Annotated in this window: 39 protein-coding genes (1 of these 39 cut by a window edge); 28 read left to right on the top strand and 11 right to left on the bottom strand. The window is 71.6% G+C overall.

All coding sequences use genetic code 11. The features are described from left to right. Positions 1-101 precede the first annotated feature (101 nt). On the bottom strand, positions 102-1,436 hold the full coding sequence (gene gabT, locus ACFYRX_RS42760) for a 4-aminobutyrate--2-oxoglutarate transaminase (RefSeq protein ID WP_389112318.1): 1,335 nt from the start codon (positions 1,434-1,436) through the stop codon (positions 102-104). Between the two features lie 253 nt (positions 1,437-1,689). Between gabT and ACFYRX_RS42755 the strand changes: the two genes are divergently transcribed. The 3 genes from ACFYRX_RS42755 (at position 1,690) to ACFYRX_RS42745 (ending at position 7,139) form a co-directional block, all read left to right on the top strand. After that, a complete protein-coding gene (locus tag ACFYRX_RS42755; RefSeq protein WP_389112316.1) occupies positions 1,690-3,816 on the top strand; it encodes an ATP-binding protein in 2,127 nt (708 codons plus the stop codon). Between the two features lie 102 nt (positions 3,817-3,918). Beyond that, positions 3,919-5,580, top strand: a complete 1,662-nt coding sequence (locus ACFYRX_RS42750) for a PucR family transcriptional regulator (RefSeq protein WP_389112315.1) — start codon at positions 3,919-3,921, stop codon at positions 5,578-5,580. A gap of 98 nt (positions 5,581-5,678) precedes the next feature. Beyond that, positions 5,679-7,139: an aldehyde dehydrogenase family protein gene (locus tag ACFYRX_RS42745; protein ID WP_389112313.1), complete on the top strand. Its 1,461-nt coding sequence runs from the start codon at positions 5,679-5,681 to the stop codon at positions 7,137-7,139. 143 nt (positions 7,140-7,282) lie between these two features. Here ACFYRX_RS42745 and ACFYRX_RS42740 read toward each other — a convergent pair whose 3' ends face one another. Further along, positions 7,283-10,138 (bottom strand): glycoside hydrolase family 3 C-terminal domain-containing protein, encoded by a 2,856-nt coding sequence (locus ACFYRX_RS42740; protein WP_389112311.1) that lies wholly within the window; start codon positions 10,136-10,138, stop codon positions 7,283-7,285. 327 nt (positions 10,139-10,465) lie between these two features. On the opposite strand from ACFYRX_RS42740, the gene ACFYRX_RS42735 reads away from it, so the two are divergent. The 8 genes from ACFYRX_RS42735 to ACFYRX_RS42700 all read left to right on the top strand — a co-directional run bounded on the left by ACFYRX_RS42735 (position 10,466) and on the right by ACFYRX_RS42700 (position 22,066). Beyond that, positions 10,466-12,154, top strand: coding sequence for an extracellular solute-binding protein (locus ACFYRX_RS42735; RefSeq protein ID WP_389112309.1), 1,689 nt, complete (start codon positions 10,466-10,468; stop codon positions 12,152-12,154). Continuing rightward, on the top strand, positions 12,154-13,206 hold the full coding sequence (locus ACFYRX_RS42730) for an ABC transporter permease (protein WP_389112307.1): 1,053 nt from the start codon (positions 12,154-12,156) through the stop codon (positions 13,204-13,206). Before ACFYRX_RS42735 ends, ACFYRX_RS42730 begins: the two co-directional genes overlap by 1 nt. Continuing rightward, positions 13,203-14,129, top strand: a complete 927-nt coding sequence (locus tag ACFYRX_RS42725) for a carbohydrate ABC transporter permease (protein ID WP_389112306.1) — start codon at positions 13,203-13,205, stop codon at positions 14,127-14,129. The genes ACFYRX_RS42730 and ACFYRX_RS42725 overlap by 4 nt, the downstream gene beginning before the upstream one ends. Before the next feature lie 148 nt (positions 14,130-14,277). Continuing rightward, a complete protein-coding gene (locus tag ACFYRX_RS42720) occupies positions 14,278-16,488 on the top strand; it encodes a WD40/YVTN/BNR-like repeat-containing protein (protein WP_389112304.1) in 2,211 nt (736 codons plus the stop codon). Further along, positions 16,485-18,464 carry a beta-galactosidase gene (locus tag ACFYRX_RS42715; protein ID WP_389112302.1) on the top strand — a complete coding sequence of 660 codons (1,980 nt, stop codon included), beginning with the start codon at positions 16,485-16,487 and terminating at the stop codon, positions 18,462-18,464. Before ACFYRX_RS42720 ends, ACFYRX_RS42715 begins: the two co-directional genes overlap by 4 nt. Beyond that, positions 18,461-20,662, top strand: coding sequence for a glycoside hydrolase N-terminal domain-containing protein (locus tag ACFYRX_RS42710; RefSeq protein WP_389112300.1), 2,202 nt, complete (start codon positions 18,461-18,463; stop codon positions 20,660-20,662). The genes ACFYRX_RS42715 and ACFYRX_RS42710 overlap by 4 nt, the downstream gene beginning before the upstream one ends. Positions 20,663-20,702: 40 nt before the next feature. After that, entirely contained in the window at positions 20,703-21,413 is a 711-nt protein-coding gene (locus ACFYRX_RS42705) for a hypothetical protein (protein WP_389112298.1), read from the top strand. A gap of 35 nt (positions 21,414-21,448) precedes the next feature. After that, positions 21,449-22,066, top strand: a complete 618-nt coding sequence (locus tag ACFYRX_RS42700) for a chorismate mutase (RefSeq protein ID WP_389112296.1) — start codon at positions 21,449-21,451, stop codon at positions 22,064-22,066. A 55-nt stretch (positions 22,067-22,121) separates the two neighbouring features. On the opposite strand, the gene ACFYRX_RS42695 is transcribed toward ACFYRX_RS42700, so the two are convergent. Continuing rightward, on the bottom strand, positions 22,122-24,161 hold the full coding sequence (locus tag ACFYRX_RS42695; RefSeq protein ID WP_389112294.1) for a TIM-barrel domain-containing protein: 2,040 nt from the start codon (positions 24,159-24,161) through the stop codon (positions 22,122-22,124). A gap of 106 nt (positions 24,162-24,267) precedes the next feature. Continuing rightward, on the bottom strand, positions 24,268-25,281 hold the full coding sequence (locus tag ACFYRX_RS42690; protein WP_389112293.1) for a LacI family DNA-binding transcriptional regulator: 1,014 nt from the start codon (positions 25,279-25,281) through the stop codon (positions 24,268-24,270). 1,326 nt (positions 25,282-26,607) lie between these two features. Between ACFYRX_RS42690 and ACFYRX_RS42685 the strand changes: the two genes are divergently transcribed. The 7 genes from ACFYRX_RS42685 (at position 26,608) to ACFYRX_RS42655 (ending at position 36,217) form a co-directional block, all read left to right on the top strand. Next, the gene (locus tag ACFYRX_RS42685; RefSeq protein ID WP_389112292.1) at positions 26,608-28,539 is read left to right on the top strand and encodes an acyl-CoA dehydrogenase family protein; all 1,932 of its coding nucleotides are present in this window, start codon (positions 26,608-26,610) and stop codon (positions 28,537-28,539) included. 74 nt (positions 28,540-28,613) lie between these two features. Continuing rightward, positions 28,614-30,005, top strand: a complete 1,392-nt coding sequence (gene dxr, locus ACFYRX_RS42680; protein WP_389112291.1) for a 1-deoxy-D-xylulose-5-phosphate reductoisomerase — start codon at positions 28,614-28,616, stop codon at positions 30,003-30,005. Positions 30,006-30,013: 8 nt separating this feature from the next. Beyond that, the gene (locus tag ACFYRX_RS42675) at positions 30,014-31,306 is read left to right on the top strand and encodes a M50 family metallopeptidase (RefSeq protein WP_389112338.1); all 1,293 of its coding nucleotides are present in this window, start codon (positions 30,014-30,016) and stop codon (positions 31,304-31,306) included. A 170-nt stretch (positions 31,307-31,476) separates the two neighbouring features. Beyond that, the gene (gene ispG / locus ACFYRX_RS42670; RefSeq protein WP_389112289.1) at positions 31,477-32,634 is read left to right on the top strand and encodes a flavodoxin-dependent (E)-4-hydroxy-3-methylbut-2-enyl-diphosphate synthase; all 1,158 of its coding nucleotides are present in this window, start codon (positions 31,477-31,479) and stop codon (positions 32,632-32,634) included. Positions 32,635-32,957: 323 nt separating this feature from the next. Next, entirely contained in the window at positions 32,958-33,806 is an 849-nt protein-coding gene (locus ACFYRX_RS42665) for a GNAT family N-acetyltransferase (protein WP_389112287.1), read from the top strand. Positions 33,807-33,895: 89 nt separating this feature from the next. After that, positions 33,896-34,426 (top strand): GNAT family N-acetyltransferase, encoded by a 531-nt coding sequence (locus ACFYRX_RS42660; protein WP_389112285.1) that lies wholly within the window; start codon positions 33,896-33,898, stop codon positions 34,424-34,426. An 87-nt stretch (positions 34,427-34,513) separates the two neighbouring features. Continuing rightward, the gene (locus ACFYRX_RS42655) at positions 34,514-36,217 is read left to right on the top strand and encodes a proline--tRNA ligase (protein WP_389112283.1); all 1,704 of its coding nucleotides are present in this window, start codon (positions 34,514-34,516) and stop codon (positions 36,215-36,217) included. Positions 36,218-36,693: 476 nt separating this feature from the next. Here the strand turns inward: ACFYRX_RS42655 and ACFYRX_RS42650 are convergent, their stop codons facing one another. From ACFYRX_RS42650 to ACFYRX_RS42640, 3 genes are read right to left on the bottom strand one after another with little or no spacing between them, the layout of a single operon-like run. Next, on the bottom strand, positions 36,694-37,584 hold the full coding sequence (locus tag ACFYRX_RS42650; RefSeq protein WP_389112281.1) for an aminoglycoside phosphotransferase family protein: 891 nt from the start codon (positions 37,582-37,584) through the stop codon (positions 36,694-36,696). 28 nt (positions 37,585-37,612) lie between these two features. Continuing rightward, the gene (locus tag ACFYRX_RS42645; protein ID WP_389112279.1) at positions 37,613-38,101 is read right to left on the bottom strand and encodes a ferritin-like domain-containing protein; all 489 of its coding nucleotides are present in this window, start codon (positions 38,099-38,101) and stop codon (positions 37,613-37,615) included. Beyond that, entirely contained in the window at positions 38,098-38,631 is a 534-nt protein-coding gene (locus ACFYRX_RS42640) for a hypothetical protein (RefSeq protein WP_389112277.1), read from the bottom strand. Before ACFYRX_RS42640 ends, ACFYRX_RS42645 begins: the two co-directional genes overlap by 4 nt. Before the next feature lie 196 nt (positions 38,632-38,827). On the opposite strand from ACFYRX_RS42640, the gene rimP reads away from it, so the two are divergent. The 9 genes from rimP to ACFYRX_RS42595 all read left to right on the top strand — a co-directional run bounded on the left by rimP (position 38,828) and on the right by ACFYRX_RS42595 (position 51,155). Next, on the top strand, positions 38,828-39,370 hold the full coding sequence (gene rimP / locus ACFYRX_RS42635) for a ribosome maturation factor RimP (protein WP_389112275.1): 543 nt from the start codon (positions 38,828-38,830) through the stop codon (positions 39,368-39,370). Between the two features lie 2 nt (positions 39,371-39,372). Beyond that, positions 39,373-40,359, top strand: coding sequence for a transcription termination factor NusA (gene nusA, locus ACFYRX_RS42630; RefSeq protein ID WP_389112273.1), 987 nt, complete (start codon positions 39,373-39,375; stop codon positions 40,357-40,359). 102 nt (positions 40,360-40,461) lie between these two features. Beyond that, entirely contained in the window at positions 40,462-40,743 is a 282-nt protein-coding gene (locus tag ACFYRX_RS42625) for a YlxR family protein (RefSeq protein WP_389112271.1), read from the top strand. Between the two features lie 174 nt (positions 40,744-40,917). After that, positions 40,918-44,085, top strand: a complete 3,168-nt coding sequence (gene infB / locus ACFYRX_RS42620) for a translation initiation factor IF-2 (protein ID WP_389112269.1) — start codon at positions 40,918-40,920, stop codon at positions 44,083-44,085. Positions 44,086-44,220: 135 nt separating this feature from the next. After that, a complete protein-coding gene (locus ACFYRX_RS42615) occupies positions 44,221-44,514 on the top strand; it encodes a DUF503 domain-containing protein (RefSeq protein ID WP_389112267.1) in 294 nt (97 codons plus the stop codon). A gap of 36 nt (positions 44,515-44,550) precedes the next feature. Further along, complete coding sequence (rbfA, locus tag ACFYRX_RS42610; RefSeq protein WP_389112265.1) at positions 44,551-45,003, top strand: 30S ribosome-binding factor RbfA; 453 nt, start codon at positions 44,551-44,553, stop codon at positions 45,001-45,003. Next, positions 45,000-45,905, top strand: coding sequence for a tRNA pseudouridine(55) synthase TruB (gene truB / locus ACFYRX_RS42605; protein ID WP_389112264.1), 906 nt, complete (start codon positions 45,000-45,002; stop codon positions 45,903-45,905). The genes rbfA and truB overlap by 4 nt, the downstream gene beginning before the upstream one ends. 817 nt (positions 45,906-46,722) lie before the next feature. Next, complete coding sequence (locus ACFYRX_RS42600; protein WP_389112336.1) at positions 46,723-50,076, top strand: trypsin-like peptidase domain-containing protein; 3,354 nt, start codon at positions 46,723-46,725, stop codon at positions 50,074-50,076. 125 nt (positions 50,077-50,201) lie between these two features. After that, positions 50,202-51,155 (top strand): bifunctional riboflavin kinase/FAD synthetase, encoded by a 954-nt coding sequence (locus tag ACFYRX_RS42595; protein ID WP_389112262.1) that lies wholly within the window; start codon positions 50,202-50,204, stop codon positions 51,153-51,155. A gap of 72 nt (positions 51,156-51,227) precedes the next feature. Here the strand turns inward: ACFYRX_RS42595 and ACFYRX_RS42590 are convergent, their stop codons facing one another. The 4 genes from ACFYRX_RS42590 to eccE form a co-directional block, all read right to left on the bottom strand. Then, positions 51,228-54,086, bottom strand: a complete 2,859-nt coding sequence (locus ACFYRX_RS42590) for an SCO5717 family growth-regulating ATPase (RefSeq protein WP_389112260.1) — start codon at positions 54,084-54,086, stop codon at positions 51,228-51,230. A 311-nt stretch (positions 54,087-54,397) separates the two neighbouring features. Then, positions 54,398-54,715 (bottom strand): DUF397 domain-containing protein, encoded by a 318-nt coding sequence (locus tag ACFYRX_RS42585; RefSeq protein ID WP_389112258.1) that lies wholly within the window; start codon positions 54,713-54,715, stop codon positions 54,398-54,400. A 137-nt stretch (positions 54,716-54,852) separates the two neighbouring features. Then, entirely contained in the window at positions 54,853-55,680 is an 828-nt protein-coding gene (locus ACFYRX_RS42580) for a hypothetical protein (protein WP_389112256.1), read from the bottom strand. After that, a complete protein-coding gene (eccE, locus tag ACFYRX_RS42575; RefSeq protein WP_389112254.1) occupies positions 55,680-57,020 on the bottom strand; it encodes a type VII secretion protein EccE in 1,341 nt (446 codons plus the stop codon). The genes ACFYRX_RS42580 and eccE overlap by 1 nt, the downstream gene beginning before the upstream one ends. Positions 57,021-57,215: 195 nt before the next feature. Here eccE and eccB point away from each other — a divergent pair, with 195 nt between their 5' ends. Beyond that, positions 57,216-57,671 carry the 5' portion of a type VII secretion protein EccB gene (eccB, locus tag ACFYRX_RS42570; RefSeq protein WP_389112252.1) on the top strand. The gene runs 1,122 nt beyond the window's last position, so the window shows 456 of its 1,578 coding nt (coding positions 1-456); the start codon lies at positions 57,216-57,218; its stop codon lies beyond the right edge, outside the window.

Here is a 57,671-nt window from a genome sequence, read left to right as displayed (position 1 = left end):
GGCGGAATCCCACCCTCACGGGCACCTCGCACACCTTCTTCACACCCTCTGACGCTCACCGCCGCAGCACCGGAATCCCAAGGGGTGTCAGGCCTGTGACATCAGATGCGGGTGAAGGCCTGCTCGATGATGTCGAGCCCCTCGTTCAGGAGGTCCTCGCCGATCACGAGCGGAGGGAGGAAGCGCAGGACGTTGCCGTAGGTGCCACAGGTCAGGACCAGCAGGCCCTCCTGGTGGCAGGCCTTGGCGAGCGCGGCCGTCGCCTCCGGGTTCGGCTCCTTGGTCGTACGGTCCTTGACCAGCTCGATGGCGATCATCGCGCCGCGGCCGCGGACATCGCCGACGATGTCGAACTTCTCGGCCATCGCGGTGAGGCGGGCCTTCATCGTGGCCTCGATCGCCTTCGCCCTCGCGTTGAGGTCGAGCTCCTTCATCGTCTCGATGGAGCCGAGCGCACCGGCGCACGCGACCGGGTTGCCGCCGTAGGTGCCGCCCAGGCCGCCCGCGTGGGCGGCGTCCATGATCTCGGCCCGCCCGGTGACGGCGGCGAGCGGGAGGCCGCCGGCGATGCCCTTCGCGGTGGTGATCAGGTCGGGGACGATGCCCTCGTCCTCGCAGGCGAACCACTGGCCGGTGCGGCAGAAGCCGGACTGGATCTCGTCGGCGACGAAGACGATGCCGTTGTCCTCGGCGAACCGGCTGATCGCGGGCAGGAAACCCTTGGCGGGCTCGATGAAGCCGCCCTCGCCGAGGACCGGCTCGATGATGATCGCGGCGACGTTCTCCGCGCCGACCTGCTTGGAGATCTGGTCGATCGCCTGGGCGGCGGCCTCGGGACCGGCGTTCTCCGGGCCGGTCGGCCAGCGGTAGCCGTACGCCACCGGGACGCGGTAGACCTCGGGGGCGAAGGGCCCGAAGCCGTGCTTGTACGGCATGTTCTTCGCCGTCAGCGCCATGGTGAGGTTGGTGCGGCCGTGGTACCCGTGGTCGAACACGACCACGGCCTGCCGCTTGGTGTACGCCCGCGCGATCTTCACGGCGTTCTCGACGGCCTCGGCGCCACTGTTGAAGAGGGCCGACTTCTTGGCGTGGTCGCCCGGGGTGAGCTCGGCGAGGGCCTCGGCGACCTCCACGTAGCCCTCGTAGGGGGTGACCATGAAACAGGTGTGGGTGAAGTCGGCCAGCTGGGCGCTCGCCCTGCGTACGACGGCCTCGGCGGAGGCGCCGACGCTGGTCACGGCGATGCCGGAACCGAAGTCGATGAGCCGGTTCCCGTCGACGTCCTCGATGATCCCGCCGCCCGCGCGCGCCGTGAAGACGGGCAGCACGGACCCCACGCCCTGCGCGACCGCGGCGACGCGGCGGGCCTGGAGCTCCTGGGACTTGGGTCCGGGGATGGCGGTGACGAGGCGGCGCTCCTGCGGAAGTGCGGTCATGAGGGGCTCCTGGGGTGGTGCGGGCGTTGATCTCGCGGACTCTGTCCAGTTCTTTTCTCGCAGGCTAGGACGGGGGAGGAGGGGTGGGCATGCTCCATGTGGGCGTTGTCGCGGGGGCGGGTTGTCCGTGGTGGACATAGCCGGTTTCCGGAGCGGTGTGACGCATCGGCCCCGCAAACCGTGAACTCCCTTTGCGGGCGCGTTAGATTGGCCGCTGACGGTGGACGGAACGGCTGGTCAGGGAGCAGGGGCGATGGACAGCGACGGGACGCAGGACGCGCGGGGTACGCATGCGAATCCTGTGCCACGGGCACGCTCCGCCATGCCGCCGAGGCCGACGGAGGCACCCGCCGTGCCGCCGCTGCCGGACAGCTCCGCGTTTCTGACCTGGCTGCGGACGCCGCGGCCGGAGGCGGCGCCGGGCATCTGGCGCTTCGGGCACGTGCCCCGGCCGGCCGAGGAGCCCGAGGAAACCCCGAACAGGCAGTTGCTGAGCGGCGCCCTGATCGCCTTCCTGGTCGGCTGGCTCGTGTGGTCGCTCCTGCAGAACGGCTATCTGGGTGCCTGGTGGGCGCTGCCCTTCAAGCTGCTGGTCCCTGACTCCTGGCGCTACACCAGCAGCGAGATCGGGAACCTCGTCCTGTACAAGGGCTACGAGCTGCTGATCGCCCTGGTGATCATGGTGGCGGTCGGCAAGCTGGGCCGCTGGGGCGAGGTCTGGCGGCGCTTCGTGGTGCCCCTGGTGAAGCGTCCCCAGCCCCGTCAGGCGCCCGTGCCGACGGCGGAGGAGGACCCCGCCCACTGGAACCAGCTCCGAGCCGCCGGAGCCTTGGACGCTGCCGAGCGGCTCGCTGCCGAGGCCAGGGCCGGGTTGATGCGCGACGTCGACCACGCCCGGATCGCCCGTGCCTGGCAGGGCGTGCGCGGTGGGCGGTTCAGTCTCGCCACGTTCACCGGTGCGGTGCTCCAGGACGGCTCCGCCGCCTGTCTGCATCCCTCCGGGGAGCGGGACCTGCCCGCCCGGCTGGCCCGGCACGATCTGGTGACCGGGCAGGTGCGGCTGGGGACGACCGCCGACGACGCCCGCAATCCGTACGCCTACCGCGGTACCGGCCTGGGGCTCGGGCCCGAACTGCTCGGTACCTCGCTGCTCGCCGTCGGTCCGGCCGGGTCGGGGAAGACCGGGACCGTCATCAGGCCGCTCGCCGAGTCGCTGTGCCTGCACGCCCTCGCCGGGCGGGCAGCCGTCGTGGTGGTCGGCGCGGCGGGTGCCGGTCTCGGTCCGGCCGATTCCTACGACGTCGTCGTACAGATCGGGAACCCCGAGTCGGTGTACGACCTCGACCTGTACGGCGGGACGACCGACCCGGACGAGGCCGCGGCCGTGCTCGCGGAAGCGCTCGTCGGGGATCTCGCCGAGCCTCACCAAGGGGGCGACACCCGGCGCTCGACCACTGTGCTCGCCCAGCTCCTCGGCCCGTTCCGGGCGGTCCACGGCCGTTTCCCCTCCGTGCCGGAGCTGCGGGGGCTGCTCGACGGCGCCCCCGGGCCGCTGGCCGCGTTGCGCAAGGGGCTCGAGGACTCGGGGCAGGAGTCGCTGCTGCGTGAACTCGACGCGCGGGAGCGGCAGATGGGGCATGCGGGGGACGTGGGGGGCGTCCTCGCGGACCGGATCGCGCTGCTCGACCGGCCCGCGTTCGCCGCGTTCTTCCAGAGCGCGGACTCCGACCCGTCCGGAGGGTCGCGGCCGTTCTCGCTGAAGGCCCTGGACCACCCCGTCCGGGTCCGTGTCGACCTGCCTCAGCGCGGGCACGCCGACGCCTCGCGGATCCTGGCCCGGCTGGTGCTCGCGCAGTTCACGGCGAGTGTCGCGGTGCGGGAGGATCGGTCACTGTTCGCCTGCCTGGTCATCGACGACGCCACGGGGGTCGTGACGCCGGAAGCCGTGCGGGGCATCCAGCGGCTGCGGTCCGGCAACGCCGGGGTCGTGCTCACGCTGCGCACGCTGGACGACGTACCCCGGCCGCTGCGCGGTCCCCTTCTCGGGGCCACCGGGTGCCGGATGGCGCTGGCCGGGCTCACCCCCTGGGACGGACAGGACTTCGCCGAGGTGTGGGGCAAGGAGTGGATCGAGGCGCGGGACGTCACCGACCGGCAGATCATCGCGGAGACCCCGGCCGGGAAGGTGCTGCACGCGGTCAGGAGGGTCATCACCGGCAAGGCGCCCACCGCGCGGGCGGTGACCGTGCGGCAGGTCGAGCGGGAGCGGTGGTCCGCGTCCGAGCTGGCGCACGGGGTGCCGCCGGGGCACGCGGTGCTCTCCCTGACGAGTGTGACGGGCGAGCACGCGCCGCCGCTGCTCGTGGATCTGCGGGGATGACGCGCAGCACGTGACCTGGTGACCGTACGGTGAGGCAGAATCGGCACAGGCCGTTCGTACACAGCGGCCAAATGATCACACCTCTCCGAAGGCACCGGCCCCATGCCCCCCACCCTCGCCTCGCTCGTCCAGCACTCCGCGCTCAAGCTGACCGTGCGCGCGGGCGAGGACCGGCTGGACGTGCCCGTCCGCTGGGCGCACGTCAGCGAGCTCGCCGACCCCGTCCCCTACATGGAGGGCGGGGAACTGCTGCTGATCACCGCGCTGAAGCTGGACGCGGAGGATCCGGAGGCCATGCGGCGGTATGTGAAGCGGCTGGCCGGGGCGGGAGTGGTCGGGCTCGGTTTCGCCGTCGGGGTCAACTACGAGGAGATCCCGACGGCCCTCGTCGACGCGGCCCGCGACGAAGGGCTGCCGCTGCTCGAAGTACCGCGCCGCACGCCCTTCCTCGCCATCAGCAAGGCCGTGTCCGCTGCGATCGCGGCCGACCAGTACAGGTCCGTCACCGCGGGCTTCGCCGCCCAGCGCGAGCTGACCAGGCAGGCCCTGACCGACGGCCCCGAGGGACTGCTCGCCGCCCTCGCCTCCCAGCTGGACGGCTGGGCGGCGCTCTACGACGCCTCGGGTGCCGTCGCCGCCGCCGCACCGGAGTGGGCGGTGCGCCGGGCCGCGCGGATCACCGCCGACGTGGAACGGCTGCGGGACCGGCCCGCGCCCGCCTCCTCCGTGGTCGGCGGGCCCGGTACTCCTGACGACGACGACCGGGTGGAGCTGCACTCCCTGGGCACCGGGCGCCGCCCGCGGGCCACGCTGGCGGTGGGGACGGCCTCGGCGCTCGGTACGGCGCAGCGGTACGCGGTGCAGTCGGCGATCGCGCTGCTGACCCTCACGAGCGAGCGGTCCCGCTCCCTGCACGCCGCCGAGCAGCGGATCGGGGCGTCGGTGCTGCGGATGCTGCTCGCGGGGGAGCCCGAGCACGCGCGAACGGTCGCGGGAGACCTTTACGGCGGGCTCCTGGACGCGCCGTTCCGGGTGCTCGTGGCGGAGACCGTCGCCGTGCCGTCGGTGCGGATCCCCGTCGCGGCTCCGGCCCGGGTGCCGTCCGCCGCCGCGCTCGCCGCCGCCGCCGGGACGAACGGTGACCCGCTCGGGGCGCTCACCGACATCGTGGAGTCCGCGGCGGCCCGTTCCGGCGAGGCCGTGCTCGTGGTCCCCGAGGGCGAGCGGCTGGTGGTGCTGGCCGCGGACGGCGGGGCCGCGGTCGCCGCGTGCGGGGAGTACGCGACGGCCCTGGAGGCGGCGCGGACGGGCGAGCGGACGAACGCCGGGCACGAGGACGAACCGGTCGTCGGGGTCTCGGCCCCGGTGGGACCGATCGCCGCGGCCGCCGCGTACAAGCAGGCCGAACAGGCACTGTCGGTCGCCCGGCGGCGGGGCCGGCTGTGCGTCGAGCACGAACAGCTGGCCTCCGGATCCGTCCTGCCGCTGCTCGCCGACGACGCGGTGAAGGCGTTCGCCGGCGGACTGCTGGGCCCGTTGTACGAGCACGACGCGACGGGCCGGGGTGACCTGGTGGCCTCCCTGCGGGCCTGGCTCTCCCGGCACGGGCAGTGGGACGCGGCGGCCGCGGATCTGGGGGTGCACCGGCACACGTTGCGGTATCGGATGCGCAGGGTCGAGGAGATCCTGGGGCGCTCGCTGGACGATCCGGACGCACGGATGGAGCTGTGGCTGGCGCTGAAGGCGACGTCGGCGGAGCACTGACCGCCGGAAGGCCGGCGCGCCAAATCGGTGCACAGGCTGTCCCCACTGCTACACCCCGGACACATTCCATCCCGCCCACCCGGCCCTACCGTGGGGGCATGACTTCCACCCACGCCTTCTGGCTCGCCGGCCGCCGGGTCGCCGGCGAGGACACCTTCGACGTCACTTCGCCCTGGGACGGACGGCTGGTCGGCAAGGTCGCCGTGCCGGACGACACGCAGATCGAGGAGGCCGTGGCCGCCGCGTACGCCGTACGGGACGAGTTCGCGGCGACCCCCGCCCACGTTCGCGCCGCCGCCCTCGACCACGTCAGCCGCGGGCTCGTCGAGCGCACCGAGGAGATCGCCCAGCTGATCTCCGCCGAGAACGGCAAGCCGGTCAAGTGGGCCCGGGGGGAGGTCGGACGCGCGGTGTCCGTGTTCCGGTTCGCGGCGGAAGAGGCCCGGCGGTTCAACGGCGGGGAGGCCCAGCGGCTCGACACCGACCTCGGCGGGCAGGGGCGCCTCGCGCTGACCCGGCGCTTCCCGAAGGGTGCCGTCCTCGGTATCGCGCCCTTCAACTTCCCGCTCAACCTCTGCGCCCACAAGATCGCCCCGGCGATCGCGGCCGGTGTCCCGATCATCCTCAAGCCCGCCCCCGCCACCCCGCTGTCCGGGCTGGTCATCGGCGAGCTCCTCGCCGCGGCCGCGGCCGAAGGCGCCGAACTGCCCGCCGGTTCCTGGAGCATCCTCCCCGTCCCGAACGACCGCATGGCCGACCTCGTCCAGGACGAGCGCCTGCCCGTGATCTCCTTCACCGGTTCCGAGAAGGTCGGCTACGCGATCATGGACTCGGTGCCGCGCAAGCACTGCACGCTGGAGCTGGGCGGCAACGGCGCCGCGGTCGTGCTCGGCGACTACGCCTCCGACGCCGACCTCGACTGGGCCGCGACCCGTATCGCGACCTTCTCCAACTACCAGGGCGGCCAGTCCTGCATCTCCGTGCAGCGGGTCGTCGCCGACGCGTCGGTGTACGACCGGCTGCTCCCGCGGATCGTCGCCGCCGTCGAGGCCCAGGGCACGGGCGACCCCGGCGACGACAAGACCGACGTCGGCCCGCTGGTCAGCGAGGACGCGGCCAAGCGCGTCGAGGCGTGGGTGAAGGAGGCCGTGGAGGCGGGTGCGAGTCTGCTGACGGGCGGTGACCGCGACGGCGCCTCCTATGCGCCGACCGTCCTCACCGACGTCCCGGCCGACACGACGATCTCCTGCGAGGAGGTCTTCGGACCGGTCCTCACCGTGCAGAAGGTCGACGGCGAGGACGAGGCCTTCGCCGCCGTCAACTCCTCCAAGTACGGCCTCCAGGCAGGCGTGTTCACCCACGACCTGCAGGCCGCCTTCCGTGCCCACCGCGCCCTCGAGGTCGGCGGCGTCGTCATCGGCGACGTCCCCTCCTACCGTGCCGACCAGATGCCGTACGGCGGTGCCAAGCAGTCCGGGGTGGGCCGTGAGGGCGTGAGGTTCGCGATGGACGACTACACCTACGAGCGGGTGCTGGTGCTGACGGGCCTCGCGCTCTGAGAACCCGCGGCCAAACCCTCTAGCTAATGGGAATCATTTCCATATAGAGTGGGCGCAGCGACGCTGACCCGCCGCCCCGAAGGGGCCCGGCACCGATGCCTTCCGGTGCCGGGCCCCTTCTTGTCGTCGGCCGTTCCGGACCCTCAGCCGGAGAAGCCGACGTGCGCGAGCCGCAGCGGGCCGCGCAGCCTGAGGTGGACGTCGTGCACGCCCTCGGCGACGATCCCGGCGTCGAGGGTGGTGTAGTCGTACGGCCCGGAGTCGGATTCCTCCACCTCCAGTACGGCGAGCACCGCGCCCCCGTCCAGCGACAGCTCGACCGCGCCCTCGCCGCAGACCAGAGCCGTCACCTCGGTGACGCCGTCGCCGAAGTCGCAGTCCTTGTAGACGAGTTCACCGGTACGGCCCTCACCCGCGGTCACCGCGTCCCCCGTCTCCTTCGTCCGGTCGACGATCTCGACACCGCTCTGCTCGTCGAAGTCCGCGCCCGCGAGGCCCCGTTGGAGCACGGGACGAGGTGCGCCGGGCTCGCCGTCGAGCGGCACCGTCGTACGCAGCCGGATGTCCTCGCTGGAGGCGCCGGCCAGGAGCTCGTAGGGGCCCGGGTCCAGGCGCCACCGGCCCTGTGTCACGTCCCAGAACTCGAAGGCGCTCAGGGGGACTTCGAAGGACAGCTCCTCGCGGGCGCCGGGCGCGAGTGTCACGCGCCGGTGGGCCACCAGTTCGCAGCGCGGGCGGGGGAGTGCGGGGTCGACCGCGCGGGTGTAGAGCTGGGCGACCTCGTCGGCGGTGACGTCACCGGTGTTCGTGATCGTGAACGAGACGTGCGCCGTCCCGTCGTCGATCCGCACGCCGAGATCGCCGTACGAGAAGGACGCGTACGACAGGCCGTGCCCGAACGGGAACAGGGGTGTGCCCTCGAAGTAGAGGTAGGTCTGACGGCTGCCGATGACGTCGTAGTCGAGGAGGCCGGGCAGGTCGGCGTCGCTCTCGTACCAGGTCTGCGGGAGGCGGCCGGCGGGGGAGACGTCACCGGCCAGGACGCGGGCCAGGGCGGTGCCGGCCGCCTGGCCGCCGTGCGCTGTCCAGAGCGTTGCGGACAGGCCCGCGGTGTCGACCGCGTACGGGTAGGCCGAGACCAGCGCCAGGACCGTGCGGGGGTTCGCGGCGCGGGCCGCCCGCAGCAGGCGCTCCTGATGGGCGGGGAGGCGCAGGGAGGTGCGGTCCTCGGTCTCGCGGCCGTTGATGTGTGGATCGTTTCCCGCGACGACCAGGACGACATCCGCCTCGGATGTGACGCGGGTCACTGCGTCTTCGCCGCGTTCGACGATGATCAGCTCAAAGGTTTCCGCGTTCTGGTCGTTCTCGCCGTTTTCGTCGGCAACCTTTACTCCGTCCGCGCCGACAGTGACGTGGCGGCCCGTGCCGATGTGCCTGAGGAGGTGACCGCTGCCGTGCTGTTCCAGGCGGAACGTCTCCTGGACGACCCAGCCTCCGGGCTGGTCGGCGGAGGCGCGCAGATAACCGTCCTCGGCGACGGAGACATAGCGGCCGTCGGGGGCGCGGAGCGTGAGGACGCCCTCGTCCCAGTCGATCAGCGCGAACTCGGTGCCGGTGGCGTCCGTCGTCAGCGGGGGCAGGTCGGTGCGGCCCGCGAGCAGCGCCGGGTCCAGGGCGCCCTCGGCGCCGCGCACCTCGTCCTCGCTGCCCTCGGAGGCAGGGACGTGCAGAAACGTCCCGGCAGAGGTCTTCAGGCGGACCCGGTCCACGCCCTCCGCGAACTCCACACGCTCGGCGCCGAACCGCTCGTACAGCCCCTCCAGCGGGGTGGAGCGGTGGATGAGCGTGCCGCTGTACCAGTCGACCTTGCACTCGTCGGCGAGCAGACCGACCACGGCGATCCGGGTGTCGGGGGCGAGCGGCAGCACACCGTCGTTCCTGAGCAGGACGATCGCCTGCTCGGCGGCCTCCTGGGCGAGCGCGCGGTGCTCCGGCGTGTCGAAGTCCTTGTCGTCGGCGTGCGGGTCGAGTTGCGGGTCGAACTCGCCGAGCCGGAAGCGGACCGAGAGCTGCCGGCGCACCGCGGTGTCGATGTCGGCCTCGGTCAACAGGCCCTGGTCCAGAGCCCCTTGGATGCGCACGGTGATCTGCGAGCTGTCCGTGCCATGGTCGGTGAAGCTGTCGACGCCGGCCCTGAGCGAGGCGGCGGTCGCCTCCTCGTGGGTGTCGAAGTAGTGCTCGTGGTCGACCAGGTTGGAGGGCGCGCCCGCGTCCGAGCAGACCAGCAGGTCCTCCTCGGTCCAGGCGCGCAAGTGCTCGCGCAGGTAGGGCGAGACGTGGTTGGGGCGGCCGTTGACCAGGTTGTACGCCGGCATCACCCCGGCCACCGTGCCCGCCTCGACCGTCTCGCGGAAGGCGCGCAGGTCGTACTCGTGCAGCACGCGCGGGCGCACCGAGCTCGACGCGGTGGCCCGGTCCGTCTCGTTGTTGTGGGCCAGCCAGTGCTTGAGGACCGGGGCGGTGCGCCAGTACGTCGGGTGGTCGCCGCGCAGCCCCCGGGTGTAGGCGGTGGCGATCGCCGAGGTGAGCTTCGGGTCCTCCGAGTAACCCTCCTCGTTACGGCCCCACAGCGGGTGCCGGAGCAGGTTGACCGTCGGCGCCCAGACGTTGAGGCCGACGCGGTCGTCGTGGGCGCGCATCGCCCGGACCTCCTTGGACACCGCCTCGCCGACGCGTCGTACGAGCTCGGTGTTCCAGGTCGCGCCGAGGCCGACCGCCTGCGGGAAGACCGTCGCCGGGCCCATCCACGCGACGCCGTGCAGCGCCTCCTGGCCGGTGCGGAACCCCGCGATGCCGAGCCGCTCGACGGCCGGGGCGAACTGGTGCAGGAAGCCGATTTTCTCGTCGGGGGTCAGCCGCGACAGCAGATCGTCGATGCGCTTCGCGAACGGCATGTGCGGATCGCGAAATGGCGGTGTGTGCGGCGGGTGTGCGGTCACGTGGGGATCCCCTTGCGATGGATCGGTTCGATGCTTTCGAAGCGCTTCGATGCTCATTCGACTTCGGGGTGGGTGTCAAGAGATCAACACCGTCACTTCAAGCGGTGCATAAGAAAAGGTCTCCCCTTGCACCTCCGAGGAATCTTGCATCCGACTCTTGTGCACCCCTGGGTGTTCACTTAACCTCACAGCAACATCGAAGCGCTTCGACTACGGATCGCCGTTACATGGGTCGAGGCCAGCTTCAGCTCAGCCAGTTCCACTCAAGACACCGCAGCCGACGGCTCCACCGCCGGGTGTCCTGGTGCGCCATGAAGGGTTGACGCAATGACGCCGAACGCCGCTTCCCCCTCCTCTGGTCCTTCCGGGCCCAGCCGGAGAAGCTTCCTCGCCTCCACCGCGGTCGCCACCGCAGCGGTGGCGGGCGGGATGCCGCTGCTTGCCGCCTGTGGCGGCTCGGACAGCGGGGAGCGTGAAGGGACCACGTCGGGCAAGGCCGCGGACAAGATGCTCCCGGCCTTCGTCGCCAGCACGGTCGCGAACCCCGACCTCCCGTCGAAGAACGGCTCGGCCGCCGGCTACACCGGCAAGGTCGACCTCGCGGCCCTGAAGACCTCGGTCCCGGAGAAGCTCGGCACCGGCGCCCCCATCAAGATCATGTCCCCCTTCTGGGGCTCCCCGCCTAAGGCCGGCTGCGCCTACTACAAGGCGCTCGACGCCGCCGCGGGCACCAAGGTCACCTGGCAGAACCAGGACGGCAACACCTACGGCGAGAAGCTCGGCGCCGTTCTCGCCTCCAGCTCCATACCCGACATGGTGGTCGTACCCGGCTGGGAACTGGTCGGCAAGATCTCCAACGCCGTCACCGCGAAGTTCATGGACCTCAGCCCCTACCTCGCGGGCGACAAGGTCAAGAAGTACCCGAACCTGGCCGCGATCCCCTCCGACGCCTGGCGCATGGGCATCTTCGGCGGTGCGCTGCGCGGCATCCCGATGCCGGCCGCCACCGCGAACTGGATCACGCCCTTCTACCGCAAGGACGTCTTCGACAAGAAGGGCTGGTCGGTCCCCAAGTCGCCGGACGAGTTCCTCAGCTGGGCCAAGGAGGCCACCAGCGCCAAGGCCAAGGTATGGGCCTGCGCCGACATGAACTGGTCCGCCTGGAGCTTCTTCGGTGTCCGCCCCTCCGGGACGCTCGGCTGGAACATCGGGGACGACGGCAAGCTGACCTACCGCCATGAGGTGCCCGAGTACCTCGAGGCCCTGGAGTGGGTCCGCAAGCTGTTCGACGCGGGCGTGGTCCACCCTGACGACAAGGCGCGCACCGGAGACCAGGGCCAGCGGTTCACCGCCGGGCAGGTTCTCGTCTACAACGACAACATCTCCAGCTGGTACGGCAAGACCGCAGAACAGGCCGCGTCCAACCCGGACTTCAAGATCGAGGGCATGGACCTCTTCGGAGCCGACGGCGGCAACCCGACGCTGTGGGCCTCCCAGCCCGCCACCATCTGGTCGTTGATCCGCAAGGGCGCCTCCAAGACGACGATCGAGAACGCGCTGGCCGCCGCCGACTTCTCCGCCGCGCCCTACGGCACCAAGGAGCGGATGCTCGTCGACTACGGCGTCGAGGGCACCCACTACACCGTCAAGGACGGCGTCCCGGTCAAGAACGACCTCGGCAACTCCGAGGTCCTCAACGCCTGGGTGATGCTGGCCGCGCCGGCCGCCTACTTCGCCCACCCCGACTTCCCCGAGACCGCCCGCAAGCAGGTCGAGTGGCAGCAGCGGATGGGCGCCTTCATGAAGAAGACGTCGACCTTCGGCATGAACATCGTCGAGCCGACCCGCTGGGCCAACCTCGGCAGCCAGTTCGAGCAGCTGGAGATCGACTACGTGCGCGGCAACCGCAAGCTCTCCGACGTCCAGGCGGCCATCTCCACCTGGAAGTCCTCCGGCGGCGACAAGCTGCGCGACTGGTACAAGCAGCTCCTCGACAAGAACGGCAGCGGCAACTGATGTCCATCACGGCCGGGAGCAGGCCCGACGGGACTCGTCCTCCCGCGGCCGTCGAGGAACCGACGGCCGCGGTCGCCGCCGCAGTGGTGAAGAACCGGGTTCCGGGCAAGGCGAGCAAGGCCGGCAAGGTTCCCTTCAAGATCCGGCTGCGCCGCGACCGCACGCTCATCCTGATGACGCTGCCGGTCATGTTCCTGCTCCTGCTCTTCAACTACGTCCCGCTGCTCGGCAACGTCGTCGCCTTCCAGGAGTACGACCCGTACGTCTCCAGCAACGGCGTCACCGCGATTTTCCACAGCCCCTGGGTCGGGGTGGAGCAGTTCTCGCGGATGATCGACGACCCGCTGTTCTGGAGCGCCGCGAAGAACACCATCGTGCTGTTCGTACTCCAGCTGGTGCTGTTCTTCCCGATCCCCATCGCCCTCGCGCTGCTCATCAACAGCGTGATCCGGCCCCGGGTCCGGGCCGTGGCACAGGCGATCATGTATCTGCCGCACTTCTTCTCGTGGGTCCTCGTCGTCACCGTGTTCCAGCAGATCTTCGGCGGTGCGGGCATCATCGCCCAGACCCTGGAGAACCACGGCTGGACCGGCTTCGACCTGATGACCAACGCGGGCCTGTTCAAGTACCTGGTCACCGCGCAGGCCGTCTGGAAGGACTCCGGCTGGGGGATCATCGTCTTCCTCGCCGCGCTGGCCGCCGTCAGCACCGACCTGTACGAGGCCGCCGCCATGGACGGCGCCGGGCGCTGGCGCCGCATGTGGCACGTGACGCTGCCCGCGCTGCGCCCGGTGATCGCGCTGCTCCTGGTCCTCAGGGTCGGCGACGCGCTCAGCGTCGGCTTCGAGCAGTTCCTGCTCCAGCGGTACGCGGTCGGGGTCGGGGCCAGCGAGGTCCTCGACACGTACGTCTGGAACATGGGTATCCAGAACGGCGACTTCAGCTATGCGGCCGCGGTCGGCCTCGTCAAGGGAGCCATCGGAGTGTGTCTCGTCCTGGGCGCGAACAAGTTCGCGCACCTGCTCGGCGAGCAGGGGGTGTACCAGAAGTGAGCCTCAACACCCAGCTCATCCGCAGCCTCAAGGCCCCCGCCCGGCCCGCGTGGGAGGAGGAGCCCAACAAGGCCGGCATCACCGCGAAGAGCGGCCTCTTGCTCCTGTGCTGCCTCGGGGTGCTCGGTCCGCTGTGGATCGTCATCGTCACCAGCCTCTCCCCGAAGCCGGTGATCGACCGGGTCGGCGGCCTCGTCGTGATCCCCCAGGGCATCACCTTCGTCAACTACACGGAACTGCTCAGCGGCGGACAGGTCAGCCGGGCGATCATGGTCTCGCTCGGGGTCACGATCTTCGGCACCCTGTTCTCGATGGCGGTGTCGGTGCTGGCGGCGTACGGGCTGTCGCGGCCCGGGAGTCTGGGCCACCGGTTCTTCCTGGTGACCATGATGGCGACCATGTTCTTCGGCGCCGGCCTCATCCCGACGTACCTGCTGGTGCAGTCGCTGGGGCTCACGGACACCTATCTGTCGCTGATCCTGCCGAGTGCTGTCAGCGTCTTCAACATCCTTGTGCTGCGGGCCTTCTTCATGGGGATCTCGCCCGAACTCACCGAGTCCGCGCGCATCGACGGGGCCGGTGACATGCGGATCCTGCTGACCATCATCATGCCGCTGTCCCGGGCTGTGCTGGCCGTGATCTCGCTCTTCTACGCGGTCGGGTACTGGAGTGCCTGGTTCAACGCGTCGATCTATCTCAGTGACCAGTCGATGATGCCGCTGCAGAACGTGCTCATCCAGCTGGTGCAGAAGAACACGGCGAACCCCACGGGGTTGCAGCAGGCGGTTCGTACGGGGCAGTTGTCGGCGTTGGGGTTGCAGATGGCCGTCATGGTGCTGGCGTTGATTCCTGTCGCGGTGGCTTCTCCGTTCGTCCAGCGGCATTTCAAGAAGGGCATGCTCACCGGTGCGGTGAAGGGATGACCTGCGCCTAATCGACTGGGGGCTTCGATCGGTCGGCGGCTGCGGGTTCGTTGTGGATTGTCGCGCCCACGCGGCGGAGCCGCACATCGATACAGTCCCGCGCCCCTGAGGGGCGTTCACTTCCCCTTAGTTCAGAGCGAGGTTTGTCATGCTTGGGTCCAGGCTTAGCCGTCGTGCCGTTCTTGCCGGGACCGCGGCCGCCGCCGCGATCACCGCCGTTCCGTCCTTCACGGGGGCTGCCGCGGCCGTCGGCTCCGCCACCCCCTCCTACCGCTGGCGCCAAGTCGCCATCGGCGGTACCGGTTTCGTCACCGGTGTCCTCTTCCACCCCTCCGTCCGGGGTCTCGCCTACGCCCGTACCGACATCGGCGGCGCCTACCGCTGGGACGACAGATCGGCCCGTTGGATCCCCCTCAACGACGATCTCGGCTGGGACGACTGGAACCTTCTCGGTGTCGAGGCCATGGCCGTCGACCCCGTCCACCCCGACCGGGTCTACCTCGCGCTCGGCACCTACGCCCAGTCCTGGGCCGGCAACGGGGCTGTGCTGCGCTCCGAGGACCGGGGAGCCACCTGGGCCCGCACCGACCTGGCCGTGAAGCTCGGCGGGAACGAGGACGGCCGGGGAACGGGGGAGCGGCTGCTCGTCGACCCCCGGGACAGCGACACGCTGTGGCTCGGAACCCGACACGACGGGCTGCTCAAGTCCACCGACCGGGGCGCGACTTGGGCCACCGCGAGTACCTTCCCAGGAGCTCCGAGCAGCGGCGGTCAGGGTGTCACCCTGCTCGTCGCCGCCGGACGGACCCTCTACGCCGGCTGGGGCGACTCCGACGGCACCGCCCCCAACCTGTACCGCACCTCCGACGGCACCACCTGGGAGGCCGTCCCCGCGCAGCCCTCCGGTACCTCCGCCAAGGTGCCGATCAGGGCCGCCTATGACTGCCACACCCGGGAGTTGTACGTCAGCTACGCCAACGCGCCCGGCCCCAACGGGCAGTCCGACGGCAGTGTGCACAAGCTGGCCACGGCGAGCGGCAAATGGACCGACGTCACGCCCGTGAAGCCCGGCGGGACCACGAGCGACGGCTCATCCGACACCTTCGCCTACGGCGGCGTCGCCGTGGACGCCCGCCGCCCCGGCACGGTCGTCGTCTCCACCAACAACCGCTGGGCGGCCGTCGACACCCTGTACCGGACCACGAACGGCGGCCGCACCTGGACGTCGCTGAAGGACTCCGCGGTCCTCGACGTGTCCGAGACCCCGTTCCTCACCTTCGGCGCCGACGCGCCCAAGTTCGGCTGGTGGATCCAGGCCGTCGCCCTCGACCCGTACGACTCGAAACACGTCGTCTACGGCACCGGCGCGACCCTCTACGGCACCCGGGACCTGAAGCACTGGGCCCCTCAGATCCGCGGCCTGGAGGAGACCTCCGTACGGCAGTTGATCTCGCCCCCGACCGGGGAGGCACACCTGCTCAGCGGTCTCGGGGACGTCGGTGTCATGTACCACGAGCGGCTCACCGCCTCACCCTCGCGCGGCATGGCTTCGAACCCCGTGTTCGGATCGGCGACCGGACTCGCCCAGGCCGCCGCCAAGCCGTCGTACGTCGTCCGCACCGGCTTCGGCGACCACGGCAACGGGGCCTTCTCCAAGGACGGCGGCAAGTCCTGGGCGCCCTTCGCGGCCCAGCCCGCCCTCGCCAAGGACTCGCCGGGACCGATCGCCACCAACAGCGACGGCAGCGTGCTGCTGTGGACCTTCCTGCACTGGGACGGCACCAAGTACTCCGCCCAGCGCTCCACCGACAACGGGGCGAGCTGGTCCGAGATCCCCACCTGCCCCAAGGGCGCCACCCCGCTCGCCGACCCGGCCGACCCGACGCGCTTCTACGCGTACGACACCGACACCGGCACCCTGTTCGCCAGCACCGACAGCGGTCTCACCTTCACCGGGCGCGCGACCGGACTGCCCTCGGGGGACAGCCAGTTCCAGCTGACCGCGGCCCCGGGACGCTCCGGCGACCTGTGGCTGAGCACCAAGACGAACGGCCTGTACCGGTCCACCGACGGCGGAGCGACCTTCACCAAGCTCACCAGCTGCTGGGCCTCCCACACGCTCGCCTTCGGGAAGGCCGCGGACGGCGCGGACTATCCGGCGATCTACCAGGTCGGCTCCACGGAGTCGATCACCGCCGTGTACCGCTCCGACGACGGCGCGAAGACCTGGGTACGCGTCAACGACGACCAGCACCAGTGGGGCTGGATCGGCGCGACCATCGCCGCCGACCCGCGGGTGTACGGCCGCGTCTACATCGCCACCAACGGCCGGGGCATCCAGTACGGGGAGCCGGCATGACACCGGGACTCCAGGACGCCACCCGCGGCCGCATCCTCTACGGCGGCGACTACAACCCCGAGCAGTGGCCCGAGGAGACCTGGCTGGAGGACGTGCGCCTCATGAGGGCCGCCGGCGTCAACTCCGTCACCCTCGGCGTGTTCTCCTGGGCGAAGCTCGAACCCCGGCCGGGAGAGCGGGACTTCGGTTGGCTGGACCGGCTGATGGACCTCATGCACGAGAACGGCATCGGCGTCGTCCTCGCCACCCCGACGTCCTCGCCCCCGCCGTGGATGGGGCACCTGCACCCCGACACCCTGCCCGTCACCGAGGACGGACGCACCGAGTACTGGGGCGGGCGCCAGCACTTCTCGCACTCCAGCGCCACCTACCGCCGATACGCCGCCGCCATCACCGAGGACCTCGCCGCCCGCTACGGCGGCCACCCGGCCCTCACCATGTGGCACATCAACAACGAGTACTGCACCTACGACTGGAGCGACGAGGCCGCCGCCCGCTTCCGCACCTGGATCCGGAACAAGTACGGCACCCTCGAGGAACTCAACGAGGCCTGGGGCACGGCCTTCTGGAGCCAGGGTTACGGCGACTGGGCCGAGATCCACACACCCCGCAACGCCCACTACATGAAGAACCCCACCCAGGTTCTGGACTTCAAGCGGTTCACCTCCGACATGCTCCTGGAGTGCTACCTCGCCGAGCGGGACATCGTCCGCCTGGCCACCCCGCACACCCCGGTGACCAGCAACTTCATGCCGCTGTGGGTCGGCCAGGACGCCTGGCGCTGGGCCGAGGAGGAGGACGTCGTCTCCGTCGACCTCTACCCCGACCCGCGGGACCCGCTGGGAGCCCAACAGGGCGCCCTCGTACAGGACATGACCCGCTCGCAGGCCCGCGGTCCCTGGATGCTCATGGAGCAGGCCGCGGGGCCGGTCAACTGGCGGGGCGTGAACCACCCGAAGCCGCGGGGCATTAACCGTCTCTGGTCCCTCCAGGCGGTGGCCCGGGGTGCCGACGCCGTCTGCTACTTCCAGTGGCGGCAGTCCCGGCAGGGCGCGGAGAAGTTCCACTCCGGGATGGTCAGTCACGCGGGCGAGGAAGGCCGTACCTACCTGGAGGTCAAGCAGCTCGGCGCCGAACTCTCCCGGATCTCAGGCGAGGTGACGGGCCGTCACACCGCCTACGACATCGCCGTCCTGCACGACTGGCATGCCTGGTGGGCCGGCTCCCAGGAGGGCCGCCTCTCCCACCGGGTCGACCACCCCGACCTCCTGAAGGCATGGCACCGTGCCCTCTGGGAGGCCCACCTCACCACCGACTTCGCCCATCCCGAACACGACCTCACCGCCTACAAGCTGGTCGTCGTCCCTCAGCTCTACGCCCTCACCGACGCGGCGATCGACAACCTCCTCGCCTACGTCCGCCAGGGCGGCACCCTCGTCTCCGGCTTCCTCACCGGCGTCGCCGACCAGGACGACCGGGTACGCCCCGGCGGCATGGACGCCCGCCTGCGCGAGCTGTTCGGCATCCGCACCCTGCACGAGTGGTGGCCGCTCGACGCCGACGAACACGCCGAGTGCGACAGCGAACCGGGCGGTTTTCGCGGCACCTTGTGGTCGGAGGAGATCGACAAGGACGACAGCGCCACAACAGAGGCCGCCTACAAGGGGGGTGAGCTCGACGGGCTGCCCGCGGTGCTCCGCAGGGACCGCGCCTGGTACTTCTCGACGCTCCCCGAGCCGGATGCCCTGCGCGGACTCCTCGCCCGTATCGCCCACGACGCGGGCGCCCGCCCCGCCCTCGACGCACTGCCCGACCGGGTCGAGGCGGTCCGCCGCGGTGACCTGCTCTTCCTCCTCAACCACGGTCGCGACTCGGTGACGGTGGACGTCCCCGGCACCCACCGGGACCTGCTGACGGGGGAGTCCGTCACGGACCGGGTGACGCTGGGCCGCTACGGAGTGGTGGTACTCGCGTGACGAGCGACGGCCCCGTCCACGGCACCTGGGAGCCCGGACCGGCCACCCGCTGGGAGGACGGCTTCCTGAGCGGCAACGGCCGTCACGGCGCCCTCCTGTTCGGCGACCCGGGTGACGAGCGGGTCGTCGTCACCCACCACACCCTGGTCCGCCCCAACGGCTCCGAACACGCCCGCCCGCCCCGGCTCGCCGCCGAACTCCCCGCACTCCAGGACCGGTTGCTCGCCGGCGACCTGCACGCCGCCGAGAGCTTCACCGACCGGCGCGAACTCCAGTGGGTACAGCCCTTCCACCCCGCCTTCGCGATACGGCTGCGACGGCCCACCTCCGCCGGGACACCTGAGCACCGCCGCGCCGTCGACTTCACCACCGGTGTGGCGCGGACCGAGTACGAGGGCCACCTCAGCCGCGTCTTCGTCTCCCGCGCCGACGACGTCATCGTCCACCAGGTCACCGCCCCCGACCTGGACATCTCTCTCGACCACCGGCTCCCGGGCGCACCCCACGACCTCGCCGTCGGCCACGGCGCCGTCCTCACCCCCGAGGGCGCCCTGCTCACCCTGCGCGCCCGCTACCCCGGCAGCGACCGTGCCTGCACCGGCATCACCCTCGTCACCGTCACGGGCGGCCGTACGACCCTCACACCTCCCGGCCTCCGCATCACCGGCGCGGACTCCGTCCTCCTCCTCACCCGCGTCCTGCGCCACACCGACGAACCGGACGCACTCGCCGAGGCCCGGGCCCTGGGCGAGCTGCTTCCGGACCAGGACCCCTATGAGGGCCTCTTGGCCCGGCACGCCGAGGTGCACCGCCCCGCCTACGAGCGCGTGACCCTCGACCTCGGCGCGGACCCCGCCGAACGCGCTCTGCCGGGCTCGGAGTTGCTCACGCGTCCCGACAGCCCCGCCCTCCTGGAACGCCTCTTCGCCGCCGGCCGCTACCACCTGCTCTCCGCCAGCGGTCTCTTCCCGCCCCGCCTCACCGGCCTGTGGACCGGCGACTGGAACACGGCCTGGTCGGGAGCGTTCACCAACGACGCCAACGTCAACCTCCAGACCGCGTCCGCCGCGAGCGCCGCCCTCCCCGAAGTCACCGAGGCCCTCGCCTCCCTGATTCACCGTCAGATACCGGACTGGCAGGACAACGCCCGCGAGATCTTCGGCACCCGAGGCGTCGTCGCCCCGCCGCACTCCGACGGCGAGTCCGGGCTGACGTACCACTTCAGCCGCGAATACCCGCTGCACGTGTGGACCGCGGGGGCCGACTGGCTGCTCAAGCCCCTTGTCGACCACGACGAGACCCGCGGCGAGCAGGACCCGCGCACCGCGCACGCGCTCGCCGAGGTCGCCCGGTTCTACGAGGACTTCCTGACGCGGGTCGACGAGAACGGGCACCTCGTCGTCGTCCCCTCCTACTCGCCCGAGAACCGCCCCGCGAACGCGAGTTGGGGCGCGATCAACGCGGCCATGGACCTCTCGGCCGCCCGGCACGCCCTGCGCACGGCCGCCGCCTACCACCCGGGCACCGAGCAGGCGGAGATCTGGCGTGCCCTCGCCGAGCGTCTCCCGCCCCACCGGACCAACGCCGAAGGCGCCCTCGCCGAATGGGCCTGGCCCGGCCTCGACGACACCTACGACCACCGCCACCTCAGCCACCTCTACGGTGTCTGGCCGCTCGACGAGATCACCCCCTACGACACCCCCGACCTCGCCAAGGCCGCCCACCGCGCCCTCGAACTGCGCGGCGCCGAGAACGACTCGGCCCACGGTCACCTCCACCACGCCCTCGTCGCGGCCCGGCTGCGCGACGGCGAACGGGTCGCGCACGCCCTCGGCCAGGTCCTGAAAGGCGACTTCTTCCACACCTCCCTGATGAGCGCGCACTACCCGAACCGGGACGTCTACAACGCGGACGCCGCCCACACCCTGCCCGCCGTGCTCGTCGAGATGCTCGTGCAGTCGACGCCGGACCGGCTGGTGCTCCTTCCGGCCGTGCCGCGGGCGTACCCGACCGGGCAACTCAAGGGCATCCGCACCAGGTTCGGGGCCGAACTCGACCTCACCTGGAGCCCGCACGAAGCGACCGCGGTGATCCGCCCCACCCGGACCCACCGCGTCGAACTCCGGACTTTCTCCGGCGCCGAGCCGCTCGACCTTGTCGCCGGAGAAGACCACGTCCTCCGTCTGGAGGCGTGGTAACCCCCCTCCGCAATTCCCCCCACCCATGGAAAGGGACACCATGGCAAGCACCCTGCGCAAGATCACCATGGCCGTACTGGCCCCGGCGATGGCCCTCGGCGCCACCGTCGGTCTCGCCTCCGCCCCCGCCTCCGCCGCCGTCTGGAGCTCCTGCGACCAGTGGGGCAGCACCAGCCTGAACGGCTACACCCTCTACAACAACATCTGGGGCTCCGGCGCCGGCAGCCAGTGCATCTGGGCCAACTCCGGCACCAACTGGGGCGTCAACGCCAACCACCCCAACACCGGCGGCATCAAGTCCTACCCGGACTCCAAGAAGGTGATCAACAAGTCGATCACCTCGCTGGGTTCGCTCAGCAGCAACTACAACGTCACGGTCCCGTCGTCCGGCGCGTACAACACGTCGTACGACATCTGGGACACCAACCACGCCTACGAGATCATGCTCTGGGTCAACAAGACCGGAGCCGTCGGCCCGCTCGGCACCTCGCAGGGCAACGTGACGCTCGGCGGCCACACCTGGACCGTCTACAAGGGCAGCAACGGATCCAACGCGGTGTTCTCGTTCGTCCGCACCTCCAACTCCACCTCCGGCTCGGTCAACATCCTGCCGATCCTGAAGTGGATCAAGGACACCAAGGGCTGGTTCGGCAACGTGACCGTCGGTGACCTGCAGTTCGGCTTCGAGATCACCAGCTCGTCCGGCGGACTGGACTTCGTGGCCAACAACCTGACCGTGAGCAGTAGTTGACCTGACGGTGGGGCGTCGTCGGGTTTGATGGGGACATGCGTACCACCACCCCCCTCCGACGTGCCCTGACCACCGTGACCGCGACCGCGGCCGTCGTTCTCACCGCGACGGGTACCGCGGTCGCGGTTCCGGCCTCCGGCACGACCGCGGCACCCCTCACCGCCCCCCACTCCCTCTCACCCCTGCACCCCGTCGTCGAGCTTGCTGCCGAGCGGCTGGCCACCGCCGACCTCGTCGCCGCCGCCAAATGGGGCACCGACAGCCCCATCGACGACCCCGCCCGCGAACAGCAGGTCCTCGACAACGTGGCAGCCCAGGCCACACAGCTCGGCGCCGACCCGGACGAGATCCGGGTGATCTTCCGCGACCAGATCGAGGCCAACAAGACCGTCCAGCGCGGCCTGTTCCAGCGCTGGACCGACCACCCGGACCAGGCACCGACGACCAAGCCGGACCTGAGCGTCGTACGCGAGCAGATCAACCGCGTCACCAGCGCGCTCGTCCAGGCGCTCGCCGCGACGGCCGACGACCGCGGCGCGTTCACCTGCCGCCCCGAACTGGCCCTGGCCGGCCTCCAGGTCCACCAGGAAAACCACCTCGACGTCCTGCACACCCGGGCCCTGGTCCGCGCGCTGGCCTCCGTCTGCCGCTGAGCACATGAGAACGCGGCCGGTCCCTCCCCCGCGGGGACCGGCCGCACTCCTGTGATCACTCCGCGATCGGCAGCTCCGCCCCGTCCCGCAGGAACAGCGGGATGCGGTCCAGCGGAGCCTCCACGGTCACCGTCGTGCCGCCCGCGTACGTCTCACCGGTCCACGCGTCCGTCCAGGTCGCGCCCGCCGGGAGATACGTCGTCCGGACCGTCGCCCCCGCCGTGAGGACCGGTGCCACCAGAAGATCCGCACCGAAGAGGTAGGCGTCGTCGACAGTCCACGCCGCCTGGTCCCGCGGGAACTCCAGGAACAGCGGACGCATCGGCGTCAGACCCTCCTCGTGGGCCTCGCGCATGACATGCAGGACGTACGGCTTCAGTCGCTCGCGCAGCCGCAGGTACTTCTCCAGGATCGCGCCGGCCTCCTCGCCGTACGACCACACCTCGTTGGGGCCGCCCGTCATGTCGGGGCCCAGTTCCATGCCCGGGTCACGGAAACCGTGCAGGCGCATCAGCGGGGACAGGGCGCCGAACTGGAACCAGCGCACCATCACCTCGCGGTACGCCGGGTCGTCCGGGTCGCCGCCGTGGAAGCCGCCGATGTCGGTGTTCCACCAGGGGATACCGGACATCGCGGTGTTGAGGCCGGCCGCGATCTGCTCGCGCAGGGTCGGGAAGTCGGTGCCGATGTCACCGGACCACAGGGCGGCGCCGTACCGCTGACTGCCCGCCCAGGCCGAGCGGTTGAGGGTGATGACCTCCTCGCCCTCAGCACTCAGGCCCTCGTGGAAGGTACGGGAGTTCTCGGCCGGATAGCTGTTGCCGACCTCCAGGCCGGGACCGGCCCAGTAGCGCAGGTTCTCCTGGAAGCCGGGCTTGAGCTCCGGCTCGCAGGCGTCCAGCCAGAACGCCGTGATGCCGTACGGGTCGAGGTAGTTCGCCTTCACCTTCGACCACATGAACTCCCGCGCCTCCGGGTTCGTGGCGTCGTAGAACGCCACCTGGACGGTGGAGGCGACCCCCTTGTCCGGCCAGTCGGCGTGCGCCATCGGACCGTACTGGGTGCCGATGAAGTATCCGCGCTGTTCCATGACGGGGTGGTTCTCGCTGAGCGGCGACACCGACGGCCAGACGCTGACGACCAACTTGATGCCCAGTTCGTCCAGTTCACGGACCATCGCCGCCGGGTCGGGCCACTCGGCCGGGTCGAACTTCCACTCGCCGAGGTGCGTCCAGTGGAAGAAGTCGCAGACGATCGCCGAGATCGGCAGACCCCGGCGCTTGTACTCCCGTGCCACGGCGAGGAGTTCGTCCTGGGTGCGGTAGCGCAGCTTGCACTGCCAGAAGCCCGCCGCCCACTGAGGCAGCATCGGCGTACGGCCCGTCACCGCGCTGTAGCGGCGCTGGCCGTCGGCCGGGTCGCCCGCGGTGATCCAGTAGTCGATCTGACGGGCCGAGTCGGCCACCCAGCGCGTGCCGTTGCGGGCCAGCTCCACGCGGCCGATCGCCGGGTTGTTCCACAGCAGGGTGTAGCCGCGGCTGGAGGCGAGGACCGGGATGCTGACCTCGGCGTTGCGCTGGACCAGGTCCAGGACCAGGCCCTTCTGGTCGAAGCGGCCGTGCTGGTGCTGGCCGAGACCGTACAGCTTCTCGTCGTCGTAGGCGGCGAAGCGCTGCTCAAGGCGGTGGTGGCCGTTGCCGACCGCGGTGTACAGGCGCGAGCCGGGCCACCAGAAGTGGGCGCGGGCCTCCGCGAGCAGTTCGGTGCTGTCCTCGGTGCGCAGGAAGCGGAGCTGTCCCTCGGCGTCGACGTGGACGGTCAGCGTGCCCACGGTCAACTGGGCTTCCGAGTCACCGATCTTGACCGTGCTCTCGGTGGCCGGCGCCTCGTCGAGCAGGGCGCCGGGCAGCCCGTCCAGGATCGGCCCGCCGAGCCTGGCCCGCACCCGGACCGCGTCCGGGCCCCAGGGCTCGACCCTCACGGTCTCCTGGCGACCGCTCCACTCCAGCGCGCCGTCCCGCTCCCGGAACGTGCCGACGGTGGGGGACGACTGCGCGAGGCTGACCTTGGGCTGGATTTCGGCAGGCTGATTCACGAGGGGTGCTCCTGAAGGAATGCAGACAGGGGTGTGCCGCACAGGCACGGCATGCGTGGTGTGTGGGGGTGGGGCGAGAAGGCGGTGGTGCGTGGTGCGTGGGCTGTCAGGACACCGAGGGCGCCGGACCCGTGCTGCCCCGGACCGTCAACTCCGGTTCGATCAGGACGACTTCGTCCTCACCGCGGCCCTCGAGTTTTGCGGTGAGCCGCTCCACCGCGTGCCGGCCCATCTCCTGGGCGGGGATGGCGACCGAGGTCAGCCGCACCGAGGCCTGGACGGCCACCTGGTCGGGGCAGATCGCGACGACCGAGACGTCCTCGGGCACGGCCCTGCCCTGCTGGCGCAGCAGCGCGAGCAGCGGTTCGACGGCCTGCTCGTTCTGCACGACGAAGCCCGTGGTGGACGGGCGCTCGTCGAGGATGCGGGCGACGGTGACGGCCATCGCGTCGTACCCGCCGTCGCACGGCCGGTGCAGCAGTCGTACGCCCAACTCCTGGGCGCGGGACCGGAGTCCGTCGAGGGTGCGCTCGGCGAAACCGGTGTGACGTTCGTAGACCGCGGGGGCCTCGCCGATGACAGCGATGTCGCGGTGACCGAGCTTCGCGAGGTGCTCGACGCACAGCGCGCCGGTGGCCCGGAAGTCGAGGTCGACGCAGGTCAGTCCCGAGGTGTCGGCGGGGAGGCCGATGAGCACGGACGGCTGGTCGGTGCCGCGCAGCAACGGCAGCCGTTCGTCGTCGAGTTCGACGTCCATCAGGATCATCGCGTCGGCCAGACCGCTGCCGGTGACCCGGCGCACGGCGTCGGGACCCTCCTCGCCGGTGAGCAGCAGGACGTCGTACCCGTGCGTCCGTGCGGTGGTGGCCACCGCGATGGCGATCTCCATCATCACCGGCACGTACATGTCGGTGCGGAGCGGGACCATCAGCGCGATGATGTTCGACCTGCTGCTGGCGAGCGCGCGGGCGCCCGCGTTCGGGTGGTAACCGAGGTCGCGGATGCTCTGCTCGACCCGCTGCCGGGTGGTCGTGGAGATGGACCGCTTGCCACTGAGGACATAGCTCACCGTGCTCGCCGAGACTCCGGCGTGCTGGGCGACCTCGGCGAGGGTGACCATCCAGCTCTCCAAGCTTTGTGAAGCGCTTCGACAGTGCGCAATGCGAACAACGGCGGGTGGGGGTGGTTCGACAGTAGCTCCACCGGGGGTGGGTGTCCATAGGTTGTCGAAGCGCTTCGACACAGACTTCCGCGGCCGGGCCATGTGGGGAGGCCGGGACGCTGCATCCTGCCTACCACGCCCGGTCGCGGCGGGCCATGGATCAGGCGGGCGGCGCCCGGCCGGACCTTCGCGAACCCGGAGACCGGGCCGGGTGGGCACCGTACACCTGGGACGGGGTCCGGGCGGGCGCCGCCCGCGGTGCGGTAGTCGCTGTGGGCTGCCCGGTCGGGTCCGCACGGGTCGACGGTGCGGTGTCCTGGCGCGGGCGGAGCCGGTTTCGCGAGTGCGCGGGCCTGGCGCGGCATCGCTGCCCGGCCGCGGCCCCGACGAGTCCGAGCCCCGTTGTGCAGCGCTGCGCGGCCCGGGGTCCGGGCGGGCGGCCCGCGGTGCGGTAGTTGCTGTGGGCTGCGCGGCCTGCACGAGTCGACGGCACGGCGTCGCGGCGCGGGCGGAGGCGGCCTCGCGCGTGCGCGAGCCTGGTGCGGCACCGCTGCCCGGCCGCGGCCCTGACGAGTCCGCGCCCCGGGGTGCAGCGTTGCGCGGCACCCTTCGCCGGACCGGCCGCCCCCACGGATGGGGCGCAGGCGGTCGAGCCGTCCCCGTAGGGCGTGGGTCCGCCATGCAGCGCCATCGCGCAGCGCCGCGCGGCGGAGGGGGCGCAGGCGGTCGAGCTGTCCCCGTGGGACGTGGGTCTGCCACGCAGCGCCACCGGACGCGGCGGCGTACACCCTCACCGTGCCCGGCCGGCACCGGGCTACGGCGCCGGCCAGTCGTCCACCGGCCTGCCGGTTCGTATCGGCGGCCGCAAGCCGGTCGAGGGCGGCCGGGGCATCCGGTCCGCTCAAGCCCCGGCACATGAACGTCGCCATCAGGGCCGGCTGTCAGGGCGTCATCGGCCGGAACGTCCCCTCGCCGTCCGTCGGGCCGACGCCACCAAGGCAACCCTCGACCTCCACGACTGCCGACGCCACCAAGGCAACCCCCGACCTCCACGACTGCCCACAGCCGTCCGGTGGAGCAGCCCCGACAACGACGCGCACGTCTCCGGCACCGAGGTCCGCACCTGCGCGCGACCGCTGGACACCGGGTCGTATTCCGTCGACATCGGCCGAACGGCCGCGCGAAGGGTGGTGGCCTCGCCCCGGATCGGGTACATACGATCGGGTAGCACCCGTCGGTAACCATACGGACCCATGATCCCGATTCACGACGAGGTGAGCATCGATGTCCGCACCACCCACCAAGCCCGTCGTCACCGAGCGCGAGGCCCGCGAGGTGGCGGAGGCCGCCCGGGAACAGGACTGGCGCAAGCCCAGTTTCGCCAAGGAACTGTTCCTCGGGCGCTTCCGGCTCGACCTCATCCACCCCCACCCGATGCCCCCCGAGGAGGACGCCCGGCGCGGCGAGGAGTTCCTCGCGGGACTCCGCGACTTCTGCGAGACCAGGGTCGACGGGGCCCTCATCGAACGCGAGGCCCGCATCCCCGACGACGTCGTCAACGGGCTCAAGGAGCTCGGCGCCTTCGGCATGAAGATCGACCCCAAGTACGGCGGCCTCGGCCTCACCCAGGTCTACTACAACAAGGCGCTGGCCCTGGCCGGCTCCGCGAGCCCCGCGATCGGCGTGCTGCTCTCGGCCCACCAGTCGATCGGCGTACCCCAGCCGCTGAAGATGTTCGGCACCCAGGAACAGAAGGAGAAGTTCCTGCCCCGGTGCGCCCGCACCGACATCAGCGCCTTCCTCCTCACCGAACCCGACGTCGGCTCCGACCCGGCCCGCCTGGCCACCACAGCCGTACCCGACGGCGACGACTACGTCCTCGACGGAGTGAAGCTCTGGACCACCAACGGAGTCGTCGCCGACCTCCTCGTCGTCATGGCCCGCGTGCCCAAGAGCGAGGGCCACAAGGGCGGCATCACCGCCTTCGTCGTCGAGACAGACTCGCCCGGCATCACCGTCGAGAACCGCAACGCCTTCATGGGCCTGCGCGGCATCGAGAACGGCGTCACCCGCTTCCACCAGGTCCGGGTCCCGGCCGCGAACCTCATCGGCAAGGAGGGTCAGGGCCTGAAGATCGCCCTGACCACGCTCAACACGGGCCGGCTCTCCCTGCCCGCCTCCTGCGTGGCCGCAGGCAAGTGGTGCCTGAAGATCGCCCGCGAATGGTCCGCGGCCCGCGAACAGTGGGGCAAGCCCATCGCCCACCACGAGGCCGTCGGCGCCAAGATCTCCTTCATCGCGGCGACCACCTTCGCCCTGGAGGCCGTACTCGACCTGTCCTCCCAGATGGCCGACGAGGACCGCAACGACATCCGCATCGAGGGCGCCCTCGCCAAGCTCTACGCCTCCGAAATGGCCTGGCTCGTCGCCGACGAACTCGTCCAGATCCGCGGCGGCCGAGGCTTCGAGACCGCCGACTCCCTGCGGGCCCGCGGCGAGAAGGCCGTCCCCGCCGAACAGGTCCTGCGCGACCTGCGCATCAACCGCATCTTCGAGGGCTCCACCGAGATCATGCACCTGTTGATCGCCCGCGAGGCGGTCGACGCCCACCTCTCCGTCGCCGGCGACCTGATCGACCCGGAGAAGTCCCTCGGCGACAAGGCCAAGGCGGGCGCCAACGCAGGCGTCTTCTACGCCAAGTGGCTCCCCAAACTGGTCGCCGGACAAGGACAACTCCCTTATTCATACGGAGAGTTCAAGCGCGAGATCGACCTCTCCGCGCACCTGCGCTACGTCGAACGCACCGCCCGCAAGCTCGCCCGCTCCACCTTCTACGCCATGTCCCGCTGGCAGGGCCGCATGGAGACCAAACAGGGCTTCCTCGGCCGGATCGTCGGCATCGGCGCCGAACTCTTCGCCATGAGCGCGGCCTGCGTACGCGCCGAACTGCTGTACACCACCGAGGACCACGGCCGCGAGGCCTACCAACTCGCCGACACCTTCTGCCACCAGTCCCGCCTGCGCGTCGAGGAACTCTTCGGCCGCCTCTGGAACAACACCGACGACCAGGACCGCAAGGTCGTCAAGGGCGTCATGGCCGGCACCTACACCTGGCTGGAGGACGGCATCGTCGACCCCTCCGGCGAAGGCGCCTGGATCGCCGACGCGACACCAGGACCCTCCGAGAAGGAGAACCTCCACCGCCCCGTGCGGTGACCGCCCCGGGACAGCGCGTCCCCCGAAAGGGACGCGCTGTCCTCCTACACCGCGCTTACGGCCACAATGGGGGGATGAGTGACAGTCCAGCCCCCCGAGGGCGCGGGCCGGAAGCCCCGTCCGCCCCGCGACGCCAAGCACGCACTCCCGACGCCCGGCACGGCGAGAGCACGCACCTGACGACGTCGGGCCCGCCCTCCGGACGGACGACGGGACCCGCGGCCCACGCCCTCGCCGACCCGCACCTGGTCTACGACCCCGTAGCGGGCGACGGCCCCAGGGACGTGGTGATCCTCGGCTCCACCGGCTCGATCGGCACCCAGGCCATCGACCTCGTGCTGCGCAACCCCGACCGGTTCCGGGTCACCGCCCTCTCCGCCAACGGCGGCCGGGTCGAGCTCCTCGCCGAGCAGGCGCACCGACTCGGGGCACGGACCGTCGCGGTCGCCCGCGAGGACGTCGTACCGCAGCTGCGCGAAGCACTCCGCGCCCGCTACGGCACCGGCGAACCGCTCCCCGAGATCCTCGCCGGCCCGGACGCCGCCACTCAGGTCGCCGCCTCCGACTGCCACACCGTCCTCAACGGCATCACCGGCTCCATCGGCCTCGCCCCCACCCTCGCCGCCCTGCAGGCGGGCCGCACCCTCGCGCTCGCCAACAAGGAGTCACTCATCGTCGGCGGCCCGCTGGTCAAGGCCCTCGCGAAGCCCGGACAGATCATCCCGGTCGACTCCGAGCACGCGGCACTCTTCCAGGCCCTGGCCTCCGGCACCCGGGCCGACGTGCGCAAGCTAGTTGTCACGGCGTCCGGGGGACCGTTCCGGGGCCGTACCAAGGCCGACCTCGCGCGGGTGACCGTCGAGGACGCCCTCGCCCACCCCACCTGGGCCATGGGCCCGGTCATCACCATCAACTCCGCGACCCTCGTCAACAAGGGACTGGAGGTCATCGAGGCACACCTCCTCTACGACATTCCCTTCGACCGCATTGAGGTGGTCGTGCATCCCCAGTCGTATGTCCACTCGATGGTTGAGTTCACGGACGGATCCACGATCGCCCAGGCGACGCCCCCCGACATGCGGGGGCCGATCGCCATCGGCCTCGGCTGGCCCGAGCGCGTCCCCGACGCGGCACCGGCCTTCGACTGGAGCAAGGCGTCGACCTGGGAGTTCTTCCCGCTCGACAACGACGCGTTCCCTTCGGTCAACCTTGCGAGACACGTCGGGCAGCTCGCGGGCACGGCCCCGGCGGTGTTCAATGCCGCCAACGAGGAGTGCGTGGAGGCCTTCCGGGCCGGCGCGCTGCCGTTCAACGGGATCACGGACACCGTGACCCGGGTGGTGGACGAGCACGGCACCCCGCGCGGGGGCACCTCGCTCACCGTCGCGGACGTCCTCGAAGCGGAGACCTGGGCGCGGACCCGGGCCCGGGAACTGACGGCACAGACGGCGGAGGCCCGTGCATGACGACCCTGATGTTCATCCTCGGCATAGGGCTCTTCGCCTTCGGCCTCCTGATCTCGATCGCGTGGCACGAGCTGGGGCACCTGTCCTTCGCCAAGCTGTTCGGCATCCGCGTGCCGCAGTACATGGTCGGCTTCGGCCCGACCGTCTTCTCGCGCAGGAAGGGCGACACGGAGTACGGGATCAAGGCCATCCCCTTCGGCGGCTACATCCGCATGATCGGCATGTTCCCGCCCGGCGACGACGGCCGTATAAGCGCCCGTTCCACCTCGCCCTGGCGCGGCATGATCGAGGACGCCCGCTCGGCCGCCTTCGAGGAACTCCAGCCCGGCGACGAGAAGCGCCTCTTCTACACCCGTAAGCCCTGGAAGCGCGTCATCGTCATGTTCGCGGGCCCCTTCGCGAACCTGATCCTCGCCGTGGTGCTGTTCCTCACCGTCCTCATGGGCTTCGGCATCTCCCAGCAGACCAACACGGTCAGCTCGGTCTCCAAGTGCGTGATCGCCCAGAGCCAGAACCGCGAGAACTGCAAGGCCTCCGACCCGGCCTCCCCGGCCGCGGCCGCAGGCCTCAAGGCGGGCGACAAGATCCTCGCCTTCAACGGCGTGAAGACGGACGACTGGAACAAGCTCTCCGACCTCATCCGCGCCAACCCCGACAAGACGGTCCCGATCGTCGTCGAACGCGACGGCAAGGACGTGACGCTGAGCGCGAAGATCGCCAGCAACCAGGTCGCCAAGAAGGACTCCAGCGGCCAGTACGTCCAGGGCGAGTACGTCACCGCCGGCTTCCTCGGCTTCAGCGCCGCCACCGGCATCGTCAAGCAGGACTTCGGAGACTCCGTGGTCTGGATGGGCGACCGGGTCGGCGAGGCCGTCGACTCCCTCGCCGCCCTGCCCGGCAAGATCCCGGCCCTGTGGAACGCGGCCTTCGGCGACGCCCCCCGCGAACCCGACTCCCCGATGGGCGTGGTCGGCGCGGCCAGGGTCGGCGGCGAGATCTTCACGCTCGACATCCCCCCGACCCAGCAGCTCGCGATGGCGCTGATGCTGGTGGCGGGCTTCAACCTGTCCCTGTTCCTCTTCAACATGCTCCCGCTGCTCCCCCTGGACGGCGGCCACATCGCGGGCGCCCTGTGGGAGTCCCTGCGCCGCAACCTGGCGAAGGTCCTCAAGCGCCCGGACCCGGGCCCGTTCGACGTGGCGAAGCTGATGCCGGTGGCTTATGTGGTGGCGGGGATCTTCATCTGCTTCACGATCTTGGTCTTGATCGCGGACGTCGTTAACCCCGTGCGCATCTCCTAGCCGTACGGCGTTCGAGGCGGCCCGGCACGCTCTGTGCCGGGCCGCCTTCCATTGAGTGGGTTTGGCGGCAGCGATGTGCTCGTCCCCGCGCCGGTGCCGTAATCTCGAAGTCCGGAGCCCGCCGCTGACGGGACCTGGGCCTTGATCCACGACTTGGGGTTGCACAGCAGATGACTGCGATTTCTCTCGGCATGCCGTCCGTTCCGACCAGGCTCGCCGAGCGCCGGAAGACCCGCCAGATCCAGGTCGGGTCTGTGGCGGTCGGCGGCGACGCCCCCGTCTCCGTGCAGTCGATGACGACGACCCGTACGTCCGACATCGGCGCCACCCTCCAGCAGATCGCCGAGCTCACGGCGTCCGGCTGCCAGATCGTGCGGGTGGCCTGCCCCACTCAGGACGACGCGGACGCGCTCGCGACCATCGCGCGCAAGTCGCAGATCCCGGTGATCGCGGACATCCACTTCCAGCCGAAGTACGTGTTCGCGGCGATCGAGGCCGGCTGCGCCGCGGTCCGTGTGAACCCCGGCAACATCAAGCAGTTCGACGACAAGGTCAAGGAGATCGCGCGGGCCGCGAAGGACCACGGCACCCCGATCCGGATCGGCGTCAACGCGGGCTCGCTGGACCAGCGGCTGCTCCGGAAGTACGGGAAGGCGACTCCGGAGGCGCTGGCGGAGTCCGCGCTGTGGGAGGCCTCCCTCTTCGAGGAGCACGACTTCCGGGACATCAAGATCTCCGTCAAGCACAACGACCCGGTCGTGATGGTCGAGGCGTACCGCCAGCTCGCCGCCCAGTGCGACTACCCGCTGCACCTCGGCGTGACCGAGGCGGGCCCCGCCTTCCAGGGCACCATCAAGTCGGCCGTCGCCTTCGGTGCGCTGCTCTCCCAGGGCATCGGCGACACGATCCGCGTCTCCCTCTCCGCACCCCCGGTGGAGGAGGTCAAGGTCGGCAACCAGATCCTGGAGTCCCTGAACCTCAAGCAGCGCGGCCTGGAGATCGTCTCCTGCCCGTCCTGCGGCCGTGCCCAGGTCGACGTCTACAAGCTGGCCGAAGAGGTGACGGCGGGGCTGACCGGCATGGACGTCCCGCTCCGCGTCGCGGTCATGGGCTGCGTGGTGAACGGCCCCGGCGAGGCCCGCGAGGCCGACCTCGGTGTCGCCTCCGGCAACGGCAAGGGGCAGATCTTCGTCAAGGGCGAGGTCATCAAGACCGTGCCCGAGTCCAAGATCGTGGAGACCCTCATCGAGGAGGCCATGAAGCTGGCCGAGCAGATGGAGGCCGAGGGCATCGCCTCCGGCGAGCCGTCGGTGTCGGTCGCGGGCTGACGCCTGCGGGTCGCGGCCGGGACAGGGTCGGGGCGGGAGTCCCGGAGCGGAGCATCGGCCTCCGCTCTTCGGCTCCCGGACCCCCGCTCCTCAACCGCCGGGAGCGCCGACTGCGAGGTCGGGGCTTCCCGACGCCGGTCCAGCCGATCCCAGCCCGTCCGGCGTTCGAGGACGAGGCCCCTTCAGGGCCGACGGGGGTCCCCGGTGCAGGGCGTCGCGGCGGACGGTCACCGGAAGGAAACGGCACCCGAACTCAGGGCGGCGCGGCTCGGCTTCCGCAGGTACAGTGCGGAGATCAGCAGACCCCAGTGTGAGGCCCGCCCGTGTTGACCCAGACGACCTCCCGGGTCCTCGAACCGAGCGACCTGGACGCCGCGCTCGCCGTCCTCGACCGTGAGCCGGTCGCGAACGCCTTCGTGACGTCGAGGGTCCAGGTCGCCGGCCTCGACCCGTGGCGGCTCGGCGGCGAGATGTGGGGCTGGTACGAGGACGGCATGCTCACGTCCCTCTGCTACGCCGGCGCCAACCTGGTCCCGATCTGCGCGACCCCGCGAGCGGTCCGCGCCTTCGCCGACCGGGCCAGGCGGGCCGGCCGCCGCTGCTCCTCCATCGTCGGCCCCGCCGAGGCCACCGCGCTGCTCTGGCGCCTGCTGGAACCCAGTTGGGGCCCGGCCAGGGAGGTCCGTTCCCGCCAGCCCCTCATGGTCACCGACCGCATGCCGGCCGACATCGCCCCGGATCCGTACGTCCGCCGCATCCGCAAGGACGAGATGGAGGCGATCATGCCGGCGTGCGTGGCGATGTTCACGGAGGAGGTCGGCGTCTCGCCGCTGGCAGGGGACGGGGGACTGCTGTACCAGGCCCGCGTCGCCGAACTGGTCGGTTCCGGCCGCTCCTTCGCCCGCCTCGACGAACACGGCAAGGTCGTCTTCAAGGCGGAAATCGGCGCGGCGACGCACCGGGCCTGCCAGATCCAGGGCGTGTGGGTGGCCCCCGAGTACCGGGGCAGGGGAGTGGCGGCCCCCGGGATGGCGGCGGTGCTGCGGTACGCGCTGGCGGACGTGGCCCCGGTGGTCAGCCTCTACGTGAACGACTTCAATACGCCCGCGAGAAGGACGTACACGAGGGTGGGCTTCCAAGAGGTGGGCGCTTTCATGAGCGTTCTCTTCTAGGACGCGCCAGGGCGATGTGGCCTGGGGGCGACCGGCCGCACGCGACCCGCACCCGGCGCACCGCCGGAACTCCCCTGTACGCTCCCCGCATGGACCTCGTCATCGGCCCCCTGGACCTGTCGGCGCACGTGGACGAGGCCCTGGCCATCCAGGCCGTCGCATTCGGCCTGGGCGCGGACGAGGTGGCCGTCCGCCGCCAGATCGTCCTGCGCCACATGACGTACCCGGGCGCCCGCGCCCTCGGCGCGACAGTCGCCGGGAACCTCGTGGGATTCGTCTATGGCATGCCCAACGACCGCACCCACTGGTGGTCCACCGTCGTGGAGCCCTACCTCCGCGCCCAGCACAACGACATCTGGCTCGACGACGCCTTCGTGATCACCGAGCTCCATGTGCACCCCCACCACCAGAACCGCGGCATCGGCCGCACCCTGATCACCACGATCACCGACGGCACCGCCGAACCCCGCTCGATCCTCTCCGCGATCGACACCGACAGCCCGGCCCGCGGCCTCTACCACTCCCTCGGCTACCAGGACCTCGCCCGCCAGGTCCTGTTCCCGAGCGCACCGAAGCCGTACGCCGTGATGGGTGCCCCTCTGCCGCTGCGCCGCCGCTAACGGATTTCCACCGGCGCAGGGCCCCCGGCTAACCTCCTGGGGGGTGTCCGACACCCATCACCCTTTCCCGGCAGGAGTACGAGAACCATGGCCAACCCACCGGTCCAGCGCATGTCCCAGTTGATGGCGAAGACGCTGCGCGACGACCCCGCGGACGCCGAGGTCCTCAGCCACAAGCTGCTCGTCCGCGCCGGCTACGTCCGCCGCACCGCGGCCGGCATCTGGAGCTGGCTGCCGCTCGGCAAGAAGGTGCTGTCCAACGTCGAGCGGATCGTCCGCGAGGAGATGGACGCGATCGGCGCCCAGGAGGTGCTGCTGCCCGCCATCCTGCCGCGCGAGCCGTACGAGGCGACCGGCCGCTGGGACGAGTACGGCCCGGAGCTGTTCCGCCTGCAGGACCGCAAGGGCGGCGACTACCTCCTCGGCCCGACCCACGAGGAGATCTTCACGCTGATCGTGAAGGACCAGGCGTCCTCCTACAAGGACCTGCCGGTCATCCTCTACCAGATCCAGCACAAGTACCGTGACGAGGCCCGCCCGCGGGCCGGCATCCTGCGTGGCCGCGAGTTCCTGATGAAGGACTCGTACTCCTTCGACACCGAGGACGAGGGGCTGGCACAGTCCTACGCCCTGCACCGCCAGGCCTACCAGAAGGTCTTCGCGCGCCTCGGCCTCGACTACCGCATCTGCGCCGCCACCGCCGGTGCGATGGGCGGTTCGAAATCGGAGGAGTTCCTCGCCCCCGCCGAGGCCGGCGAGGACACCTTCGCGGACTGCCCGAACTGCGACTTCGCGGCCAACACCGAGGCGGTCGGCCACGAGTTGACGGCGCGCGACGCGTCCGCCGTTCCCGCCCTCGAAGAGATCCCGACCCCCGACACCCCCACCATCGAGACCCTCGCCGCGCACCTCGGCGTCCAGGCCTCCGACACCCTGAAGAACCTCCTGGTGAAGGTCGACGGCGAGATCGTCGCCGTGGGTGTGCCGGGTGACCGTGAGGTCGACCTGGGCAAGGTGGAGGCGCACTTCGCGCCCGCCGCCGTGGAGCTGGTGACGGCGGAGGACTTCGTCGGCCGCCCGGACCTGGTGCGCGGGTACGTCGGTCCGCAGGGCCTGGGCGAGAAGGTGAAGTACATCGCCGACCCGCGGGTGGCCCCCGGCACTTCCTGGATCACCGGCGCCAACAAGGAGCACACGCACGCGAGGAACGTCGTCGCGGGCCGGGACTTCGAGGTCGACGAGTACGTCGACGTGGTGGTCGTCCAGGAGGGCGACCCCTGCCCGAAGTGCGGCACCGGCCTCAAGCTGGACCGTGCCATCGAGATCGGCCACATCTTCCAGCTGGGCCGCAAGTACGCCGACGCCCTCAAGCTCGACGTCCTCGGCCAGCACGGCAAGCCGGTCCGCGTCACCATGGGCTCCTACGGCATCGGCGTCTCCCGCGCGGTCGCCGCGCTCGCCGAGCAGACCGCCGACGACAAGGGTCTGTGCTGGCCCGCCGAGGTCGCCCCGGCCGACGTGCACGTGGTCGCCGCCGGCAAGGCGCTCCAGATCGAGCTGGCCCTCGACGTCTCCGAGAAGCTGCGCGAGGCGGGCCTCAGGGTCCTCGTCGACGACCGCGCCGGGGTCTCCCCGGGCGTGAAGTTCACCGACTCCGAGCTCATCGGCGTACCGAAGATCCTGGTCGCGGGGCGCCGTGCCGCCGAGGGCGTCCTGGAGCTCAAGGACCGCCGCACCGGTGAGCGCGAGGAGCTGACGGTGGACGAGGCGATCGCCCGCCTCACCGCCTGATCACCTGTTCGTCAGGGCCGTACCCGACCGTAGTGCGTGACACAGCGTCACTACGGCTACGGAGGGGTACGGCCATGGCAGGCAGAGGCACGGACAGCGGGGGCGAGGAGCGGGGTGCCGTCGCGCTGGTCCCCAGGGGAGCCCGGCGCACGGCCGCCGCCGCGGCGGCGATCACGCTCGCGGGGCCGTCCGGTCCGCGTCAGCCTGCTGCTCGCCGAAGCCCTGTGGGCAGCGAGGCGACCGACAGCGCGGTCGACCCCACGGTCGGCTCGTGGGCCGGCCCCGACCCTGGTCCAGAACGTCGAGACGCCGGCCCAGCCGGCCCTGACCACCTTCGCCGCCGAACTGGACGCCCACGCAAAGGGTTTGAACGGGTGGCCGGCTCCCCGGTCCCGGCGCACATGGTCGAACGCGCCCGCAGAGCGGCGTCGGACTGCCCGGTGCCGGCTCTGCGGCTGAGGGCGGGGTGACCGCCTTCACAGCCACCCGGCGAACTCCAGCAGCAGTTCGGCATCCCGGGGTCGTCCCACCCGCAGCGCCCGGACCCCCGACTCCACGGCCCGGAACAACGTCCACCCGCGCAGCCGCTCCTGATCCACGTCGAGCGACTCCGCGAGCCGCTTCACCCGCCGCCGGGTGATCGCCGCTCCGGACGGCGAGGCGATCAGGTCCTCCACCCGATCCCGTACCAGCCGGGCGAGATCGAACGCACACTCCCCGACGACAGGGTCGGGCCCGACAGCGAGCCAGGGCGAGCGCGTACCGGCAAGCACCTTGCTCTGCCGAAACGTTCCGTGCAGCAACCGCTCCTCAGGCGGCGCGGCCAGCAGCGACTCCCGCGCGTCGAGAGCCGCGCTCACCAGTCCCGCCACGTCCGCGGATGCGCCCCGCATGACCGAGGCCTGCCGTCCGGTCCGTTCGGCCACCGTCTCGAACGCATGGTCGTCGGGAGGCTCCACCCACAGCCGTCGCAAGGCCCCCGCGGCCTCCAGAAGTGCCTTGGCCTCCGGCAGCGACCGCACGGAGACATCGGGATGCAGCCGCTCCAGCAGCAGCACGCCTTCGTCCGCGGGTTCGTCGATCAGTTGTACGGTCCCCCGGCCGCCCCAGTGCGCGAGAGCCGCCCGCTCGCTCTCCGGTCGGGCCCGGGGCGGCGCCAGCTTCAGCACGGCCGGTGTCCCGTCCGCCCGCCGCGCGAGTACGACGAGGCTGCTGCGCCCTCCGGGCACCTGCACCCGCTCCACGGTCAACTCGCGCAGCGCGACGGCCTGTGCGGCGGTCCCGGGCAGCTTCTCCACCCAGTCGTCCCCGTGCGGCGCGCTCTCACCGAGCGCCCGCACCAGCCGCTGCGGTGGTTCGAAAGCCATGCGCGAGTCGTTCCCTTCCAGTACCGCGTTACGCCGTGGGGGCCGCCGAAGCCGGAGTCGGAGCCGAGGTCGCAGCCGATGGTGAGGTCGTGGCCGCCCGCTCGGCGAGTCCAGGGAAGGCTACGCTCTCGCCACGCCAGCGCACCGCTCGCACCGCGGCCTCCCGCAACGCCTCCGCGGCCATGCTCCGCCGTCCGCCCTCGGTTGCCCGCACCAGGTCCGAGTACACCCCGGCCACCCGCTCCTCCAGCTCGGCGGCGAACCGCACGGCCGCGACCGAGTCCGGCACCGGGAAAGGCAACGCGTACGCCGGTGCGGCGGCCACCGGCGTCCCGCCCAGGTCCCGCACCTCACGCACCAGGGCGTCCCGGCGGGCCCGGTGGGCGTCATAGGCGGCCTTGGCCTCCGCGCGCCGGACCGCACCGACCCGGCCGCCGACGACGCCGTAGCCGTAGACGGCGGCGTGCTCGGCCGCCAGCGCCTTCTGGAGGGCCTCCAGCTCCTGCTTCTCACTCATCGGGCATTCTCCGTCAGCAGATAGGCGTGGGCCGCACCGGCCGCCGCCACCGAGGCCAGCAGGCGGGCCAGCTCGCCCGGCACGTCGAGCAGCTCCTTGGCCCGCCGGTCCGCGAGCGACCGTTCTGCGGCGGCGAGCCCGGCCAGGGCGTCCCTGTCGGTCGCGGGCACGGTCGCCGACGGCGAAGCGGGCCCCGGGCCCGGGGCCGCCGACGCGGTGGGAGAGGCCTCGGTGACCATCCCCCCGAACGCCTCCGCGTGCCGCACGGCTTCCGCCCGCAACGGCCCCAGCCGCTCGGCGAGTGTCGGATACGCGGAGAGGACGGCGTCGTAGCGCTCGACCATTCCCCGGCTGTCCCGGGCCGCACGCACGCGTGCCCGCTCGACGACGGACGGACTCCCGGCGGTGCCCTCCTCGGTGCTGGCCGCCCCGTCGGAGCAGCCCACCAACAGAGCACCCCCGGCGACCGAGGCGAGCAGGGATCTTCTGCGCGGCCCCGAGAGGGTGCGCGAGAGCGGGGGGAACGGCACGGCAGACGTCCTAGGGAGGCTCGTACGAACACACTGGCGGGAAGGTCGGCCCGCTCGCGATCACCGTACCCGCGCACCGGACCACCCTCGCGGCAACCCACCTGAGGGGCGCGCGCAACACCCCCGCAGACCGGATACCCTTTGACCAGACACGCGACCTACCCACAACAGCACACGCGGCCGAGGAGTCACCCGGATGAGCACCACCCAGAGCGAGAGGCTGCGAGAGCTCCTGGAACCGCTCGTCACCTCCCAGGGCCTGGATCTCGAAGAGATCGCCATCGACTCCGTGGGGCGAAAGCGAGTGCTGCGCGTCGTCGTCGACTCGGACACCGGTGCCGACCTGGACCAGATCGCCGATGTGAGCCGCGCGCTCTCGGCGAAGCTCGACGAGAGCGACGCGATGGGTGCGGGGGAGTACACCCTCGAGGTCGGTACCCCGGGCGCCGAGCGCCTCCTGAAGGATCGCCACCACTACGAGCGTGCCGTGAGCAGGCTGGTGAAGTTCCAGCTGACCGAGGGCGGCGGCGAACTGGTCGCGAGGATCCTGACGGTCGGCGACGAAGGTCTCGAACTCGAAGTGCCCGGCGTGAAGGGCCGCAAGGCCACCGCCCGCAGCCTCGCCTTCTCCGACATCGACAAGGCGCGCGTGCAGGTCGAGTTCAACCGCAAAGACGACGCGAACGACCAGAACGACCAGCACGACGAGAACAACGACAAGAAGGAAGAGGAGGCGTAGCCGTGGACATCGACATGAGCGCCCTGCGGGGCTTGGTACGGGAGAAGGAGATCTCCTTCCCCCTGTTGGTCGAGGCGATCGAGTCGGCCCTCCTCATCGCTTACCACCGCACCGAGGGAAGCCACCGCCACGCGCGCGTGAACCTCGACCGGGAGTCCGGTCACGTGATCGTGTGGGCGAAGGAGGACCCCGAGGACCTCGAGGAGGGCCAGGAGCCCCGCGAGTTCGACGACACCCCGTCCGACTTCGGCCGGATCGCCGCGACGACCGCCAAGCAGGTCATCCTCCAGCGGCTGCGCGACGCCGAGGACGACGCGACGCTCGGCGAGTACGCGGGGCGTGAGGGCGACATCGTCATGGGCGTGGTCCAGCAGGGCCGCGACCCGAAGAACGTGCTGGTCGACATCGGCAAGCTGGAGGCCATCCTGCCGGTGCAGGAACAGGTCCCGGGTGAGACGTACCCGCACGGCATGCGGCTGCGGTCGTACGTCGTCCGGGTGGCGAGGGGCGTGCGCGGGCCCTCCGTGACCCTGTCGCGCACGCACCCCAACCTGGTGAAGAAGCTCTTCGCCCTGGAGGTGCCGGAGATCGCCGACGGGTCCGTCGAGATCGCCGCGATCGCCCGCGAGGCCGGCCACCGCACCAAGATCGCCGTACGGTCCACCCGTTCGGGCCTGAACGCCAAGGGCGCCTGCATCGGGCCCATGGGCGGCCGGGTGCGCAATGTCATGGGTGAGCTGAGCGGTGAGAAGATCGACATCGTCGACTGGTCGGACGACCCGGCCGAGATGGTCGCCAACGCGCTGTCGCCGGCCCGGGTCTCCAAGGTCGAGGTCGTGGACATGGCCGCCCGTTCCGCGCGCGTGACGGTCCCCGACTACCAGCTCTCCCTCGCCATCGGCAAGGAGGGGCAGAACGCCCGCCTCGCGGCCCGGCTCACCGGCTGGCGGATCGACATCCGGCCGGACACCGAGCAGGCCGGGGAATAGTTACCAGCCGCAGGCCGCTGAGATCACGACAGTTATGTGGGCGGCAACTGTTCGATCTTTGCCCCGAAGGGGTGAGGTCGCTACGGGGAGGTAGACTTAAGAGTGTCTGGCCGGACGCACGCCCGCGCATGCCCTGAACGCACCTGTGTGGGGTGCAGGCAGCGAGCGGCCAAGACGGATCTGCTGCGTATCGTGGTGATCAAGGACGCATGCGTCCCCGATCCTCGCGGTACGCTGCCCGGCCGGGGTGCGTATGTACACCCCGCGCTGGTCTGTCTCGACAAGGCGGTACGCCGCCGGGTGTTCACGAGGGCGCTGCGCGCTCCGGGAACGCTCGACGTAAAGGCGTTGCGCCAGTACGTCGAGCAGACAGACAGTTGCTGAGCGCACTGGTTGAGCCGGCAACACCGTAAGAAGCGTCGCGCGGAACCCCGTGCGGCCCTGGTACCCCGCGAGTTGGAAGTAGGTCGAGATTGCGATGAGCACTCGATGAGCACGCGATGAGTACGCCCATGAAGTAGCGACGGTCCGGACACACCCGGACCTAAAAGGAGCGAAGTGGCTAAGGTCCGGGTATACGAACTCGCCAAGGAGTTCGGGGTGGAGAGCAAGGTCGTCATGGCCAAGCTCCAAGAACTCGGTGAATTTGTCCGTTCGGCGTCTTCGACCATCGAAGCGCCCGTCGTCCGTAAGTTGACGGACGCCCTCCAGCAGGGCAACGGAGGCGGCAAGCCCGCTTCCGCACGCAAGGCTTCCCCGGCACGTCCGGCAGCCCCCTCTCCCGCGCAGGCCGCCCGTCCGGCAGCCCCGCGCCCGCCGGCCCCCAAGCCGGCCGCCGCCGTCGAGACGCCCGCGGCTCCCGCCGCGCCGGCCGCTCCCGCCGGCTCCCGTCCCACTCCGGGCCCGAGGCCCGCGCCGCGGCCCGCCCCGGCGTCCCCGGCTCCGACCACGCCCGAGTTCACGGCACCGCCGTCGGCTCCCGCCGCCCCGGCCCAGGGCTCCGGCCCGCGTCCGGGTTCCGGCGCTCCGCGTCCGGCCGGTCAGGCCGCGCCGCGTCCGGGCGCCCCGCGTCCGGCTGCCGGTCCCGCTCAGGGTGGCCAGGGCCAGGGCCGCAGTGAGCGTCCCGAGCGCGGCGAGCGTCCCGCCGGTCCCCGTCAGGGTGGCCAGGCGCCGCGTCCCGGTGCCCGTCCGGCCGGTCCCCGTCCGGGCAACAACCCCTTCACCTCTGGTGGTTCCACCGGCATGGCGCGCCCGCAGGCGCCCCGTCCGGGTGGCGCCCCGCGCCCCGGTGGCCCTGGCGGCCCCGGTGAGCGTCCCGGCGGCGCCCCGCGTCCGCAGGGCCAGGGTCAGGACCGCGGTCCCCGTCCCCAGGGCGCGGCGGGCGGCGCCCGTCCGCAGGCTCCGGGCGGCGCTCGTCCGAGCCCGGGCGGCATGCCCCGTCCGCAGGGCGGCGGCCCCCGTCCCGGCGGTGGCCCCGGTGGCAACCGTCCGAACCCCGGCATGATGCCGCAGCGTCCGGCTGCCGGTCCGCGTCCCGGTGGCGGTGGCCCCGGCGGCCGCGGTCCCGGTGGCGCCGGTGGCGGTCGTCCCGGCGGTGCCGGTGGCGGTCGTCCCGGTGGCGGCGGCTTCGCAGGCCGTCCTGCCGGTCCCGGTGGCGGTGGCGGCGGCTTCGCCGGTCGTCCCGGTGGTCCCGGTGGCGGTGGCGGCGGCTTCGCCGGTCGTCCGGGTGGTCCCGGTGGCGGCGGCGGCGGTCGTCCCGGCTTCGGTGGCCGTCCCGGCGGTCCCGGTGGCCGTGGTGGCACGCAGGGCGCCTTCGGTCGTCCCGGCGGTCCCGCGCGTCGCGGTCGCAAGTCGAAGCGGCAGAGGCGCCAGGAGTACGAGGCCATGCAGGCCCCGTCGGTCGGCGGCGTGATGCTGCCTCGCGGCAACGGACAGTCCGTCCGCCTGTCGCGCGGTGCGTCCCTCACCGACTTCGCCGAGAAGATCAACGCCAACCCGGCGTCGCTCGTCGGCGTGATGATGAACCTCGGCGAGATGGTCACTGCCACGCAGTCCGTCTCCGACGAGACGCTGAAGCTCCTCGCGGACGAGATGAACTTCGTCCTCGAGATCGTCAGCCCCGAGGAGGAGGACCGCGAGCTGCTCGAGTCCTTCGACATCGAGTTCGGCGAGGACGAGGGCGACGAGGACGACCTGGTGGTCCGTCCGCCGGTCGTCACCGTCATGGGTCACGTCGACCACGGTAAGACCCGACTGCTGGACACCATCCGCAAGACGAACGTCGTCGCGGGCGAGGCCGGCGGCATCACGCAGCACATCGGTGCGTACCAGGTCGCGACCGAGGTCAACGGTGAAGAGCGCAGGATCACCTTCATCGACACCCCCGGTCACGAGGCGTTCACCGCCATGCGTGCCCGTGGTGCCAAGTCGACCGACATCGCGATCCTCGTGGTGGCGGCCAACGACGGTGTGATGCCCCAGACGATCGAGGCGCTGAACCACGCCAAGGCGGCCGACGTGCCGATCGTGGTCGCGGTCAACAAGATCGACGTCGAGGGCGCGGACCCGACCAAGGTGCGCGGTCAGCTCACCGAGTTCGGTCTGGTGGCCGAGGAGTACGGCGGCGACACGATGTTCGTCGACATCTCCGCCAAGCAGGGCCTCAACATCGAGGCTCTTCTGGAGGCCGTGGTCCTCACCGCGGACGCCTCGCTCGACCTGCGGGCCAACCCGGAGCAGGACGCACAGGGCATCGCGATCGAGTCCCACCTCGACCGTGGCCGTGGTGCCGTCTCGACGGTCCTGGTCCAGCGCGGCACGCTGCGCATCGGCGACACCATGGTGGTCGGCGACGCGTACGGCCGTGTCCGGGCCATGCTCGACGACAACGGCAACAACGTCGAGGAAGCGGGTCCCTCGACCCCCGTCCTGGTCCTGGGTCTCACCAACGTCCCCGGCGCAGGCGACAACTTCCTGGTCGTCGACGAGGACCGCACGGCGCGTCAGATCGCCGAGAAGCGGGCGGCGCGCGAGCGCAACGCCAACTTCGCCCGCCGGGGTGTCCGGTTCTCCCTGGAGAACCTGGACGAGGCCCTCAAGGCCGGTCTGGTGCAGGAACTCAACCTCATCATCAAGGGCGACGCGTCCGGTTCGGTGGAGGCTCTCGAGTCCTCGCTGCTCCAGCTCGACGTCGGTGAAGAGGTCGACATCCGCATCCTGCACCGCGGTGTGGGTGCGGTCACCGAGTCCGACATCAACCTGGCGACCGGCTCCGACGCCATCGTCATCGGCTTCAACGTCCGCGCTGCGGGCCGCGCGGCGCAGATGGCGGAGCGCGAGGGCGTCGACGTCCGGTACTACTCGGTGATCTACCAGGCCATCGAGGAGATCGAGGCGGCCCTCAAGGGCATGCTCAAGCCGGAGTACGAGGAGGTCGAGCTCGGCACGGCGGAGATCCGCGAGGTCTTCAAGTCGTCCAAGCTGGGCAACATCGCCGGTGTCCTGGTCCGTTCGGGAGAGGTCAAGCGCAACACCAAGGCGCGCCTCATCCGCGACGGCAAGGTCATCGCGGAGAGCCTCAACATCTCCGGTCTGCGTCGCTTCAAGGACGACGTCACCGAGATCCGCGAAGGGTTCGAGGGCGGTATCAACCTCGGCAACTTCAACGACATCAAGATCGACGACGTCATCGCGACGTACGAGATGCGCGAGAAGCCGCGCGGCTGATCGTCGTAGCACGCGATCGGGGCCGGTCGGCGGGAGTTATTCCGTCGATCGGCCCCGGCCGTTGCGTGTACGGTTCCCGTATCGGCGTCGAAGCGTGGCGCCCGTACCCCGAACCGGCGGGACATCCGGACACACATGTATGTGGGGACTCTGTCCTTCGACCTGCTCCTCGGTGACGTGCACTCACTGAAGGAGAAACGCTCACTCGTCCGTCCGATCGTGGCCGAGCTCCACCGCAAGTACGCGGTGAGCGTGGCGGAGACGGGCAACCAGAACCTCCACCGCAGGGCCGAGATCGGGCTCGCGGTGGTCTCCGGGGACACAGAACACCTCACCGACGTACTGGACCGCTGCGAGCGGCTGGTCGCCGCTCGGCCCGAGGTGGAACTGCTCTCGGTTCGACGCAGGCTCCACAGCGACGAAGACTGAAGCAAGCAGCAAGACAGTTACTAAGGAGACGGACCAGTGGCCGACAACGCGCGCGCCAAGAGGCTGGCGGACCTCATCCGAGAGGTGGTGGCCCAGAAGCTGCAGCGTGGGATCAAGGACCCGCGGCTCGGCACCCACGTCACCATCACGGACACCCGGGTCACGGGTGACCTGCGGGAGGCGACCGTCTTCTACACCGTGTACGGGGACGACGAGGAGCGGGCCGCCGCGGCCGCCGGCCTGGAGAGCGCCAAGGGCGTGCTCCGCAGCGCGGTCGGTGCGGCGGCGGGCGTGAAGTTCACGCCGACGCTGACCTTCATGGCCGACGCCCTGCCCGACACCGCCAAGACCATCGAGGATCTCCTCGACAAGGCACGCCAGTCCGACGAGAAGGTGCGCGAGGTCTCCGCAGGCGCCGCCTACGCCGGTGAGGCCGACCCGTACCGCAAGCCGGGCGACGAGGACGAGACGGACGACGCCGCCGAATGACGCAGAAGACCCCACCGCCCGACGGCCTTGTCATCGTCGACAAGCCGTCGGGCTTCACTTCGCACGACGTGGTCGCCAAGATGCGCGGGATCGCCAGGACCCGCCGCGTCGGACACGCGGGCACTCTCGACCCCATGGCGACGGGCGTCCTCGTCCTCGGCATCGAGAAGGCGACCAAGCTCCTCGGGCACCTGGCGCTGACCGAGAAGGAGTACGTGGGCACGATCAGGCTCGGCCAGAACACCCTGACCGACGACGCGGAGGGCGAGATCACGGGGTCGGCGGACGCCTCGAAGGTCACCCGGGAAGCCGTCGACGCCGGGATCGCCAAGCTGAGCGGCGCCATCATGCAGGTGCCGTCCAAGGTGAGCGCCATCAAGATCGACGGGGTGCGCTCGTACAAGCGGGCCCGTGAGGGCGAGGAGTTCGAGATCCCCGCCCGGCCCGTCACCGTGTCCTCCTTCGCGGTCCACGACATCCGGGACGCGGTCGCCGAGGACGGCACCCCGGTCCTCGACCTGGTGGTCTCCGTGGTCTGCTCCTCCGGCACCTACATCCGGGCGCTCGCCCGCGACCTGGGCGCCGACGTGGGCGTGGGCGGCCACCTCACCGCCCTGCGCCGCACCCGCGTGGGCCCGTACAAGCTGGACTCGGCCAAGACCCTCGAACAGCTCCAGCAGGAGCTGACGGTGATGCCGATCGCCGACGCCGCCACGGCCGCGTTCCCGCGCTGGGACGTCGACGCCCGCCGGGCCAAGCTGCTCACCAACGGCGTACGGCTCGACATGCCCGACGCCTACGCGGGCGTCGGCACTGTGGCCGTGTTCGATGCCGAGGGCCGCCTCCTCGCACTGGTCGAGGAACACAAGGGCAAGGCGAAGAGCCTGGCCGTCTTCGGATAAGGGCCGTCCGCCGTTCGCCGTTTGGCGGAGCGGTCGGCGGGAGTCGGCGTGCCGGGCCCCGCGATGCCGGGTCCGGCTGCTGGGCAGATGCCGATGCGGCCACGCGCGGTTGCGGGGCGGGCCGGGAGTCGCGAGGGGCGACGGTCCTGCTGGGACACTCCCCGCGCGGAGGGTCGCCGACCGGCGCGGGGGCGGTGCCGAGGCTGCCCGCCCGTGGAGCGGCGATCACGGGGTTGCGCCGCCGCTCCACGGTCCCCCTCGGTTCCCCCACCCCTAGGGTGTATCCGCCCGTCCCCTTCCATTCACCCGCGCGGACGGGCGCTCGGAGTGAACCGGGGGAGCGGAAGGGGGCGCTTTCGCCACGCGATCTGTCCCGCTGATCACCTCGCGCCTACCGTCGAAAGCAGGAACGTGCGTACGGCGGGGAGGTTCGACCATGGCGGCACGAGGCCCGCGGGGTGACTCCGTCGGTGAAGCGGTGCCTCCGGCCTCCGGCGCCACGGACCGCGCGGAGAGGCCTCTGACGCAGTCCTGGGGCCCGGTGACGCGCGAGACCGGTCGGCGGGGTGACCGCCCGGCTCGCGAGGCGGAGCAGGACGCCCCGCGGGTCCGGTGGGGGAACCGCGAGGCCGGCCCGGACGCGCGGTCCGAGTGGGCCGACGACCTCGAGAGCGACGCCACCGGCCGAGCCGGCCGGAGCGGGTGCGAGAGGTCCCGGTCGGCACGGCACGGCGACCAGCCCCGGCACGCGCGTGGCCGGAGCAGCGGGCTTCAGGAACAGGTCTCCGGGCCCGGTCGGGACGAAGACCTCGTACGCATCCATGACCTGGCCGGGCGGGCCCGCGGCACCGGGTTCGTGGCCGATCACCATGGCACCGTCGTCACCAGTCACGAGGCCGTCGACGGGCTGCCCCGGCTGGTGCTGCGCGCCTTCGGTGACCGCACCTGTGTGGTGAGCGCCGACGCGGTGACCCCGCTGCCCGAGCTGGACCTGGCACTCGTACGGACCGAGGGGCTCGGGGTGGACCCGCTCCCGGTCTCCGTGCGCGACACCGCGGAGACCGGCGCCTACGTCCGCCTCCCCGCCGGCTGCTGGCGCGAGGCGCGGATCCTCGGCGCGACCTCCGTGACCTACACGGCCACCGACCGCTTCCACCTCCTCGATGACGTCCTGGAGCTGGCGATCGGCACCGCGGGCCGCGACGCCCTGCGGCTCGGTGGCGGGGCCGCCGGGGGGCCGGTGCTCGACGCCGGGACCGGCGCGGTCGTCGCCGTACTCGGCACCGCACTGCAGAGCGGCCACCGCGACAGCGGTCACGCGGTGCCGCTCCGCTCCGCCCGGCCCGGCCCCCTCGCCGACCTGCTCGCCGAGAACGCGGCGACGGTCCCGGCGTACGGCGCCGACCTCAACCTGGCCGGAGTGCTGGAGCTGACGGCCACCTCGGTGGGCCAGGACGGTCCGCCGGGCACACTGGCGGGCTACGTGGGGCGGGCAGGCGCGACGGAACCGGTCGAACGGGCCGCCACGGCAAGGGAGTTCACCGCCTTCACCGAGGGCACGGCGACCGTCCTCGGGCTCGTCGGGCCGCCCGGCAGCGGCCGTACGACGGAACTCGCGGCCCTCGCCGCCCGCCGCCACCGCGGCCCGGCCCCGGCCCCCACCCTCTGGCTGCGCGGCGCCGACCTGGCGGACACCGACGCCTCGGTGGCCGACGCGGCCCGCCGCGCGCTCACCAGGGCCGCCCGCATCGTGGCGACCTCCGCGGACACCGTTGCCGCCGACCTCGGCGACCTCACGCCCGAACGTCTGGCCCGGCTGTCCCGGGCCGCCGGCCGCCCTCTGCTCCTCCTCCTCGACGGCCCCGAGGAGATGCCCCCGGTCCTGGCCCACCGCCTCGCCGAATGGAGCGAGGGCACGGCGACATGGCTGCGGGAGACAGGAGCACGCCTGGTGGTGGCGTGCCGGGAGGAGTACTGGGAGGCGGCGGGGACGGCCTTCCCCAAGGACCTGCTGCACGGCACCCCGGACCGGTGCTTCCCACCCTGTGCACGCCTCGCCGACCTCACCGACGACGAGGCCCGCCGGGCCAGGGCCCGGCATGGCGTCCCCGACGGCATCCTGGCCGCCCCCGACGACCGGCACCCCCTCGCCCTCCGCCTTCTCTCCGAGGTCCGTGCGGCCCTCCCGCACGCTCCGCACGCCCCCGTGGACCGCGACGAGGTCTTCTCGGCGTACCTCGACCTGATGTGCCTGCGCATCGCGGTACGGCTGGCCACACCGAGCGGTCTGCGCGGCACCGCCGTCCGCCGCCTTGCCGCGAGGGTCTCGGGGCAGGTCCACGAGGCCGCCCGCCGCAGCCTCGGCCCCGGCCAGGGCGAACTGGACCGGGAGTCGTTCGAGGCGGTGTTCCCCTGGGGCCCGTCCCCCGGACGACCCGGCGGCAGCGGCTGGGCCACCGCCGTCCTCACCGAGGGCCTCCTCGTCCCCGCCGGCACCGGCTACCGCTTCGCCCACGAGGAGTTCGCCGACTGGATCCAGGGCACGCACCTGGACCTGGACGAGGCCCTGCGTGTCCTGGTCCACCGCCGCCGCACCGGCCCGGAACACCCGCTGCCCGTTCCGCACCACCGCATCGGCCCCGTGGTCCAGGCCCTGCTCCTCGTCGCCCGCCAGCAGGGCGCACCCCGACTGACGTACCGACTGCGGGAGTTGGTCCAGACCCTCGACGCCGACCCGGACTCCTGGTGGGCGTCCCGTCTCCTCGCCGAGACCCTGCTGCGGGTGCCCGACGCGACGCCGTACACCGATGTCCTGCGGCAGCTCACCGACCGTCTCGTGGCCCGGCGCCGCCAAGGAGAACCGGTACCGCCCGCGTTCGGACCCGCCTTCTGGACCGCCCTCCCGCTCCCGCCGGGCGAACGCTTCGACCTGCTCCGCCGGCTCGTCCTCGCCGACGGGCCCCCGCACGAGCCCGGCCCCCGGTTCCTGGACGCCGTGGCGGAACTGCTCGCCGCCGACCCCACCGCCGTACAGCCGCATCTCGCCCACTGGTTCGACGACGAGCGGCCGCTGCCCGCGACCCCGCACGCCACCGTGGCGAAGGCCGCGCAGGCGCTGCTGCACACGCACCGGACCCGGGCCCTGGACGACCTCACCGAGGTGCTCGTCGGCTGTGCGCACCGGCGGGCCGACGAACTGCTCGACGTGCTGGCCGAGGAGGAGCCGTCGGCGGTGTGCCGGGCCGTGGACCGGTGGGCGCACGACGAGCGGCCGGCCAGGAGAGTGGCGGCGGTGGCGTACGGACTGCGCGCCGCCCCGCACGTACGCACCGAGGCCGACCGTGACCTCCTGCGCTATGCCGCCCTCGCCCTGCTCGCCCGCCCCGACGACAGCGCCCTGCACAGTGGCGCGCTCGCCCTGCTGGTCCGCGATCCACGCACGCGTGCCCGTCATCTCCCGCAGGCGCTCGGGCACTTCGCGGCCGGCGACCCGCAGTTCCCGCCGAGCGCGCTGGTCCCCGCGCTCGTCACCGACCCCGACCCGGTCCTGGACGCGTTCCGGGAGCGGCTGCGCCGGCCGGGTGCCGGGGAGGCGCTGCGCACGCTCGCCGACGTCACCACGCCCGCGCTGGCCCGTCGGGTGTCCGTGCTGGTGCGGGAGACGGTCCAGCGGCGGCCGGAGACCGCCGGGGACGTGGCCGCGTACGTGGACCGGCGCCTCGACCAGGGCCCCGCCGCCCGGGCCGTTCTCCTGCCCCTGGTGACCGGTCTCCTCGACGGCGGCCCGGAAGGGGTGCGGGCCGCGCTGGCGGCCGTGCTCGCGGGACCCGGCGCCCCCGTCTCCCTGCCGCTGCGCCAGGAACTCCTCGAATCCCTGCTCGACCACGAGAAGGAGCCCGCGGTCCTGGTCGCCCTGCTGCCCGCGGCCGCCGCCCGCGTGGACGCCGGCATCCGAGATCTCGTCCTCCGCATCGGCCTCCTGCTCGTCCGCACCCCGGACGGCGCGAGCCGCTTCGACCGCGGTCTCGTCGACCTGGGTCGGCACGTCCCCGGGTTCGCCGCGCTGGTGGCCGGCTGGCTCACCGAGAGTCCCGAGGAGTGGGCGGCGGTGGTCGGGCCCGGCACCCGGCGGATGATCGAGAACCTGGCGGGAGCACGGGTGCCCGTCTGAGATTGCGTGCGTCGGGTCACAGCCCCCATGCCGATGCGAGCCACGGGCACGCGGCATGGCACCCTTAGACCTGCGTAAGTCTTGAGAGCCAATACCGGACACGGGTTCGACGAGGAGCGGTCACAGTGCAGCGCTGGCGTGGCTTGGAGGACATCCCCGAGGGCTGGGGGCGCAGCGTCGTCACCATCGGGTCCTACGACGGGGTCCACCGCGGGCACCAGCTGATCATCCGGCATGCCGTGGACCGCGCCCGAGAGCTGGGCGTTCCCTCCGTCGTCGTCACTTTCGACCCGCACCCCAGCGAGGTCGTCCGCCCCGGCAGCCACCCCCCGTTGCTGGCCCCGCACCACCGTCGCGCCGAGCTGATGGCCGACCTGGGCGTGGACGCGATCCTGATCCTGCCCTTCACCACGGAGTTCTCCAAGCTCTCGCCGGCCGACTTCGTCGTCAAGGTCCTGGTCGACAAGCTGCATGCCAGGGCGGTCGTCGAGGGCCCCAACTTCCGCTTCGGCCACAAGGCCGCGGGCAACGTCGACTTCCTCGTCGAGCAGGGCAAGACGTACGACTTCGAGGTCGAGGTCGTCGACCTGTACGTGTCCGGCACGGCGGGCGGCGGCGAGCCCTTCTCCTCCACACTGACCCGGCGCCTGGTCGCCGAGGGTGACGTGGAGGGCGCCGGGGAGATCCTGGGCCGCCCGCACCGGGTGGAGGGCGTGGTCGTGCGCGGCGCCCAGCGGGGACGGGAGTTGGGCTTCCCCACGGCCAACGTCGAGACCCTGCCCCACACCGCCATCCCGGCCGACGGTGTCTACGCCGGCTGGCTGCACACGCAGGGCGAGGCGATGCCGGCGGCGATCTCCGTCGGCACCAACCCGCAGTTCGACGGCACCGAGCGCACCGTGGAGGCGTACGCGATCGACCGGATCGGGCTCGATCTGTACGGGCTGCACGTGGCGGTGGACTTCCTCGCCTATGTGCGCGGACAGCAGAAGTTCGAGTCGCTGGACGCCCTGTTGAAGGCGATGGCCGTCGATGTGCAGCGCTGCCGTGAGCTGATCGGCGACGCCGCCCGGGATTGAGGCGCGCGGACATGAAAGGGGGCCGGCACCGTGAAGGTGCCGGCCCCCTTTCATGTCCGCTGCCGTTTCCGGCTAGTGCTGCGGCGGCTGTCCCGCGTTCGGGTCGTACGGCTGCTGGGGGAACCCGGGATGGGGCTGACCGGGCTGACCCTGCTGAGGGCTCTGCCAGGGCTGGCCGGGCTGGGCGCCCGGGAAGCCCTGGAACGGGGGCTGTCCCTGCGGGGCCTGCTGCGGCTGGCCCGGCATCGGGGGGGCCATGGTCGGCGGCTGGATGCCGCCCTGCCCCGTCCACAGCCCCTGCTCCTGCTGGGCCCGCACGAAGTCCTCGGCGACCATGGTGGCCAGCTCGAAGTACGCCTCCCGGACCTTGGGCCGCATCATGTCGAGATCGACCTCGGCACCGGCCGCCAGGTGCTCGTCGAACGGTACGACGATCACGCCCCGGCAGCGCTGCTCGAAGTGCGTGACGATGTCCTCGACCTTGATCGTCTTGCCGGTCTCGCGCACACCCGAGATCACGGTGATGGACCGCGACACCAGCGACGCGTAACCGTGCGCCGACAGCCAGTCGAGCGTCGTGCTGGCGCTGCTCGCCCCGTCCACCGACGGCGTCGAGATGATGATCAGCTGGTCGGCGAGGTCGAGCACCCCGCGCATGGCGCTGTAGAGCAGACCCGTGCCCGAGTCGGTGAGGATGATCGGGTACTGACGGCCCAGCACGTCGATCGCGCGCCGGTAGTCCTCGTCGTTGAACGTCGTGGACACGGCCGGGTCGACGTCGTTGGCGATGATCTCCAGGCCGGAGGGCGCCTGCGAGGTGAACCGCCGGATGTCCATGTACGAGTTGAGGTACGGGATCGCCTGGACCAGGTCACGGATGGTGGCGCCGGTCTCGCGCCGCACCCGGCGGCCGAGCGTGCCGGCGTCCGGGTTCGCGTCGATGGCGAGGATCTTGTCCTGCCGCTCGGTGGCGAGGGTCGAGCCGAGGGCGGTGGTCGTGGTCGTCTTGCCCACGCCGCCCTTGAGGCTGATCACCGCGATCCGGTAGCAGGACAGCACGGGAGTGCGGATGAGGTCGAGCTTGCGCTGCCTCTCCTGCTCCTCCTTCTTGCCGCCGAGCTTGAACTTCGACCCGCCCGGAACGGGACGGCTGCTCTTGGCCTTCTGCTTCTTGCTGTTGACCAGCCGGTCCGAGGTCAGCTCGACGGCGGCGTTGTAGCCGAGCGGAGCACCCGCGCCGGCGACCTGCTGCCGCTGGTCGTGCTGAACGGCCGCCGGCCAGGCACCCCCGGTGCGGGGGTCCACACCGGGCTGGCCGGGAGCACCCGGGTACGGGCCGGGGTGGGGCGCCTGGGGCTGCTGGCCCGGGAACTGCTGCTGTCCCGGCTGCGGTTGCGGCTGGACCGGGGGCGGCGGCACGGGCTGACCGGGATGGGCGGGCTGACCGGGCTGTGCGGGGGGCTGCTGCTGCGGGTAGCCGTAACCGCTCTGGCCGGGCTGGGGGGCCGGGGGCTGCGGGAAGCCGTAGCCGCTCTGCGGGTTCGGGGGCGCGGGCGGCTGGGGGTAGCCGTAGCCGCCCTGGCCGGGCTGGGGGGCGGGGGGCTGCGGGAAGCCGTACCCGCTCTGGGGGTTCGGGGGCGCGGGGGGCTGCGGATAGCCGTAACCGCTCTGCGCCGCCGGGTTCTCGGGCTGCGGCGGGGTGGCCGGCCAGCCCGAGGGCGCGGGCTGCGGTGCCTGCGGCTGGGCGGGGGGCAGCGGGGCACCGGGCTGTGCGGCGGGCGGCTGCGGCTGTCCGCCGGTCGTCCACTCCGGGGCCGACGGCGGAGCCGTGCCGGGGGCAGCCGAGGCGAACTGGGGCGGGAGCGGCGGGACGGCACCCTGTGGAGCCGGCGGGGGCCGCCAGCCGTCCTGCTGGGCCTCGGGCTGCTCCGGTACGGCGGTCTGCGCGGGCGGGGCGGCCTGCGGTTGCTGGGTGACGGGCTCGTCGCCGGGGGCGGAGGACTCGGGCGCGGGCGCGGGTTCGGGTGCTTCCGCGGCTTCGGGTACGGCGGCCTCGGCGGTGGGGGCCTGGGGGGCGCCCTCGTCCTGGCCGGCGGCTCCGGGCTCGTCGTCGGCGGCGGATGCGGCCGGTGCCTCGCTCGGGGCCGGGGCGGCCGGTGCTGCGGCGGCGGCCTGCGGTTCCGGCTCGGGCGCCGGGGACACCTGCGGTCCTTCGGCGGGGGCGGGCGGCTCGGGTGCGGTGGGCGCGGCGGGTGCGTCCGCGGTCGGGGCGGCCGGGGGCTGGGGGGCGCTGGTCGTCGCGGCGGGTGCGGACGGGGCGTCGATACGGCCTTCCGCGCCGCCGTCCGATGCGGGCGGGACGGGGGCTGCCGGAGGTGCGGGAGCCACCGGGGCCACGGGCGGCGCCGGAGCCACCGGGGCCGGAGGGGTGGGCGGTTGCGGGTAGCCGTAGCCGCTCTGGGGGTTCGGGGGCGTCGGCGGCTGCGGATAGCCGTAGCCGGTCTGCGGGTTCGGGGGAGGGGGGGCCTGCGGGTAGCCGTAGCCACTGTGGGGGTTCGGGGGCGCGGGCGGCTGGGGAGCCGTGCCGGGGTTGCCCGCCCACGGCGGCGGAGGCGGCGGCGTCATGCCGGGCGCACCCGTGGCCGGGTCGAACTGCGGGCCGGGAACGGGCGCCGGGCCCGGTGCACCGGCCGGCGATGGTGCAGAACCGGACGGATCGGGGTAACCGGGGTGGGGTGCAGGCGCGGTGGGGGCAGGGGTGGGCGCGGGAGGCGTCGGTTCGGCCTCGGGCGCCGCGCTCTGCGTGTACCAGGCAGGTGCGGCGTAGTCGATGGTGAACTCGCCCGTCAGCTCGCCGGCGGACTCCGCGTCGGACTGGTCGTCGCTGGGCGTGGTCCAGCCCGCGCGCAGCCCGTCCCGATCGCTCTGCACAATTCCTCCTGGTGTGGTCGAGCACCCTCGTGCCGTGTGGGCACTCATGTGCCGGGCCGGGGGCGACCGTCCTGTTGTCCGATCCGTCTGAAGTCCTCTGGACGAGAACAACCCACCCGTGGGTTCTTACGTCGCACCCGCATCAAGCGTAAACGCCACCGGGCCCGGTGGGGCAGGCCCGTCCACTGTGCGCTCGCACGCACTGGACCACTGTCCGCCCCGATGTCGCCCTTGTGGCGGTTGGTCTGTCTCCGAAGCCCGGTGCGGCCGGCTCCGGCCCGGCCGGAGCCGGGCCGCCGTGCTCGCCGCATCTACTCCGCGGTGAGCCCGCCGTTGTGCGGTGCGGGCTCCAGGTCGAACTCGCCGTCGCGGGCGCCCAGTACGAAGGCCCGCCACTCCGCCTCCGTGTACCGCAGGACGGTGTCCGGGTCCAGGGAGGACCGCATGGCCACGGCGCCCTCGGGGAGGTACGCGATCTCGACGCGCTCCTCGTGCTCCTCGGTGCCGGGGGCGCTCTGCCACTCGACGCCGGAGATGTCCAGGCCGTACAGCTCGTCCCGTTCCCGCTCTTTTCGCGCCTTCACGTCCGGGTCCGGTGTCTTTGCGGCGATGTCGTCCGCGTCGGTCATGGTCGGCGGGCCCTTTCTCATGAGCGAACCTCGTGCAGGAGCACCCTACTTGGCCTGGTCCCCTTCACACGGCGCAACGGTATGGTCACGAACTCGCATGAGGGGCCCAGGCCTTGGCCATGGCACGAGCCCGCCCGTCAGTCCATCCGGCGAGGCGCCCCGAGGAGACCGGTCTCCGCGTCGGTCGGCTGGGTCATCACGTACTGCCGGCTCTTCTGCGTGCACCACAGTGCGACGTTGTCGGAGAGGGACGACAGGGACGCGGCGTCGCCCTGGGGCAACCGCATGGACTTGCCGACCACTTCGGACTCCTGCGGGGAGATCCGCTGGATCCCGACGACGTCCGCGTTGGCCAGCAGCCGGGGTGCGGTGGGGCCGAGGTAGGGGAGCAGGGTCAGCACCGACTGCCAGGGCGCCGTGGTGAGACGGCTGCGCGGCGGACGGATGCCCAGGTCGCGGATGATCAGCACCGGGCTGGCCGGGGACGGTCCCTGCGGGGCGATCCGCCCCACCTGGTGCACCGTCACGGCCTGCTGGCCGCCGCCGGCCGCCTGCGCCATCGGCGCCCACAGCTGCGGACGTGCCGTCTCGACGGCCACGCGCGCGCCGATCGCCGCCGCCCGCAGGGCGATGACCTGGGCCAGCCAGGTACCGCCGACCAGCACCATGTCCAGGCGGGTGGGGCGGCACAGCCCCAGCACCGCGGGCTGGTTGTCGGGGTCTATGCCGAGGATCAGACCGTCGTCACCGACCGGCAGGCTCAGCTGCGCCAGTACATCGGCGTCGACGAGGTGGCGGTCACGCCGGGGGCCGAGCAGACCGAAGGCCTCCCGCAGGCGCCGCTCGGGGCCGATCCGGGCGGGCTCCGGGGAACGGGGCAGATGCCCGGCACGCTGTCCGGGGAAGCCCGGGGTGGCGGATCCGAAGCCGGAACGGCCGGAGGGACGAACGGTGGGAGCGGACATCAGCGGGTACCTCCCAGCGGCAGGGTGGCCAGAACTCCGGGCAGCTGCTCACGGTCGAGCCGTACGAGACCGACCTTGAACGCGGCCGCCGCCCGCTCCAAGTGCTCGGCCGCCTCGCCCAGTTCGTTCTCACCGCGGCCGGTCAGACGCACATGGCCGGACAGCGCCAGGACCTTGCCGCGCCGCCTGCTGATGGTGAGCGAGAAGGTGCTCGCGAGCGTCGGCGCGGAGGTCAGCGCGCCGACCAGCCGGGGGAAGACCGGGCCGGCGCCGCCGAACTGCGGCCACCGGGAGATCCAGTACGTGGTGTGCAGCCGGTCGTCGCAGCGCCAGGTACGGGTGCTCTCGGCCGTACGGCGGCCCGAGCGGCTCCCGTCGAGGGCGGCACCGCCGGTGGTGGCCATCGGGTTGACACAGCTGGAGGTGGCGATGGCGCCGCAGATGTCCGCCTCGCTCAGCACCTTGGCCTGCATGCCGGCCCCCATGAGGCGGCTGGCCAGCTGGTCGGCGACGCGCAGCAGCGACCGACGGGCACCCTGCATACCGCCGCCGCGGGCCTGCACGGCCTCGGGGCACAGCTCCGGGTCGAACTTGAGCGCGACCCACGTGATGCGCAGCCCGGGCGTCATGCTCTGCGCCTGGAGCGGCCCGTAGGAGCGCACCGCCATGGCCTGCGGGGGCAGATGCGGGGCGGGGGCGGGCTGGGTGTGCTGGACGACCTGGACCGAGGCGAGCCGGATGTCGTCCACCTCCAGCAGGCCCTGGAGAAGATCGAGGGGGATGTCCCCGGTGCCGTAGGAAGGACGCAGCGGGGTGTCGGCGGCCTGCACCTGCACCAGAGCGGTGAGGAAGGTGCCGTCGCCGAGCATGCCGATCTCGCGCTGCTCGCGGTCCTGGAAGCTGTAGGTGCGCAGCGCCGGGTCGCACTCGACGGCCGGGGCGAAGCCGGGGTCGGTGCCGGGGGGCACCGGTTCGGCGTTGCGCTTGCGGCGGTCCCTCAGGGCACGGGCGGTGTTGAACCAGTCGGGCAGCGGACGGCCGCGGCGGCGCAGCAGTCCGGCCAGGACCAGCGGTACGGCCAGCACGATGCCGACGGTGAGACCGATGGGGCGCAGCAGCCAGCCGATCAGCAGGACCGCGGCGGCCAGTTCGAAGCCGACGAGCTGCTGGACCCGGATGGGCCCGATGCTGCCGGGGCGCCGGGCGAGCGACGGCGAGGCCGGACTCGGGGGCCTCGGGGTCGAGGACGGCTGTGCCGGTTCCGGCACCCGCCCCGGCCCCTGGTTCTCCTGGGTACGACGGCTGCCGTTACGGCGCCGGGACCTGGTCGCAGTGCTCATCCCCCGGTACAACCCCTTTGCATTGTCTGGCCGCGACTCGAGCTGGCGGCGGATCACCGTACCCCGTACCGTACGGTGCGATCGTCACACGGCATAGTAGAGGCCCCTGCAGGAGCAAACGCCACGGAGTACCGGGCGGCCCTGGGGAGTTCCGCATTCGGCAGCAAAGCGAAAAAACGGGGAGTTGACCCATCGATGGCGACACGTAGGGATGAGCTGAACGCTTACTCCTTCGCGCGCAGGCGCACGGTGGCGGCGTTTCTTCAGCCGTCTCCGCACGGTTCGGAAGAGGCCGCTCCGCGCCCCCTCAAGACCGTTCTGCCGAGTCTCGGTGTGGCGGTGCTGGTGCTCATCGGGTTCGGCGCCTGGGGCATGCTCAGCCCGGCCGCGCCGAAGGGCTGGGACCAACAGGGCAAGAACATCCTGGTCGGCAGTGAGTCGACGACGCGCTATGTGCTGGTGAAGACCAAGGGCGAGGACAAGCTCAGCCTGCACCCGGTCCTCAACCTGGCGTCCGCCAAGCTGCTGTTGAACGGCGAGAGCCCGCAGGTCATGAAGATCAAGGAGTCGGTGCTCGACAACAGCAAGTACCCGATGGGCGCCACCGTCGGTATCCCCTTCGCCCCCGACCGGCTTCCCTCCGCGGACGAC

The sequence above is a fragment of the Streptomyces sp. NPDC005374 genome, from assembly GCF_042872225.1.
Classification (GTDB): domain Bacteria; phylum Actinomycetota; class Actinomycetes; order Streptomycetales; family Streptomycetaceae; genus Streptomyces.
Note: the sequence above shows the minus strand (reverse complement) of the source record. Positions and strands in the feature narration are given on the sequence as shown.

Coding starts and splice junctions, on each gene's coding strand:
- rimP (WP_389112275.1), top strand. CDS start 38,828: ATGAGCACCACCCAGAGCGAGAGGCTGCGAGAGCTCCTGGAACCGCTC.
- ACFYRX_RS42730 (WP_389112307.1), top strand. CDS start 12,154: ATGTCCATCACGGCCGGGAGCAGGCCCGACGGGACTCGTCCTCCCGCG.
- ACFYRX_RS42655 (WP_389112283.1), top strand. CDS start 34,514: ATGGCCAACCCACCGGTCCAGCGCATGTCCCAGTTGATGGCGAAGACG.
- ACFYRX_RS42750 (WP_389112315.1), top strand. CDS start 3,919: ATGCCCCCCACCCTCGCCTCGCTCGTCCAGCACTCCGCGCTCAAGCTG.
- ACFYRX_RS42690 (WP_389112293.1), bottom strand. CDS start 25,281: ATGGTCACCCTCGCCGAGGTCGCCCAGCACGCCGGAGTCTCGGCGAGC.
- ACFYRX_RS42650 (WP_389112281.1), bottom strand. CDS start 37,584: ATGGCTTTCGAACCACCGCAGCGGCTGGTGCGGGCGCTCGGTGAGAGC.
- gabT (WP_389112318.1), bottom strand. CDS start 1,436: ATGACCGCACTTCCGCAGGAGCGCCGCCTCGTCACCGCCATCCCCGGA.
- ACFYRX_RS42615 (WP_389112267.1), top strand. CDS start 44,221: ATGTATGTGGGGACTCTGTCCTTCGACCTGCTCCTCGGTGACGTGCAC.
- ACFYRX_RS42700 (WP_389112296.1), top strand. CDS start 21,449: ATGCGTACCACCACCCCCCTCCGACGTGCCCTGACCACCGTGACCGCG.
- ACFYRX_RS42580 (WP_389112256.1), bottom strand. CDS start 55,680: ATGTCCGCTCCCACCGTTCGTCCCTCCGGCCGTTCCGGCTTCGGATCC.
- ACFYRX_RS42735 (WP_389112309.1), top strand. CDS start 10,466: ATGACGCCGAACGCCGCTTCCCCCTCCTCTGGTCCTTCCGGGCCCAGC.
- ACFYRX_RS42745 (WP_389112313.1), top strand. CDS start 5,679: ATGACTTCCACCCACGCCTTCTGGCTCGCCGGCCGCCGGGTCGCCGGC.
- ACFYRX_RS42660 (WP_389112285.1), top strand. CDS start 33,896: ATGGACCTCGTCATCGGCCCCCTGGACCTGTCGGCGCACGTGGACGAG.
- dxr (WP_389112291.1), top strand. CDS start 28,614: ATGAGTGACAGTCCAGCCCCCCGAGGGCGCGGGCCGGAAGCCCCGTCC.
- ACFYRX_RS42675 (WP_389112338.1), top strand. CDS start 30,014: ATGTTCATCCTCGGCATAGGGCTCTTCGCCTTCGGCCTCCTGATCTCG.
- ACFYRX_RS42645 (WP_389112279.1), bottom strand. CDS start 38,101: ATGAGTGAGAAGCAGGAGCTGGAGGCCCTCCAGAAGGCGCTGGCGGCC.
- truB (WP_389112264.1), top strand. CDS start 45,000: ATGACGCAGAAGACCCCACCGCCCGACGGCCTTGTCATCGTCGACAAG.
- ACFYRX_RS42685 (WP_389112292.1), top strand. CDS start 26,608: ATGTCCGCACCACCCACCAAGCCCGTCGTCACCGAGCGCGAGGCCCGC.
- eccE (WP_389112254.1), bottom strand. CDS start 57,020: ATGAGCACTGCGACCAGGTCCCGGCGCCGTAACGGCAGCCGTCGTACC.
- ACFYRX_RS42585 (WP_389112258.1), bottom strand. CDS start 54,715: ATGACCGACGCGGACGACATCGCCGCAAAGACACCGGACCCGGACGTG.
- ACFYRX_RS42720 (WP_389112304.1), top strand. CDS start 14,278: ATGCTTGGGTCCAGGCTTAGCCGTCGTGCCGTTCTTGCCGGGACCGCG.
- ACFYRX_RS42715 (WP_389112302.1), top strand. CDS start 16,485: ATGACACCGGGACTCCAGGACGCCACCCGCGGCCGCATCCTCTACGGC.
- ispG (WP_389112289.1), top strand. CDS start 31,477: ATGACTGCGATTTCTCTCGGCATGCCGTCCGTTCCGACCAGGCTCGCC.
- ACFYRX_RS42755 (WP_389112316.1), top strand. CDS start 1,690: ATGGACAGCGACGGGACGCAGGACGCGCGGGGTACGCATGCGAATCCT.
- ACFYRX_RS42705 (WP_389112298.1), top strand. CDS start 20,703: ATGGCAAGCACCCTGCGCAAGATCACCATGGCCGTACTGGCCCCGGCG.